The sequence below is a fragment of the Pseudidiomarina planktonica genome (assembly GCF_900177775.1).
GTDB lineage: Bacteria > Pseudomonadota > Gammaproteobacteria > Enterobacterales > Alteromonadaceae > Pseudidiomarina > Pseudidiomarina planktonica.
This window is the reverse complement of record NZ_FXWH01000001.1, coordinates 1-57,671: the sequence shown is the minus strand read 5'-3', so window position 1 is coordinate 57,671 and position 57,671 is coordinate 1. Positions and strand designations below refer to the sequence as shown.

Genomic DNA, 57,671 nt, shown 5'->3' with positions numbered 1-57,671 from the left:
AATATTCTGGATCTTTCTCAGTTAACCCAGCTATTGAAACAACAATTTGAGCATATCAGCGCAAATTTACCGTCATCTGCAACCAATACCATTCGTACTCATAACGGCAACAAGGTGACATTTGCAAGTTTGATTGATCAGGCCAACAAGGCAGCCGACAGTGAACCTGTTGACCCGGTTGGACAGTATTTCATAGCACTGCGTGTCGCACTTATTCACCCGTTAGTTGAGCATGCAGCCAGCCAGTGTGCTGAGAACATGGAAGCGGTATTTCACGGAACCTTAGACAGAGCCTTATTAGAGGACGGTAGCGTGTATCAAAGGGTTATTAGTACCCTGAAAGAAGTCGCTTTTGAGCACGTATTTAATCATCCTGAAGTAGAAACTCTGGAACTACAGGGCTATCAGATTATTCACGGCTTACTTAATTTTTACGCTCCATTGCTGAAACTAAGCAGCTCTGACTTTGCCTCTGTATTAGGCGGCACTGCAAAACATATGATTTTGCCAATGCGTTTAGCGAAACGACTTCCAGCAAAGCATATCGCCGCCTATCTGCAACAACCGAAAAACGATGACCATCACGAGTTATATTACCGCTGTCGTTTAATTCAGGATTTTATCAGCGGTATGACAGACCAATTTGCCATTGACGAGTATCAAACTCTGGCCGTTATTCGTTAACAATAACCGTTAACAGGCACGAACCGAACTTAGGAACGAAACACTATGAGTCGCATCGACATTTTAGTTGGCACTACCTCAGGGAATACCGAGTATTTAGCCGATCAGGTGCAGGAACAATTGCAACAAGCCGGCCTAACTACCGAAATGCATTACGAACCTGACTTTGATGCACTGACTGAACAAGCCGGGCCTGAGCGCATCTGGTTATGCCTGGTAGCCAGCCATGGTGCCGGTGATTACGGTGACAGCATGCTCGATTTTGCGGAGCAACTGGAACACCGCCCACCGCAGTTGTCAGGCTTAAAGTATGCGGTAATAGCCATTGGTGAGTCCTGCTACGATACTTATTGTGCAGCGGGTCGTGATTTAGACCAACGACTGAATGATGCGGCCGCCATGCGACTATTAGATCGTCTGGAAATAGACATGATGGAAGACGACCCGGAGCAATTAACACCAATATGGGTACAAAAATTCATCAATATTTGTGTATAAAAGAAGTATAAGCCTGGTTAAGACCTGTTTATATGCACCAAATAAGTCTGTTGATAACCATACCTGTGGATAATCACTATAGTTACCCACATGATGTAAGCAGTTAAGATCGTCATCTGATCACAGCTTTCATGATCAAAAAGATCCTTTAAAATGAACAGCTTTGATCGCTTATCAACAGGAAACTCGATCCTAGTAGTAGGCATAGTAAAAGATCAAAACAAGATCATTTAAATACTTTTAAGATCCTCTCAGGGAAGTTTTACACCCCGTTTAAAATTTAACCATTTTTCTTTCAGTGAATTCGCGTTAAAATAACCGGTTCATGAATCACATCCGAACTAGCTCTTCGCGCTTACGCTTCACTCTGCGTAACCACGCGTAATTAGAAACAACAGGTATTCAATATATGTCCAGCAGTACAGGCAACAACACCTACCATCAACACTTTGACGTTATCGTTATAGGTGGTGGTCATGCAGGCACAGAAGCAGCCTTAGCAGCTGCCCGTATGGGTAGTTCTACGTTATTGCTAACACATAACATTGAAACCTTAGGCCAAATGTCCTGTAACCCCGCTATTGGTGGTATTGGTAAAGGCCACTTAGTAAAAGAAATTGATGCGCTTGGTGGTGCTATGGCTATAGCAGCCGATCGCGCCGGTATTCAGTTCCGTACGCTTAATTCATCAAAAGGGCCAGCCGTACGGGCAACTCGCGCACAAGCCGATCGCCAGCTTTATCGGGCAGCTATTCGCGAAACTCTGGAAAACCAACCAAACCTGAGTTTGTTTCAACAAGCTTGTGACGATCTCATTGTTGAACAAGATCGCGTGGTTGGTGTAGTTACCCAAATGGGACTGAAGTTCTCTGCTAAAACCGTCGTACTAACCGTAGGTACTTTCCTTGGCGGACAAATTCACATTGGCTTAGAAAACTACCAAGGCGGTCGTGCTGGCGATCCTCCTGCAAATAACCTGGCAAAACGTTTACGTGAACTGCCAGTTCGGGTAGATCGCTTAAAAACAGGTACTCCACCACGTGTTGATGCCAAAACCATTGATTTTAGTGTGATGCAGGAACAACCGGGCGATCAGCCAACCCCAATATTTTCGTTTATGGGTGACGGTAGTGATCATCCACGCCAGGTGCCTTGCTATATCACTCATACCAACGAACGCACACACGACATTATTAAAAGCGGTTTAGATCGCTCACCCATGTATTCCGGCATTATTGAAGGTGTTGGGCCGCGCTATTGTCCGTCGATTGAAGATAAAGTGATTCGTTTTGCAGACAAAAACTCGCATCAGATTTTCGTTGAGCCAGAAGGCTTAACCACCCACGAGGTATATCCAAACGGTATTTCCACCAGTTTGCCATTTGATGTGCAAGTTGAGTTAGTGCGTTCAATCAAAGGCTTTGAAAATGCGCATATCACGCGTCCTGGTTACGCCATCGAGTATGACTTTTTCGATCCACGTGATTTAAAACAATCTTTGGAAACCAAATACATTCATGGCTTGTTCTTTGCCGGTCAAATCAACGGTACTACCGGCTATGAAGAAGCCGGTGCCCAGGGTCTGGTAGCCGGTTTAAACGCCGCCTTGCAGGTTCAGGGTAAGGATTCTTGGGCGCCACGCCGGGATCAGGCCTATATGGGCGTGCTCATTGACGATCTGTCCACATTGGGTACCAAAGAACCCTACCGCATGTTTACCTCGCGTGCCGAATACCGCTTATTGTTGCGTGAAGACAACGCCGACATTCGCTTAACCGAACAAGGCCGTAAATTAGGTTTGGTTGATGACGCTCGCTGGGCCCGTTTCCAGGCAAAAATGGAAGCTATTGAAAGTGAGCAAAAGCGATTGCGCGGAACCTGGTTGTATCCAAACCATGCCGCAGCTGATGCCATTAACAAGTTGGTGAAAAAACCAATTTCACGCGAAGTGAACGCCGAAGAATTATTGCGCCGTCCGGAAATTACGTACAAAGATTTGGTGGCTATTGAAGAAATAGGTCCGGGTCTGGATGACGCACAAGCCGCTGAACAGGTTGAAATACAAACCAAATATGCGGGTTACATTACTCGTCAGCATGATGAAATTGCCAGACAGTTACGCCATGAGAATACCTTGCTGCCAGCAACCTTCGATTATGCGTCTATTAACGGTTTGTCGAATGAAGTCATTGCCAAATTAAACCAGCATCAGCCAGAAACCGTTGGCAAAGCTGCGCGAATTTCAGGTATTACTCCAGCTGCTATTTCCATGCTACTGGTACACCTGAAAAAACAAGGACTGTTGCGCAAAAGCGCTTAGGAAAAGTTGTGACTTCAACCAATACTGCAACGAATATAGCAGCAAGTAGCTGGGCAAAAAAATGGCCGTCGTTATTACAACAAGCCAATATCAGTATTACTGACAAGCAAAGTGAGCAATTACTAACTTTAGTAAGTTTGCTTGATAAATGGAACCGAGCCTATAACCTGACATCAGTACGCGTGCCGGAGCAAATGCTCAGTAAGCATTTAATCGATAGCCTGGTTATTCGTCCGCATTTGCAGGGTAAACGCTTTATTGATGTGGGTACCGGCCCGGGTTTACCAGGGCTACCGCTGGCCATTGTGGAGCCCGACAAAGAATTTGTGCTGCTGGATAGTTTAGGGAAGCGCATTCGGTTTATTCGTCAGGTTTGTCATGAGCTGAAAATAACCAATGTCACGGCAGTACAGGCCCGGGTGGAAGATTACCAACCTGAGCAGCAATTTGATGGTGTGATTAGTAGAGCCTTTGCGTCGCTTAGTGATATGCTCAGTTGGTGCGCGCATTTACCTGCCGCGCATGGTAAATTTTTAGCATTGAAAGGTGTACATCCCACCGATGAACTGGCTGAGCTTCCTGATTTTACTGAGCTTGAGAGCGTTCATAAATTGCAGGTTCCGGGTGTTGAAGGTGAACGTCACCTGGTAATAATTACAACAAGAGGTTAATAACCGTGGCAAAAATAATTGCAATTGCGAACCAAAAAGGCGGCGTGGGCAAAACCACCACCGCGGTTAACCTTGCAGCTTCCATGGCTGCAACGCGCAGAAAAGTCTTGTTGATTGATTTAGACCCACAGGGCAACGCCACTATGGGTAGCGGTGTGGACAAATACGAAGTTGAAAATACCGTATACGAGCTGCTGGTAGACGAAACCCCGGCCAAAGAAGTGATAGTTACCGACACCAATGGCAAATATCACCTAATTGCCGCCAATGCCGATGTCACCGCCGCTGAAATTAAATTAATGGAAGTATTTGCGCGGGAATTGAGGTTACGTAACGCACTGAAGCCTGTTGCTGATAATTACGATTTTATTTTTATCGACTGCCCGCCGTCATTGAACATGTTAACCGTGAATGCCATGGCTGCCGCCGATTCTATTCTGGTACCCATGCAGTGTGAGTATTACGCACTGGAAGGCTTAACCGCGTTAATGGACACCATTAACCGCCTGGCCGATGTGGTAAATCCAAGTTTAAGCATCGAAGGTATTTTGCGTACTATGTACGATCCGCGGAATCGTCTAGCTAATGATGTTTCCGAGCAGTTGAAAGCGCACTTTGGTGACAAAGTGTATCGCACCGTAATTCCACGCAATGTACGCCTGGCAGAAGCACCAAGCTTCGGCGCACCAGCCATGTATTATGATAAAACCTCTACCGGTGCCAAGGCTTACCTGGCACTGGCCGGTGAATTAATTCGCCGCGCCGAACAATTACAAAAAGACAGCGAAACAACAGAAGCTTAACTAGAAAAAAACTGAGCAAACAAGGAACCAAGCGCTTATGTCGGCAAAAAAACGAGGACTTGGACGCGGCCTGGACGCGTTACTAACCAACAGTAACAACGCGCAAAACCGCACCAACGTAGCGGATGAAGTTGCTCAGCAGGAAAGCAGTAAAGGCGAGCTGCAGAAATTACCCATTGAATGGTTGCGCCCGGGCAAGTACCAGCCGCGTAAAGACATGTCTCCGGAAGCGCTGGAAGACTTAGCTTCTTCGATTAAATCACAAGGTATTATTCAGCCGATAGTGGTTCGTCCGGTAGGTCCTGACAGCTATGAAATTATTGCCGGTGAACGACGCTGGCGTGCAGCGCAAATGGCGCGGCTGGAAATGGTTCCCTGTTTAATCAAAGACGTGCCTGATGAAGCGGCCGTTGCTATTGCACTGATTGAAAATATTCAGCGTGAAGACTTAAACTCCATGGAAGAAGCCAATGCCCTGCAACGGTTGCTGGACGAGTTTCAGCTGACCCACCAGGAAGTGGCCGAAGCCGTAGGTAAATCACGCGCAACCATTACCAACCTGTTACGCCTGAATAATCTTGAGGCGGAAGTTAAAACCTTATTAGAGCGCGGCGACATTGAGCTAGGCCATGCGAAGCTATTATTGGCATTGCAGGGCGACGCGCAAAGCGACGCCGGCCGTATTATTGCAGCCAAAGGCATGACGGTTCGCGAAGCTGAAAAATTGGTTCGTCGGGTGCTGGAACCGGGTAAGAAAACTCCGGCGCAAAAACCAGACGCTGACATAGAGCGCCTGGAAAAAGATTTAACCGAACGCTTAGGTGCTGCTGTTGCCATTAATCATGGCCGTAAAGGTCAGGGTAAATTGGTTATTAGTTACAGCAGCCTGGATGAATTAGATGGCATTCTGGCGCACATCAAAGACTAGGCAAAAGCCCTTTGGTGTCAGTAGTTAAGCACTGTTAACCAATTGTTAAGTGCTTGTAGATCGTAGCCTGGAAGTCAATTGTGGTTGCAATTCCAACATAGATCTTTATACTTACGCGAGTTTTTTGCGGGGGTATTTCTGGCTTGGTTACAGCACTGAATTCAACAGGTAAAACGCTGGCCAAACGCCTGTTACTAACCCAAACCGGCATAGTGATGCTGGTGGCTGTCGGGGTTAGTTTAGGTTTATCCTTGCTGCACGGATTAGGCGTTATTGCTGGTGGGTTAGCTATTATTATTCCCACAGCAGTATTCGCATGGCGCGCTTTCGCTTATAGCGGCGCGCGCTCAGCTCAGCAAATAGTGAAAAGCTTTTTTGCGGGCGAAGCACTGAAAATGGTGCTGATGACAATTATTCTGGCCGCAATTCTTGGCTTGAGCGGGCTTCCTAAAGGAGCCGTGTTCGCCGGGTTTATTGTGGCGCTGGCGGTACAATGGCTAGCACCGGTTTTATTTTTAAAATCAACGTAAATTAGGTGGAACATGGCTGCAGGTGGCGAACAAACCTCGACAGAATATATTATCCATCACCTGACAAACGCACGTGCATGTATGACCGACGACGGTGTCGGTTTTAATTACGCGTGTAGTGAAGCAGGCTTTTGGACATGGCACATCGATACCATAGGTTGGTCACTCTTCCTGGGTATTCTTTTCATTTGGTCTTTCCGCAAAGCCGCACGCAAAGCAACAACTGGCGTGCCGGGTAAGTGGCAATGTTTTGTCGAAATGATTATTGATTTCGTCAACAACAGCGTTAAAGACTCTTTCCATGGCACCAGCAAAGTTATAGCGCCTCTGGCACTGACTATCTTTGTGTGGGTGTTCTTAATGAACTTAATGGATTTGGTGCCAGTTGACTGGATACCTTCCATCGCCATGTACGGTTCTTATGCTTTAGGTTGGGTAGATAGCCCACAAGACGTGTACATGAAAGTGGTACCAACCACCGACTTGAACACCACCTTTGCATTAGGTTTGGGCGTCTTCTTCTTAATCATTTTCTACTCGATTAAGAACAAAGGAATTGGCGGCTTTACTAAAGAAATGACCATGAACCCGTTCAATCACTGGTCAATGATTCCGTTCAACCTGATATTGGAAACCGTTACGCTGCTAGCAAAACCAGCGTCACTGGCTTTACGTCTGTTCGGTAACCTGTATGCTGGCGAGCTAATATTCATACTAATTGCATTGGTTGGCGTGGCGCAGTTACCGCTGCACTTTGTCTGGGCAGTATTCCATATTCTGGTTATTGTGCTGCAAGCCTTTATCTTTATGATGCTGACCATCGTTTACCTGAGCATGGCCTCAGAGAAACATTAATTTTTAATTTTACTTTTTATTTTTTACTTTAACGAAAACTGGAGATATCAATGGAAACTGTAGTTGCTTTTACTGCTATTGCTGTAGCAATCATGATCGGTCTGGGTGCATTAGGTACGGCACTGGGTTTCGGTATGTTGGGTGGTAAGTTCCTTGAAGCCGCAGCGCGTCAGCCAGAACTAGCGCCTCAGCTGCAAGTTAAAATGTTCATCGTAGCGGGTCTGATTGATGCTATCGCGATGATCGGTGTTGGTATTGCATTGTTCTTTACTTTTGCAAACCCGTTCATTGGTCAGTTAGCAGGTTAATCGAGATACCACGGTCACCAACGTAAAGGAGGTCCGTTGTGAGTATCAACGCTACCCTAATAGGTCAAACGATTGCGTTTATCGTCTTCGTGCTGTTTTGCATGAAGTTCGTATGGCCACCGCTAATTCGAGTGATCGAAGAGCGTCAGCAGAAAATTGCTGATGGCCTGGCGGCTGGCGAACGCGCCGAGAAAGACCTTGAACTTGCTCAGTCGAAAATTGCCGAAGAGCTGAACGAAGCGAAAGCTGAAGCTGCTGAACTCATCGAGCAGGCGAAAAAACGCGCTGCTAAAATCGTTGAGGAAGAAACTCAGCGTGGCCATGAAGAACGCGAAAAAGTCGTTGCTTCTGGTCACACTGAAATCGAAGCAGAACGGAACCGCGTTCGTGAAGAACTGCGTAAGCAGGTTGCTGTTCTTGCAGTCGCTGGTGCAGAAAAAATTATTGGGCGTGAGATTGATAAAGACGCTCATAGCGACATCGTTGAAAAACTGGTCGCTGAACTTTAACGAAAGGGGTTTGTGCAAATGTCAGAATTGACTACGGTTGCTCGCCCCTATGCAAAAGCAGCTTTTGATTTTGCATTAGAACATGGCGCCGTCGAAAAATGGCACGAAATGCTGGTGTTTGCCGCTGCAGTAGCAGAGGACGCCAGCATGGGTGCGTTTTTAAATAGCGCTGAAACGCTGGATAAGAAAACCGAAGTTTTCATAAGTGTTTGTGGTGAACAACTGGACGAGAAAGCCCAGAATCTTGTTCGTCTCATGGCTGAAAATGGCCGCTTGAAAGCTTTGCCTGCAGTTGAAAAGCTCTATGGCGAACTTCGCTCTGAGCACGAAAAGGAAGTTGCTGTGGATGTAACCTCAGCAACCAAATTGACGAAGAAACAGCAGGACAATCTGGCAAAAACGTTGGAACAACGTTTTTCACGCAAAGTTAAGCTGAATTGCAGTGTTGACGCCGGTATCGTCAGTGGATTGATGATCAAAGCCGGTGACACCGTAATTGACGGTACTGTGCGCGGCAAGTTGAATCGCCTTGCCCACGCACTGCAATCCTAATTGGGGACTTGAGCATGCAACTGAATTCAAATGAAATCGCAGAACTGATCAAGAAACGTATAGACCAGTTCGAAGTGGTCAGTGAAGCTCGGAACGAAGGTACTATTGTATCTGTAATCGACGGAATCATCCGCGTTAACGGTCTTGCCGACTGTATGCAGGGTGAGATGATTGAGCTTCCTGGTAATCGTTACGCCATCGCATTGAACCTTGAGCGCGACTCAGTAGGTGCGGTAGTTATGGGTCCTTACCAGGACCTGCAAGAAGGCGTGAAAGTTAAATCTACAGGCCGTATTTTGGAAGTACCTGTTGGTCGTAACCTGTTGGGTCGTGTCGTAAACACCCTGGGTGCACCAATTGACGGTAAAGGTCCAATTGACGCCGACGGCTTTGAGCCAGTAGAAAAAATTGCACCGGGCGTTATTGAACGTCAATCGGTTGATCAGCCAGTGCAAACTGGTTACAAATCAATTGATGCGATGATTCCAATCGGTCGTGGCCAGCGTGAGTTGGTGATCGGTGACCGTCAGACAGGTAAAACTGCACTGGCCGTTGATGCCATCATTAACCAGAAAGATTCTGGTATTAAGTGTGTGTACGTAGCGATTGGTCAGAAAGCATCGACTATCTCTTCAGTAGTACGCAAACTTGAAGAGCATGGCGCCCTGGAAAACACCATCATCGTAGCCGCTTCTGCTTCTGAATCTGCAGCACTGCAGTATTTGGCAGCCTACTCCGGTTGTACCATGGGTGAATACTTCCGTGACCGCGGTGAAGACGCGCTAATCGTATATGATGATTTGTCTAAGCAAGCTGTTGCTTATCGTCAAATTTCATTGCTGTTACGTCGTCCGCCGGGCCGTGAAGCCTACCCTGGTGACGTGTTCTATCTACATTCGCGTTTGCTGGAACGTGCAGCACGTGTAAATGCTGATTACGTTGAAAAATTCACCAACGGCGAAGTGAAAGGCAAAACCGGTTCTTTAACCGCCCTGCCAATCATTGAAACCCAGGCTGGTGACGTATCTGCATTCGTACCTACTAACGTGATTTCAATCACCGATGGTCAGATCTTCTTAGAAACTGACTTGTTTAACGCGGGTATTCGCCCAGCTGTTAACGCCGGTGTATCGGTATCTCGTGTTGGTGGTGCCGCACAAACGAAAATCATCAAGAAGCTGGGTGGCGGTATTCGTCTTGCCCTGGCTCAGTACCGCGAACTTGCAGCATTCGCACAGTTCGCCTCTGACCTTGATGAAGCAACTCGCTCACAGCTTGAGCACGGTCAACGTGTAACCGAGCTGATGAAACAAAACCAGTATGAGCCAATGAGCGTTGCAGATATGGCCGTTTCTATCTATGCGGTAGAAAAAGGCTTTCTGAAAGACGTTGAGCAAAGCAAAATTCTAGACTTCGAAGCTGCATTAATTGCATTTATGAAGAGCGAATACGCTGAGCTTATGGCTGATATTAATAAAACTGGCAACTATAACGACGACATCGATGCCACGCTGAAAGAAGCGTTGACCAAGTTTAAGAAAACTCAGTCATGGTAAGTAAGGTGGTCGCCCCTACGGGTGACCATTTGTCGTTGAGTTAACAGGAGATTAGTCATGGCCGGCGGTAAAGAGATAAAAACCAAGATCGGGAGTATTAATAATACTCAGAAGATCACCAGCGCAATGGAAATGGTTGCTGCGTCCAAAATGAAAAAGGCGCAGGAACGGATGGCGGCGACGCGTCCGTATGCCGACAGCATTCGCAATGTGATTGGCCATGTTGCACGCGGTAACTTGGAATATCGTCATCCGTATATGGATGAGCGTGAAGTTAAGCGCGTTGGTTACATTGTCGTTTCTACCGACCGCGGCTTGTGTGGTGGCTTGAACACCAACGAATTTAAAGCTGTGGTTTTGCACGCGAAGAAATTGCGTGATGAAGGTAAAGAAGTCGACTTTGCAGCCATTGGCAACAAGGCAACCGGTTTCTTTAAACGCTTTGGCGGCCGTTTGCTGGCACAAACATCAGGTATTGGCGATAAGCCAGGTATCAACGATGTTTTAGGTACGGTTCAAGTGATGTTGGATGCCTTTGATGAAGGCAAAATTGACCGCTTGTTCGTGGTGTACAACAAGTTTGTGAACACCATGAAGCAAGAGCCAACAATTAGTCAGTTGTTACCGTTGCCGAAAGCCGATGAAAGCGATGAAGTTCAAACAGGTAGCTGGGACTACTTGTATGAGCCGAATCCTCAACCAATTTTGGATACCCTAATACGTCGCTTCGTTGAAGCACAGGTATACCAAGGTGTGGTTGATAACATTGCGAGCGAACAGGCAGCACGCATGGTTGCGATGAAATCTGCAACCGACAATGCTGAGGACCTTATTGATCAGCTGCAACTGGTGTATAACAAAGCACGTCAGGCAGCGATTACACAGGAAATTTCGGAAATTGTTTCCGGCGCCGAAGCGGTATAAGGCGAAGCTTCACAGATTTTGAAAGTTAGAGGAAATGTCATGAGTCAAGGTAAGGTCGTGCAAATAATTGGCGCGGTTGTGGATATCGAATTTCCACAAGACGCAGTGCCAAAGGTATACGACGCGCTGCAGGTGACCGACGGTGGCCTCAAAGGGTTAACCCTTGAAGTGCAGCAGCAGCTGGGTGGCGGTATCGTGCGTACAATCGCAATGGGTACTACTGACGGCCTGCGTCGCAGTACAGAGGTAAAAAACACTGGTGAGCCAATCATGGTACCGGTCGGCAAGAAAACGCTGGGCCGTATTATGAACGTATTAGGTGAGCCAATTGACGAAGCCGGACCTGTTGGTGCGGAAGAAACTATGTCAATTCACCGTGCTGCCCCTTCGTATGAAGAGCAGTCAAACGCAACTGAACTGCTGGAAACTGGTATCAAGGTTATCGACCTGATTTGCCCGTTCGCCAAAGGTGGTAAAGTTGGTTTGTTCGGTGGTGCCGGTGTTGGTAAAACCGTAAACATGATGGAATTGATTCGTAACATCGCCATCGAGCACAGCGGCTACTCAGTATTCGCCGGTGTTGGTGAGCGTACTCGTGAAGGTAACGATTTCTATCACGAAATGAACGATTCCAACGTATTGGACAAAGTTGCGCTGGTATATGGTCAGATGAACGAGCCTCCGGGTAACCGTTTGCGCGTAGCCTTAACTGGCTTGACCATGGCGGAGAAATTCCGTGATGAAGGCCGTGACGTACTGTTCTTCGTGGATAACATTTACCGTTATACACTGGCCGGTACCGAAGTATCTGCACTGTTAGGCCGTATGCCTTCAGCGGTAGGTTATCAGCCAACCCTGGCGGAAGAGATGGGTGTTCTGCAAGAACGTATCACCTCAACCAAAACCGGTTCAATCACGTCAATTCAGGCCGTATACGTACCTGCGGATGACTTAACGGATCCATCACCAGCAACAACCTTCGCTCACTTGGATGCGACTGTTGTATTGTCACGTGATATCGCCTCTTTGGGTATTTACCCAGCGGTTGACCCGTTAGATTCAACTTCACGTCAGCTTGACCCGCAAGTTATCGGTAAAGAGCATTATGACGTAGCGCGTGGCGTTCAGTCTGTATTGCAGCGTTATAAAGAGCTGAAAGACATTATTGCTATCTTGGGTATGGACGAGTTGTCAGAAGAAGACAAACGCTCAGTAGCCCGGGCTCGTAAAATTCAGCGTTTCTTATCGCAGCCATTCTTCGTAGCCGAAGTATTCACCGGTGCACCTGGTAAATACGTTTCTTTGAAAGACACTATCAGTGGCTTTAAAGGAATCTTGGACGGTGACTACGATAGCCTGCCAGAACAAGCGTTCTACATGGTTGGTAGCATCGAAGAAGCCGCTGAAAAAGCGAAGAACATGTAAGAACCGGGAGGTTTAGATGGCGGCAAAAACTGTACAGCTTGACGTGGTCAGCGCCGAAGAGAAAATTTTCTCGGGTGCCGTTGAAACCGTGCAAGTAACCGGAAGCGAAGGTGAGCTGGGTATTTACCCAGGTCACGCACCGCTGTTAACCCAGCTAAAACCAGGTATGGTGCGGTTGGTTAAAGCGGAAGGTGGTGAAGACATCATCTACGTAGCCGGTGGTGTGCTGGAAGTGCAGCCGAATAACGTCACGGTGCTTGCAGATGTTGCAGTACGTGGTGACGAACTGGACGAGCAACAGGCAGTTGCTGCACAACAACGTGCAGAACAAGCCATTAGCGATTCCAGCTCGGATCTGAGTTACGCCGAAGCCGCAGCCGAACTGGCACGGGCAATGGCGCAATTACAGGTTATTCGCAAACTGCGGAAATAAGCGCACGTAATCGTAAAAAACTGAAAAGGCCTGCCTGAATTCGTTCGGCAGGTCTTTTTTTGCTTTAAATTTTGCCTGAAAATAGGGCAATAAGGCGCTAGAATAGCCCCATTCACTTATATTAGTGGTGGCGCAAGCAGGGCTTCCTGCCGCCAACAATGCAATGGACGGATTCATGACATTACGAGTAGTGGTTCTGGCAGCAGGAAAAGGCACCCGTATGCGTTCTGCCCTGCCAAAGGTATTGCACCCGGTTGCCCATAAACCTATGGTGCAGCACGTGCTGGATACAGCAGCTGAGTTAAACCCAAAAGCGGTACACTTAATTTATGGCCACGGTGGCGAGTTACTACAGCAACGCCTGCAAGACCCAGCGCTGCATTGGGTAGAGCAACGCGAGCAACTGGGTACCGGCCATGCCGTACAACAAGTTAGCGAGTTTCTGGAAGACCAGGACAAAGTTCTGATCCTGTATGGTGACGTACCACTTACTCGTGTTGAAACCTTAAAAGACCTGCTGGTTGAAGCGGCGAAAACCGATTTAGCCTTACTTACCGTTACTCTGGCCGATCCAACTGGCTACGGCCGCATTATTCGTGATTCCAATGGCGTTGTTACCGGCATTGTTGAACACAAAGACGCAACGCCTGAGCAGCACCGTATCACCGAAGTGAACACCGGCATGCTGGTAGCCAGCGGTGGCGCCTTAAAACGCTGGCTGGGGCAGCTGTCGAACGACAACGTGCAGGGCGAGTACTACTTAACCGACATAGTCGCTATGGCCGCTGGTGAAGGTGTCGACATTCGTTCGGCGCAGCCGCTGCAGGTAAGCGAAGTGGAAGGCGCGAATAATCGCGTTCAACTGGCTGCCCTGGAGCGCGCTTATCAGTTGCGTCAGGCCGAAACCCTGATGCTAAACGGTGCCACCCTGATGGACCCGGCCCGCATTGATGTGCGTGGTAAGGTTCATTGTGGCGAAGAAGTCACCATTGACGTGAACGTGGTATTTGAAGGCGACGTTGAACTTGGCAATGGTGTGGTTATTGAACCCAACTGCGTTTTGCGGAACTGCAAAATCGGCGCTAATTCCCGCGTAAAAGCCAACTCGGTTATTGAGCAGGCAAGCCTTGGCGAGAACTGCCAGGTAGGCCCATTTGTACGCCTGCGCCCGGGTGCTGAATTAAATAATGAAGCTCAGGTAGGCAACTTTGTTGAAATTAAGAAGTCTCGGTTAGGTGTGGGCAGTAAAGCCAGCCATTTGAGTTACATTGGTGATGCCGAAATTGGCGCAGGCGTAAACATTGGTGCTGGTACCATTACCTGCAATTACGATGGTGTGAACAAACACCTTACCGAAATTGGCGACGGCGCCTTTATTGGCTCGAACACCTCGCTGGTAGCACCGGTACGAATTGGTAAGAACGCAACTGTTGGCGCTGGCTCAACCATTGCCAAGAATGTTGAAGACGAAGAATTAGGAGTTGCTCGCGGTAAGCAACGCAATATTAGTGGTTGGCAGCGGCCACAGAAAAAAGGACAAGAATAACTATGTGTGGAATTGTTGGAGCAACGTCTGAGCGACGCATCAGTGGCATTCTGATGGAAGGCTTAAAGCGGCTGGAATATCGCGGCTACGACTCTGCCGGCTTAGCGGTAATGGGTGACAATAACGAATTTATGAGCCTGCGCCGCACCGGTAAAGTACAGGCCTTGCAAGATGCGCTGGACGAAACCCCATTAAACGGTAAAAGCGGCATTGCCCACACCCGTTGGGCTACTCATGGCGGCGTAACCGAAGCCAATGCGCACCCACACATTTCCTCCGGCACCATTGCCGTAGTTCATAACGGTATTATTGAAAACCACGACCCATTGCGTGAAGAACTGCGCGGCCAGGGTTATGAGTTCAACTCGCAAACCGATACCGAAGTGATTTGTCATTTAATTCATGCTGAGCAGCGTAAGCATCAGGACTTACTGAAAGCTGTTCAGTCTGCTGCGAATCAGCTGGATGGTGCCTATGGCACCGTAGTTATGGACACCAATGAACCGGGCCGCTTAATTGTGGCGCGCTCTGGTAGCCCGCTGGTTATTGGCCTGGGCATTGGCGAAAACTTTGTGGCGTCTGATCAACTGGCCTTGTTGCCAGTAACCCGCAAGTTTATGTATCTGGAAGAGGGTGATGTGGCTGACATTACCCGCACCAGCGTGAAAGTATACGACCACACCGGTGCGCTGGTAGAGCGCAAGGTGGTTGAGTCTGACGGCAACTACGATGCCGGCGGCAAAGGCGACTACCGCCACTTTATGCTGAAAGAAATTCACGAGCAGCCAACCGCTGTGCGTAATGCATTAGAAGACCGCTTAACCAGCGAAGGCGTAAGCTCGAAAGCCTTTGGTGCAGGTTCCGACGAATTATTGAAAGACATTGAGCACGTGCAGATTGTGGCTTGTGGTACCAGCTACCACTCCGGCATGGTGGCGCGCTACTGGCTGGAATCACTGGCCGGTGTTTCCTGTAATGTGGAAATTGCGTCTGAGTTTCGCTATCGCAAATCGTACGTGCACCCGAACAGCCTGCTGGTGACCATTTCCCAGTCTGGTGAAACCGCCGACACTCTGGCCGCCCTGCGCTTATCGAAAGAGCTGGGCTACCGTGGCAGCCTAACCATTTGTAACGTGGCTACCTCGTCCATGGTGCGCGAATCCGATCTGTCCTTTATGACCCGTGCCGGCACCGAAATTGGCGTGGCCTCAACCAAAGCCTTCACCACCCAGCTAGTTGGTTTATTAATGCTGGTGCTGGCTATTGGCGAACGTCGTGGCATGGAAGAATCACAACGCAAAGCCGTGGTTAGCGCATTGAAATCATTGCCAGCACGTTTAGAAGAAGCCCTGTTGCTGAGCGACGAAATTGAAGCCTTAGCACCTGAGTTTGCCGACAAACACCACAGCTTGTTCTTAGGTCGTGGCTCGCAATACCCAATAGCAATGGAAGGCGCGCTGAAGCTGAAAGAGATTTCTTACATTCACGCCGAAGCCTATGCTGCTGGTGAACTCAAACACGGCCCACTGGCGCTCATTGACGCCGAAATGCCGGTAATAGTAGTAGCGCCTAACAACGAACTGCTGGAAAAGCTGAAGTCGAACGTGGAAGAAGTACGCGCTCGTGGTGGCATCATGTACGTGTTTGCCGACAAAGACGCCCACTTCAAAGGCGACAGCACCATGCGCGTTATTAACGTAACCCACTGCGATCCTATTATCGCCCCGGTGGTTTACACCCTGCCGCTGCAACTACTGAGCTACTTTGTGGCCATTATTAAAGGCACCGACGTGGATCAGCCACGTAACCTGGCGAAATCGGTGACTGTGGAATAAAGATTGGTGTGCGCCTGCGGAGTGTTGTGGGCGCACATTAAAGTTCTTAAATAATACATTGCAGTAATTAAATAATTACCACATTTAATTTCTATGGTCGGAGTTAGAGAAAATCTTGACCATGGATTTCAGCTAAAACAACAAGCTGTTAATACTCTCTAAAACATCAACCTTATCCTTTTAAATAGAAACCAAAGAACTCCGCTCAACAAAGTATAAATGGGCGGCCAAATAAGAAAAACTACTCCTAAAAGGCCATGTGGTTCGCTCGTACTGACCATCCACCTAAAATAAATAAAGGATAGAATTAAGGTCACAAGCATAGGTATCCACACTTTGGATTTAATAAATACCAGTGCTATCAGGGCTACGACAGAGATATGGACTATCAACAATAACATTGTGATTCTCCGATATTTTTACACTCTCTATTAAACTAAATTAACTAGTTAGGGACTAGGACAAACTCACAGTATTGATTTATCCATGTAACTTCTCCGTCGGTAATACGCGTTACCAGTGAAGGGTAGAAAGAAAGCTTAGCTGCTCCTTTCATTCCGATAATTTTATTAGGGTATAGCAGAAGTATCTGCGGATATTCTTCGCCCGACGCTAATTTTACGCTGACCACACTGGTGTCTTGTTTGAACTCAACAAATGGCCCATCTCGCTGGATGATCTTTTCATCTATATGATGGTTGTTCATAGTTTTACTTTCTAAACACTTCATTTTTGATTTCGTTTCCACTGGAATACACGCCTACATAATAAATATCAGAACCTGATGTTATGTATACGTGCTCTGAGTGAAGCGACATACTTTGTATGCTAAGTGTTCCCTCACACTCTATTTTACGGCTCCAAATTCGCTCCGGCATATCGTATGAGTTACCGCACATTGATATTGTCCAGTTACCGTGTTCAAAGAGGTCTTTCTCTACTGAAACAATAACCGTGTTGTCATCAACCATGAGGAAAATGAAAATCGAAAATATCACTAGAATGCCAACGAGAATTAAAAGGGTAATCTTTCTCATGCCATTAGATTCCAGTTATTGTTAGCCGCGAAGCTCCAGAGTACTTCGCTTGTTTCAGTCATCAGAATCATCCTTCCACCATGGGCCCCTTGAACTAATGGTATTGAGGCTTGGCTTGAAACTACCGTTATCCACTTTCAGCTGAGGCAATCCGCTGATTTGCTTTTGCACATAACGTAATAGTTGCCTGGTATTTTCTAGCCTGTTTTCACAATCATGCTTGTATTGATAATAGATAATTTAACCACACCAGATCAGAACTCCGTCACTCCAAGAGGCACCACAATTTGTATTGTATAGGTTTAATCTTATTTGTTAAGTTTTTGTGATTAATGTATAAACCGAGTAACTGATCTGCTGGAGTAAATTATGAAATTAAAAGCGCTTTTGTTAGCACTAACCCTGTTTATTTTGGGTGGACACAATGCCTATGCGGAATCCTTTCAGGAGGGCGTGCATTACGAAGTTATCTCTGAGTCGAGCGATGCTGATGACAAAGGAGTAACTGAATTTTTTTCTTTCTATTGTGTTCATTGTTATCGGTTTGAAGTGATTGCTGATCTTCTTGATAAGGAGTTTGGTGATAGTTTTAGCAAGGTTCATATGCCTTCCGTTGCTCCCGGCCCAGATGCTGGCATTGAGATGACCAAAGCTTTTGTTTTAGCAAAGAAGCTTGGGGTTGAAGATAAGATTAGCTCAGCGCTATTTTCTTATAACTTTGACAAAAAGATGATGCTGACAACTCGTGAAGACATTCGAAGTGTATTCATTTTGAATGGTGTTACTGGTGATCAATACGATAGCGGAATCGATAGCTTCAGTATTAAAGCCACGATGAATCAGTGGGAACGTCAAACTGATAAGTACAAAGTTAGAGCAACGCCAACCTTCATTGTGAATGGTAAATATAAAATGGATCCCATGAGTTTGAAGGAAAGCGAAGACTTCGCTCAATCATTTGTAGCGCTAACCAAATATCTTTTAAACAAGTAATTAAAAGTCCACAGCCAACCAAATAGACTTGACTTAAATATACAATAAATTAACATCCACTCTAGTTTTTGATCATAGTTTCACTTTGGCCGACACAAAGTGAAGCTATCAAAGCCTGCTATTTCATCATTACTGTTTAGATCTTGCCGACTGCGGACATCACCATTAGGGAATTAAAATGATAAAAAGGAATATTCTTGCAGCTAGCAGCATGTTGCTGCTGTTTCAGGCTAACACTGCTGTCGCAAATGCAGAGTTTGGCGTTGGCGTTGCTCAGCATCGTGCTGACTTCCGGTTGGCTAATGGGAATCGGACTCTTGATTCAACAGCATTAACCCTTACTGGTCGCTATCACTTTAAAGATAATTTTTCAGTTGGTGCGCGCATTTTAAGTGGAATTAATGACTCGGATGATTCTGAATTAAGTGGTGGCCTAAGCAAAGGGTACGAAATTTTTGTTGGTACCCAGCATACGTTTGGTAATGAATGGTCTGTGTTTGGTGACACGGGGCTTGTTTATGCTGACGTGGATTTTACCACCCCCGACCGGTGGTCCGACATTAGGTTTTTTGGCTTCATGCTTCGGGCAGGTGTTGCTTATGAGCTTACGCGAAATATCAATTTGAATATTGACTATAGTTGGCATGATGGTTCAAACGGTGAGGTTGTAAGCGCAGACACGACCCAAACGATCGGTTTATCTATCGGCTATAAGTTTTAAGTAATAACCCACAGCCAACCCAAAATACGCACCGATTTTTCGGTTGGCTGTGCTCTTACGTTTTCTATAGGTTAGCTCCTCGTAACTTCGAGGATAACCAAATGACATTTAAATCACTTCATCATCAGCGCCAGCCGCTGGTTCTTGCCAATGTTTGGGACTGTCAGTCAGCCATACTTGCTGAGCAGCAAGGCTTTAAGGCCCTGGGTACTTCCAGTGCTGCTATTTCAAGTAGTCATGGCGTGCCTGATGGCGGTAACTTGCATCCCGCACAGGTGCTTAGTTTAGCGCAGGCTATTCTCAAACATGTTCGTGTTCCTTTATCAGTAGACATTGAAGACGGCTACTTTTCCAGCCCAATGGAGATTGCCGAGTTTGTGGTTGAGCTGGCTGGCGCTGGCGTGCAGGGCATTAATATTGAAGACAGCACGGTTCGCAGTGGCACCCGCGTTTTAGGTAGTATCACCGAATTTTCAGCGACGCTGCACTGCATTAAGGATCAGTTAAAACGACGGCAACTGGACATATTCCTGAATGTTCGTACTGATACTTATATTGCTGGCATCGCCAACGCAGAAGTTGAAACCGCGAAACGGGTTGTAGCCTATGAGAACAGCGGTGCCGACGGGATTTTCATTCCACTGTTGCCGCTGGAACAGGCAAAAGCCGTAAAGGCACTTTCGTCACTACCTTTAAATGTGCTGTGTACGGCCGCGAATTACGCCGATACTGCGCCCTACTCCCGTTATATTAACCGAATTAGCTTCGGCAACTTTTTATATGATCATGCTATGGTCGCGTATCAAAGTAGCCTGCAGGATATCGCTGTATTCTTTAACAACAGATAGAAAGCTAGCTTGCATGGCATTTGCCCCTGCCGTTCCGTTTAATGCGCGGCATTGGCTGTGTTCAACGCCTCGATCTTCTGTGAATCGTTGGATATCAGCCTATTCTTCAGCATCAGAGGGCGACAGTTTTTTACATATGAATATGAGTGGTGTGCAGTATTCATATGATTTCGTTGAAAAAACATCTGAGTGAAATATGATGAAGCGATACCAACAGAGATAAAAAGGTTGAAGGGTCACTATCATGAATCATCATTTTTCTTGGGACGCAGATACAATATTTGTTTTCAGTCTTAATGAAAACATGCAGCTGTCTTCCTGTCCCGAGAATATTCAGGGGCTCATGAACAAAGAAAAAGATTCACTATTAAAACAATCGCTTAGATCAATTCTTGATACTAGCACTCTCCCCGATAAAGTCCTAAAAGAACTCAATCTCTCGTTAAAGCGTGAAGTACCCTGGCGCGGCATTATTCCGTTTATTGTGCCGAATAGAGGAACCGTTTGGTTTGATGTGCTGGTGCGTTCAATTTTCCGAGGCGGAAAAGTTACTGGAAGCCAATGGCTAATGCATCAAGCGGGACCCAAACACGAAGAGGCAGCCAAACGTGTTTACAAGAAAAGTACTTCGTTGTTGAATATGTTGACGAGCTGGTTAAGGCGCCAACGTCAGGCGCGTGCGTGGGCGAAGGAACTAGCCGAAACAGATGGTGCAACAGCCAAAACCCAACATCAAATTTTCGGAAACAGCTCGCTTATCGGTAAAGCAATGTACGAGTTGGCGTTACGCGATTCATCGCTTATGGCCTTAACCATTCGACTGGGTGAAGGTAATAAAGTTCTCAACGATTCTGTTAATTCCACCGCTGGAAATGCATCTAAGACTGCTGATGCTATTGAGCAAACTGTCGAAGACATTGAGCAAATAGCTACATCAATGGAGGAGATGGGGCAAACGGTTGATGATATTGCACGCAATGCGAATGATTCATCCGGCGCCTGTGGCGAAGTGAGCAAACAAACACGGAATGCGGCCCAATTTATTGCCGATAGTAGCAAACGAATTACTACTTTAGTTGAAGTGGTTAGCGAAAGTGCGCGGCAAACAGAAGAATTATCTAAAAATGCCGACTCGGTAAAAGAAGTAAGTCAAAAAATTGATGCTATAGCAGAACAAACTAACTTGCTGGCATTGAATGCCGCCATAGAGAGCGCCAGAGCCGGAGAGTACGGGCGTGGGTTTTCTGTGGTTGCCGATGAAGTGCGAGCCTTGTCGCAAAAGACTCAACAGGCCGTTGATGAAATCGAGGAAACGGTTAATCAAATGACTCAGTCGATGAAAAGTTGGCGGGACAAAATGTTTGAGCAGCGTGACCTAGCCGAAGAGTGTGGCGAATTAGGAAAAAAGTCCGAACAGCAGATGTTTGAAGTGACTGAGGCTGTTGCCGGAATAAACGACCGCATGACACAAATTGCGGTAGCGGCAGAAGAGCACACGACCGCAGTAACAGAAGTTAAAGAGAATATGGTTTCAATCAATGACAATGTCCGCGATGCCAATAGACTGACCCGCAATACCGAAGGTGAGGTCAAAGCAATCAAAACTCGATTGCGCGAGTTCCGCTCACTGGTTGAAGCATTCGAAGAAGACTAACTCGAAACCCATATGGTCAATGACTGCGAATCGTTTACTAATGAGCAGGAGCAACCCATGTATCAGCAAGTTCTGGATTTTTGGTTTGAAGAGCTTGAACCCGAAATGTGGTGGCGCAAGGGCGCCGACCTTGATGCGGAAATTAAAACCCGCTTTCATGATGCGTTAAAGCAGGCTCAGCATGGTGAGCTGTTTGGCTGGCGTGAAACGCCTGCCGGGCGTTTAGCTGAAATTATTGTGCTGGATCAGTTTTCGCGCAATATCTATCGCGACCAACCCGAGTCATTTGCGCAAGACCCCATGGCATTGGTGCTGGCGCAGGAAGCTGTGGCTGGGGGCGTGCACAAGCAGTTACCGCAACAACAACGCGCCTTTCTATTATTGCCTTATATGCACAGCGAGTCGGTTGTGATTCATGAGCAGGCAGTACCGCTATTTAAGGAATACACCCGGCAGACCAATTATGACTTCGAGCTTAAGCACAAGGTTATTATTGATAAGTTTGGGCGCTACCCGCACCGAAATGAAGTGCTGGGCCGGCAGTCTACTGCGGAAGAAATTGAATTTTTAAAGCAGCCTGGTTCAAGCTTTTAGGCCACTTCAGCTACTCCAGCTGCTTCAGCAATTCCCGCTCAATAGCAAACACGTGGTCGTCGTGCTCGTCCAGTTCGCGCAGTGCTTCGGCTAACTTAAGTAAGTACTCACTGTTTGGGCCGCTTGGGCCTTCGCTGCGCGCAATGTGGGTGGCTATGTCGGCTTCGCTGGCGGGGCCTAAATAGGCTTCATTGTCGGCGCTGGCCATGTACACTAAACCCTCAGCATTACCCTCGGCATCAAGCCATTCCAGCTCAGTGAATACGCGCAGGTAGCCGTTCTTTTCGCGATGGTCCAGATGATCAAATACTTCGGGAGTTACTTCGTAGGCCATGCCGGCGCAGCGTGCGCCTGGTACTTCAACCAGGGTAGCAACGCGGCCAGGTGCTTCGGGCGTGCCGCGGTGGTCGTGTGAGCCTTGCCAGAAGCGTCGCTGCCAGCCCCAAATGCAGGCGGGCTTGCGCTGCAAATACGGGAAGTCGGCTTTATAAATAAGTGAGCCATAACCAAACAGCCATACTGATTCCAAATGGTCCAGCGGTTGGCGTTGTTTGTTTAGCTCGATGGTGTTGTGCGACATAGCTTATCGATCAGGCCTTTTTAACGAATTCAGATTTCAGTTTCATGGGGCCAATGCCATCAATTTTGCAATCAATGTCATGGTCGCCGTCTATCAGGCGAATGTTCTTCACTTTGGTGCCAATTTTAACTACCAGTGAGGAGCCTTTCACTTTTAAGTCTTTCATTACGGTAACGGTATCACCGTCCTGTAATTCATTGCCACCGGCGTCGCGGTATACTTTACCGGTTGTGCCTGTGTCTTCAGGTTCATTGGGTGACCACTCATGGGCGCACTCGGGGCAAATCAGTAAGCTACCGTCCTGGTAGGCATATTCAGAACTACATTTGGGGCAGGCCGGAAGGCTCATTATTAATTCCTGCTGAAAGTGAACGCGGTTAGATGCTTTAATTATAGGGGAATTGGGCGTATTACCCCACTACTTATCGCGCAAAAGGGGTACACTAAAACCAGATGAACAACACCTTAGCGCAAAAGTGAGCAGGCTATGAGCGAACAAAACTACTTATTAAAAATGTATCACAAGACCTTGAAGCTACCGTTCGGGCGGAAGCTGTTTTCTATGATGTTTGCCCAAAAGGCACCCTACTTTAAAACCATTAAGCCGCTGATAACTGAGCTTCGTCCAAACTACTGCGAGCTAACTTTTAAAAAGCGCAAAGCGGTGCAGAATCATATTGGCACTGTGCATGCTATTGCGCTGTGTAACGGTCTGGAAATGGCGATGGGTGCCTTGGCTGAAGCTTCGATACCGAAACACCTACGCTGGATACCTAAGGCCATGACGGTGAACTACACCGCCAAAGCCGACAGCGACATTCGGGTGGTTGCTACCTTAGACCCTGAGCTGTGGCAAGTGGGTGATGTACCTGTGCAGGTGCAGGCGTTCCGTGCCGACGGCAAGGTAGTTATTGAAGGGCAGATTCATATTTACGTGTCGGAAAAGCCAGCGAAAAAATAAGCCTAGCTCTGAGTGTTTTCCAGTTCCTGCAACCAGTGGTCGGCAGGTTGTGGGTAGCCGAAGTAGTAGCCCTGAAAATGGTTTACGCCCAGGGCTTTTAGTTTTTCCATTTGTGCTTCGGTTTCCACGCCTTCGGCCAGCACCTCTAAACCAAGGCTGCCACCCAGCGCAATAATGGTTTGTACTATGGCTTCGTCGTTCTTCTCGGTGGTTATTTCTTTCACAAACGACTGGTCTATTTTTAACTGGTACAGCGGCAATAGTTTCAGGTGGCTGAGTGACGCATAGCCGGTTCCAAAGTCGTCCAGCGCAAAGCGTATGCCGCGTTCACGTAACTGATTCATGCGCGAAATGGTGCCAGCCATGTCATCAATCAGCATGCTCTCGGTTACTTCCAGCTCCAGCTTCTCGGGCAAAATGTTCGCCTGCCGAATGCAATGCAGAATGTGCGGTACAAACTTCGGATGACGGAACTGCTTCGGGCTAATATTCACCGCCAGAGTTAGATCTTTCATATGCGGCAGCTGCTGCCATTCGGACAGCAAGCTACAGGCACGCTGCAGCACCCATTCGCCCAGCGGTATAATCAGGCCACTACTTTCTGCAATGGGAATAAACTCACCCGGTGACATTTGGCCAAGGTCGGCATCATGCCAGCGCAGCAGCGCCTCCATGCCAATCACCTTGCCCTGCTGGGTTACCTGCGGCTGCAAATGCAATTCTAATTGATCGCTTTCCAGCGCTTCACGCAAGGCTGATTCGATATGAATACGACGCGAAATCCGTTGTTGCATGCGCGGATTGAAAAAGCGCATGGTGCCGCGGCCTGAAGCTTTGGCATCAGCAAGTGCTAAATCGGCACTCTTCAGCAGCCCTTCCACATTGGTTTTGGTGTCCGAGAACATCGTAATACCAATGGTTGCCGAGGTGACATGAGTTAAGGTGTCCAACTGATAAGGTTGGGCTAAATCACGCAGTAAATTCATCGCAAAATCGCGCGCATCAATAATTGCCTGTTCGTAATCAGGACTCAAGTCTTCCAAAATCACCATAAAGTCGTCGGCACCTAAGCGCCCGGCGGTATCTGTGCTTCGTAGGCTTGAAGAAATACGCTGGGATACTTTTTGCAGCAAACGGTCGCCCTGTTCATGGCCAACGGTATCGTTGAACACTTTAAAGCCGTCTAAATCAATCATGAGCACGGCGCCTTCGAAGCCGGTTCTTTCACCACTGGCAAGGGCATGCTTCATGTGTTCGAGCAGTTGTCTGCGGTTGGCCAGACCGGTTAGCGAATCGTAAAACGCCAAATGATGCAGCTCGTCCTGAATTTGTTGGTGTTCGGTAATATCTGTGGAAATACCACACAAGGCATAGTTGTTGTTATTACCATCGCGCAACGGAATCTTAACCGACAGGAACACTCGTTTTTCGCCAGTTTTGGCGAGCACATTTATTTCTTCTTCAGAAAGGCGCTTCCCTTCGTCAACTACTAGGCGGTCGTTACGCTCAATCATTTGCGCGGTTTGTTCATCAAAAAAGTCGCGGTCGGACTTGCCCACAAGTTCTTCGGCAGTAACGCCCAGCAACTCACAGGTTTTGCGGTTAGCGTACTGGTAGGTTAAGTCGTTACCTTTAATGTAAATAAAGGCCTCAACGCTGTTTAAAATAGTGTTCAGGCGTTTTTCGCTGGCTTTCAGGTAACGGGTTTTTTCGTCAATTTGACGACGTAATAGCAGGTTCAGGCTTAGCGCAATAACTAAGGCAATGGCCAGCGCAAAAACACTCCACTGCACCCAGCCGGGTAGTAACGCGGTTTGCTCGGGCAGGCTCCATTTGCGTATTATTTGGTGGTAAACGGAGTTGTGGTCGCCTTGCCAGTGGTTCAGGTAGTCATCAATAATCTGCAGGGTTCCGCCATGGCGAAAATCGGCTGTGGCGTAGTAGATTTTGGCCGGTTGAAACATAATCGGCGAGGCGTAAAGGCCTTGCTTGTATGCTTGTACGTTGCCATAAAAATGGTCGGCTGCAACGGCGTCAGCTCGCCCGTCCAACACGGCGCTAAATCCTTCCGCCATAGTATCTACTGGGTACCAATTAACTGACAGGTCGAAACTTTGCACCATGTTATGCAGGTATTCTTGCTGTATTGAGCTGCTAAGCACTGCAATGCGTTTGTCTTTTAAATCCAGCAGGCTTACTAATGGCGTGCGGCCGTGATGATACAGCTGCGACCAACTGAGTAAGGCTGGTGTTTTATGAAAGTTAAAGCGTTGGTTGCGAGATTCGGAGTAAGCCACGTCGGGCATAATATCAATTTGACCGCTATCTAATAATTCCAGGCACTGGTCCCAGGTGCAGGGTGTTACTTCCAGCCGCCAATTTTCCTGCTCGGCAATATGTTGTAGCAATTCACCCAAAATGCCGCCGGGTTGTCCTTCGTCGCTTAGTAATAGCTTCGGAGGGTTATGATAAACGCCAACGCGAAGCAACTGTGGGTCACTTTGAGCAATAGCGGAAATGGGGGCAAGCAACAATAGCAAGGCAACAAAATAACTGCCGAAACATAAAAATGCTCGGTTCGCTTGGTTACTGCGGCAATGTTTGTAATTTGGCAAAAAGAACCCTTTTACGTTAAGACGCTTCATTACTCGGTTATTTTGCTACAACACCTTAGTTATAGCAGATCAGCGCACTACTAACGTAGTCATTTACACCGTGCTAAACTATTTACATTATTTTTTTGTAAGATGTCAAAACATAAGCCACTCTTAAAGATGAATAATAGACTGTTTAAACGCAGTACCATTAATTGATAAAACTAAGATCTACTCTGAGGAACCCGTTATGAAAAACAGAACATCTACTTCTCTTGCTGTTGGATCAGCGCTGGCACTAACTACCGCGCTTACTGCCACTGCTGCAGAAGCAAATCCATTTGGCTTTAATGAGTTAAAGCAAGGTTATGAAGTTTCGCGCATTGCCGAAGGTAATTGTGGCGGAGAAAAAAACAAATCTGAAAAAAGTAAAGAAGAGAAAGCCGAAGAAGGTAAATGTGGCGAAGGCAAGTGCGGCGGTGAAATGAAGCGCAAAGAAGCCAAAGAAAAAGCCGAAGAGAAAGCTGAGGAAGGCAAGTGTGGCGAAGGGAAATGCGGTGAAGGCAAATGCGGCGGCGAAATGAAGCGCGAAGAAATGAAAGAGAAAGCTGAAGAAAAGGCTGAAGAAGGCAAATGTGGTGAAGGCAAGTGTGGTGAAGGGAAATGTGGCGAAGGTAAGTGCGGCGCAGCTTAAGCTGAATGCACGCGCACCATCATCATAACGAACACCCGAACGAAACTGCTTCAACCCGTATTGGCTGGGCGTTTTTTCTAAACCTGGCCTTTACGGTCGTTGAATTTATTGGCGGCATTTTAACTAACAGTACGGCGATTCTGGCCGATGCTGTGCATGATCTCGGCGACAGCCTGTCGCTGGGGATGGCCTGGCTGTTGAACAAGCTCGGCCAAAAAGACGCAACCTCCACTTTTACTTATGGCTACCAGCGTTTGTCACTGGTTGGCGCCCTCATTAATGCAGTGGTGCTCATCACCGGGTCTGTCTGGATTATGAGCATGGCCATTCCACGCCTGTGGGAACCAGAAATGCCCATGGCTGAAGGTATGCTGGTTATGGCAGTAGTTGGTATTGCGGTAAATGGCTACGCCGCGTTTCGGTTAAGCCGTGGTAAAACGTTAAACGAGAAAGTACTGAACTGGCATTTGCTGGAAGACGTGATGGGTTGGGTGGCGGTATTTATGGTTGGCGTCATTCTGATGTTTGTTGACTGGCCCTGGTTAGATCCCCTGCTTTCAATTGCGTTTACCCTGTTTATTCTGGTGAACGTGGCGCGTTATCTGGTTACTACGGTGAAGCTGTTCGTGCAGGCCACGCCCGATGCTGAGTTGTACCAGAATATTTCGGTCAGTTTGCAGGAACTGCCTGCAGTTCAAAGTGTTCATCACTTGCATTTGTGGTCGTTGGATGGCGAGAGTCATGTACTGACTGCGCACCTGGTGTTAGCTGACGATCTTGATGCACCACAACGGCGTGACCTAAAAGCCAAAGTGGCTGAGGTGCTGGCGCCATTTTCACTGGCGCATACCACTATTGAGCTGGAAGCTCCGGTAGAGCAATGCCGCGATGAGCATTGTCCACCGGCTTAATGTATTGAGCGTTACATCCAACTGCCGCGATGGCTGCTTACTGCAGTTATAATATCCCGCTGTACCTGCTCTGCCTGCGATTTTTTCAACCAACTGACTTGCTCTGCACCCGCTGCGGTATAAACAGTTACCGAAGCCATGCCAAACCAGCGTAACCAGGGCGGTTCGCTCAGGGTTACTTTTTGCAGTTTATGTACGGGATACCAGCTTTGTCGGGCACCAATAAAACCGGTGCGCACAGCCAGCCATTGGCTGTCCCAGTGCAATCCAAAGCAATACCAACGGCGCCAACTAATCAGCGGTATAGCTATGCCAATAGCAACCATAGTTATTGCTTTGGGCAGAGTGTCGGTTACGCTAAATCCGGCTATGGTTAGTAACACCGCCAGCCAGAATAGCGTTGGCAGTACTACGCTGGCAGGGTTTACGCGCTGCCAGTTGGCCTGGGTCAGGGAGAATATATCGGTTAACTGGGTTCGCTGTGTCGCTGATAGCACCGGTATGGTAAAACTGCTAACCCCACCCGCAGTGGCTCGTGGCTGTAATTGTTTAATCAGTATGCTGAAACGATTCAGCCAGCGCGCCGCGAAATTTTGTTTAATGCGCACCAGTTGTAATTTTTCCTGCCGAATGGTCAGGCTGCGTTTGCTTACTAAACCGCTTTCGGCCTGATATTTTTCGTCATCTACAGTGAGCTTAAAGCCAAAGAAGCGCACTAACGCAAATCCCATGGAGCCCACTAGCACCAGCGCTATAGCAGCCACCGCAAGAACTACCCATAACCAGGAGCTAACCACATAGGAGCTTAGTTGGTCAGTTACTGTGATTACCCATTCCTGAATAACGCCAATGGACCGGTCAAATTGGAATAGCAGCGCAATAATAAATGGAATGGATAGCAGTGTGCGGCTGTCCATTACCCCAAACTTAAGAACCTCATGCACGGGCGTTTTAAGTTCAAGCAGAATGTTGCTGCTCATCGATGCTTCCGCAGAAGCGTCGACCGTTTCTGTTCCGGTTAAGTTCTGCTCAGCACGCCGGGCTTGCAACATGTCGTGCTTCATTGCGGTAGCTGTGGCAATGGGCAGTCCAGCCAGCTTCACTTCGTTAGCAGAAGAGCCGGCGCTATCCAGGGTCAGAATGGCCAGGTTAAACGGACGAAAATAAAATGGCTGATCAATTTCGGCTTGCTGAATGCGAGGGTATTCAAGCGCCAGCTGTACCCGGTTAAATACACCCTGGCGAATATAAATGGTTTGCTCGCCTACGCAGTAGCGAAAGTACCAATAGTGCAAAGCGCCACCCACAATAACTATAAGTACTATGGCTACCGGCACCAGGGTAAAGGCCCAGGCTCGCACGGTTTCGCTGAACACTAACGCGCCGGCCAGTGCTGGCGCCATATTCATGGCATTACGAATAAGTTGATATAGCGCCCGGCCAAAGAAAAACAGCAACGCAAATAATGGCAGGTGCTGCCATTGCTGGTTCGAATTCTCAGTCATGGCTTTGGTCTGCTGGCTGTTCAGTCATGATTTGATGCAGTACCAGCGCCTTCAGTTGCTCGGCTTTGCTATCAGCCAGGCCGGGAATACTGATGTCAGCACCGGCGCCACCAGCGGTGTACACAATGAGTCTGGACAATCCAAAGGCTCGCTCAATGGGCCCTTGCGATACTTCGGAGTGCTGAATTCTATTCATGGCTGCGGCCTGACGAGTACGCCATAGTGCGCCTTTGCGCAGCTGTAACTGATTTTCGTCAACGCAATAGCCGGTTAGCTCATAGCGCCGTGGTAACCACCAAAAGTGCAACACCAGAGTTATGAGTACTACGAACCCGCCTGTAGCCGCAGCCATAGTTAAGGACAGCTGCGAGGCGAAATGGCTGACAACGCCTAGCGCAATAATAATACCCAGGGTATTTAACCAGGCCAGGCTACGCAGATAATTGGGATACTTCGGACTTACTTTGTCAAAGTCGGGCATAACCATGTATTCCAGTAGATACGATGGTTTTCAGTGTACATGGTGCATGGGTGCAGCCCAAACAAAAAAGCGGCTCTCAATTGAGAGCCGCTTTTATACTATCCTGCTTATTCAGCAGTAGTTATTTATTCAGCGTCAGTGAAGGTTTCCAGACGAGCGCGAAGCTCTTCGTCTTGCTGCACACGCTGAACAATGGTGTTGTACTCTTCAGGGCTTAAGCCTGAATCGTTTACCGCTTCAACCATTTCTTGCTGTGCTTGCTGCTGAATAGATTGTGCTTGTTCAGCGTCTTCTGCTGATTGGAATTCTTCAGCGTACTTGTTGCTGATGTTGCGCACTTCGCTCATCGCATCGGCAAACTTTTCCAGCATGGCATCAGAAATTACCTGAACGTCCTGTCCTTGCTGCATTTGTGCTTGCTGAGCTTGTTGCGGTGCTGGCGCAGCAATAGCTGCAGTTGAACCCATACCGAAAGCTGCGATAGTCATTGCTAATAGTGTCTTGCGCATCATGTGCTCCTTGTTTTTCTCTATTTAAATTTAAGACGCTCACACTGTTGCGAATGCTGTGCCAACTTTTTAAAAATTATAAATAACTGAAATTAAAAGCTTTTTGTGTGTCGGTGATTTTTGGACTTAGCCTGTGTATACTAATGTCACACCCCAAATGGAGACACATGTGTCAAAAGTATCCAAACATAGCCGTTGGCGACTATCCGGATTACAGCGAACTTTGCTGCTGTATGTGGTTATTCCCATGTTGGTGTTGTCAGGGCTGGTGATCCGCTTTGGTTTGCAGTTCGCCAACGACCTGGTAACTGATCGGTTAGAGAGTGACCTTGAATTGGTGGGTCGGGCTATTCGCTTACCCATTAGCGAAGCGCTGGCCGCAGACAACATGGAAGCGGTGCGGGCGAATCTGGATTCGGTGTTCACTATAGGGCAGGTGTATGGCGCTTCGGTTTATGACACTGAAGGCAATCAAGTGGCCTCAGCCGGTATTACGGAATCGGATTTAACCGAAAGCGTATTAGCCGAGCAAGTAGTTAGTACCGGCCGCGAGCAGGACAGCTTTCGGTCGGTAGAAGGGCGTGATGTGTACTCGCGATTTCTTCCGGTAATAGACCGTGGCGGACAAATTAACGGCCTCATTCAGATAACCCGCCGCGCGAGTGATTTTGAGCGTTCAGTTGATCAACTGGCGCGACTAGCCTGGCTAAGCTGGGGCGTACTGGCTATCGCCACGGTATGCATTCTGATTTTCGGGCACTACCGGGCGGTTGGTCGACATATTGAGCTATTGGTAAATAGCATGCGCAAGGTTGCCCAGGGCGACAGGCAACACCGGGCGCAAGCGTCAGGGCCTGCTGAATTGCAGGAATTTGCGCGCGGTTTAAACGGCATGCTCGACAGCATTGCCGCGGCTGAGCGGGAAATTCTGCAGCGCCGGGAGCATGAAATTGACTTATTAAAACAGCTGCGCGAGCAAGAGAAAATGGCGGCCATTGGACAGGTTGCCAGTGGTGTTGCGCATGAACTGGGTGCGCCCTTAACGGTAATAGATGGACGCGCACAGCGGCTACTCAAAAAGCACGATGATGCCGACAGTCAGCGCCAACTGCAGGCGGTGCGTGGCCAGGTGCAGCGCTTAACCCGAATGGTGCGACAGTTACTGGCGTTTTCACGCACGCCGGTGGCGGTGCACGAGCAGGTTCTGACCGGTGAACTTATCGAGCAGGCTCGCGAGAGTGTTTCCTATGAACAGCAAGCGAATGGGCCTGAGCTGAAGCTAGTGCCACCGGCGCAGGACTTCCATGTGGCGGGTGATGTGCAGCGGCTGGAATTAGCCTTGGTTAATGTGATGCGAAATGCGTTACAGGCAGCAACCAGTCAGGTACAAATTGCGTGGACGCAGCAACAGAACCAGGTGTTAATCACTATTCGTGATGACGGCAAGGGGCTGCCAACCGAAAGCTCGAATCAACCTCTCACCACGCCGTTTGTTACCACCAAAGAGCAAGGCGAAGGCACCGGGCTGGGTTTGGCTATTGTGCAGTATGTGATTAGTGACCATGGCGGCACCTTGCAGTTAGCGAATCATCCCGACGGCGGGTGTGAAGTGTCTATTTTACTACCTTGTAATATCAATTCGGGTAACTCCGCTAATAACAGCTGGAGTAACTCATGAGCAGAACTATGACGCAGAATCAAAACTATCAACTGGCGATTGTTGAAGACGATCCGGGTTTACGCGAATTGCTGTACGAAGAACTGGAAAGCAACGGCTATCAGGTTAGCAGTTACGGCAGCTCGGAAGATTTTTTAGCTAGCCTAACGGGTAACCAACCGGATTTGGTTATTAGCGATATTCGCCTGCCTGGTATGAGTGGTATGCAGCTCTTAGAACAGTTACAGCAACGCAAAATCAGGCCTTCAATACTACTCATTACCGCCTTCGGTACTGTAAGCCAGGCGGTAGATGCTCTGAAGCACGGTGCCGATGACTTCCTGACCAAACCACTGGACTTGGAACATTTGCTGCTAAGCGTTGAGCGGTTGCTGGAGCACCGGGCATTACGCGAAGAAGTGTCTGCGTACCGGCAGCAACGCCAGCAAACGCCCTTTGGGATTGTTGGTCAAAGCCGTGCCATGCGCATGTTATTTCAGCAGATTGAACAAATAGCTGGTGCCGACGGCAGCGTCCTTATTCTGGGTGAAAGTGGTACTGGTAAAGAACTGGTGGCAAAAGCACTGCATCAACAAAGTGCCCGTAAAGACCAACCTTTTCTAGCGGTAAACTGTGCCGGTATTCCGGCCGATTTGCTTGAGAGTGAATTTTTTGGACATGCCGCAGGAGCTTTCACTGGCGCTCAGAAATCCCGGGCTGGGCTGTTAAAAGAAGCCGACGGCGGTACCTTACTGCTGGATGAGATTGGTGAAATGCCGCTGGCCTTGCAGGCCAAACTGCTGCGGGTATTGCAGGAAGGCACCATGCGCCCGGTTGGTAGTGACCAAGAAATTCGGGTGGATGTAAGAATTATTGCGGCAACCCATCAGAATTTAGAGCAGAAGATTGCCAACGATGAGTTTCGAGCTGACTTATTCTATCGGCTGGAAACCTTCAGTTTGCAAGTGCCCAGATTACGCCAACGCGGTGATGACTTAGAGCTACTCGCAAATTTCTTTTTAAGCGATTTACAGCAAAAGCAGCCGAAGCCTGTTCGCAGCATCAGCGCTGAGGCTTTGGATACGCTTTATCAATATACTTTCCCAGGCAATGTGCGGGAACTACAAAATGCTATTGAGCGAGCCTATACTTTCTGTGATGGGGAGGTTATTCAAGCTTCACACTTACCGGAGCGTATTCAAAGCTTCGACGCTCCGGCAGTGGTGGATTCAGAATTGGCAGTTGAGAGAGGTGCTGATGATGACTTACCGAGTATGCAGGATCTTCAACAACAACATGTGCAACGGGTCATGGACTTTACTCAAGGAAATAAGCGCCGCGCCGCTGAGATTCTGGGCGTAACGCGACGCACTTTATATCGTTGGCTGGCGCAGGAAGGTGATCAATAGCCTTACTGCCTGCGTAGGCTACTGAGAATCACATGTAAGCAACCTAAGGACGCGACACGATGAAAATTTTGATGGTACTAACCTCGCACGACAAACTTGGCGATACGGGTAATAAAACCGGCTTTTGGGTAGAAGAATTTGCCGCACCTTATTATACCTTTATCGATGCCGGCATTGAGGTGGTATTGGCATCTCCGGCTGGTGGCCAGCCGCCGATTGATCCGAACTCCGAACAAAGCGATGCCCAAACGGATGCAACCAAGCGCTTTTATAACGACGAAGTTACCTTGAAAAAGCTGAGTGAAACGGTGCCGCTAAACGATGTTAGTACGACTGACTTCGACGGCATTTTTTATCCGGGTGGCCACGGTCCGTTATGGGATTTAACCTTCGATAAAAAATCCCAATATTTAATTGAAAGCTTCTGGGCTCAGGGCAAGCCTGTGGCTGCTGTTTGTCACGCCCCTGCGGTGTTGCTGGGCGCCAAGAGTGCTGGTGGCGATCCGCTAGTGCAGGGCCGTACCGTAACAGGCTTCAGCAACAGCGAAGAAGAAGCCGTTGGCTTAACCGATGTGGTGCCCTTTTTACTGGAAGATGCGCTAATAAAAGCCGGTGGCCATTATCGTAAGAAAGACGACTGGGAATCGCATGTGATTCAGGACGGTATGTTGATTACCGGACAGAACCCTGCGTCGTCTGAAGCAACGGCCGTGCAGATGCTGGAATTGCTGCGCGCTATGGGTTAATTTTTTTAGTTGAGAAACGTAAATTTTGTGTTAAGGTTTTTTCTGATCTAGACGGAATTAGACCATGACAAAACGTTTCTTATTCTTCATTTTGTGCGCGGCACTTAGCTGTATTGCCTGCGCGCAAACGGCGCCCGACTGGTATTCGCAGCCGGGCGATCCGTCTTCCAACAGCGCGCCGCAACTTACTTCTGTGGGTACCGGGGCGACGCTGGAGTCAGCCCGACAAGATGCTCTCGGCAGCCTGGTCAGCATGCTCTATGCTGAAGTGAGCCGTAAAACCGCAACCGGTTACTATGAAACCAATCAAGCCAGCCAAACCTACGTTGCCGGAACCACCATTGTAAATACCGACAGTTTACCGCTACAAAATGTAGAGGTATTAAAGTCGGAACAACGCCAGCAACGCTATTATGTTCAAATTCAGGTGCCTGCCAGCAGCTTGGCCACGGCTCTTGAAGAGGCTTCTGTAAAGGCGTTAACCACACCCCCCTCGGCAAAAAATCAACTTATTGAAGCACTCATGCTGATGCAGGCGTTGCAAGAATTCACTACTATTGAACACTACCTGCCAGTGTTACGCAGCTTATCAAACGAGCTTGCCGAACGTGTTTCTGCGTTGCGTTCAAGCCAACAGAACGAGCTTGCCAGAGTGGCGCAGAACATAGATTTTTCCTGGCAGGCACCGCCTTCATTGAATGAATTTGGTGGTGACATAGCCGCGCGGCTGAATGCACACGGTTTTAGCACTTCTTCGGTAAGTAACAATTCTTCCAGTACACCTTCCGGTTCGAAACCCGAGCAGTGGCAGTTAGTCATTTCTGGTCAGTTTCGGGGTGGTAAGCAAGCCAACGTTGAGGTTGACCGTCAGCAGCTTAAACAACTGCGGTTGAATCTTCGCTGGTATCTCAATAATGACTTCACGCAACCGGCGTTAAGTTCGCAAATTATACTGGTTGGTTACGGTAGCAGTCAGGCAGCGGCGGAGGAGGATATTCAACAGCAGCTCCAACAACTGCCAATAATCAGTTTTATTTAAAAGGAATTAAGCAAGATGAAAGCAGCAACATTTATTCTTACCGCGGGTTTAATGCTAACCCTAAGCGGCTGTATGGCCACTGGCGAAGACAGCATGGCGCGGTTAAGTAACGAAGAAATTGCGGTAATGGATTTAACCGAGCGGGAGCTATCGTTACGCACCGACATGGAAGCTATAGGTTTTGAGCATCAACCGTTTTCGACCACCATTGATACTTTCACCATGCCCATTAACGATCTCTTTGTGAATCAGTACGAGTTAATGGAGCAGTATCGCGCCATTCAGGAAGAACACATAGACGTACAGTCGTTTTTAAATGCCAACGACGGCAAGTCTGACGACGAGTTATTAGCGGCAGCTATGGCCTTTGATGCAGAAGCTGAATCTGAAGATCAAAAAATTCTTCCTAGTCTGCAACGCTATGAAAGTGCCAACGACGCTATATTTTCCAGTAATTTGGCGTTGGCCACCAAGCTGACTATGCAAGCGGTTCGATTGTATGACCTGTCGCAAATTGACTTAGCTGCGTTGTTGGAAGACGAAGGCATGATGATGCTTACGAAAATTGGCCAGTTTGGTGAGGTTTATGATCGCGCCAAAGCGCAATTGGATTACATTGGCTACGCCAACGAGTACATTGAACACAACGAGAAACTTGTTCAGCAACTGCAGAACCTGCAAGGTCTGAAAACGGCTTCGAACGCCAGCAATTAAGCACCGGCATTTATTTACCAGCAGTTACGCGAAAGGACAATGGCATGAAGAACCTCTACAGCGGTATCGCATTAAGCCTGCTGATTTTAAACGGCTGTGCTTCTGGCGTTAGCGTAAAGCACCCACCGGAACAAAAGATATCACGTAACAGCGACCGCGCCGCCTCTACTGTGGAAGGCGGTAAGTCAGCTTATGATTTTGCCGATCGCGACATTGCCGTACCGGCATATTTCGACACTCAAGGGTTAGAACTGTGCACCTTTGATGGTCGCAACGAAGCTGCAGGCTGTCCGTTGAAAAAGCCCCTGATACGGGTTTATTTCGACGGTAACGACTATCAGGGCGCTGATGCCGAAATGGCCAAACGCGCTGGCCTGGATAATCAGAAACTGCTGCTGATGTTTGAAAACCAGGTTGCTGGGGTGAATCGCTTTCAAGTTGTGACTCAGGACGAAACGACCGTAAACGCTGAATTGGCAAAGCAAATTGAGCAACAGGGTGCAGCGGCAGTTGCCGAGCAACGGGCGCAGCGCGGTATCGCGCAACCTGAGTTCGTGTTGAAGCTGGACACATTGAAAACCGCGGATCGCTTTTATGCGGAGTACAACGGTGTTATGCAGTACGCATTGGAAATCACGTCCAGCGTTATTGACCCTTACACTATGGTGAAATTACCACAGCCGAATATTGGCAAAATTCGTGTGCGCGGTGACGACGTGTGGGACAAAAACGATCTGGTATTCGTGGAAGTAAGTGGACGCTATTACTCGGGCTATCAGTATGACGACCCGCAAAGTGTGCAATCGGTATTTAATGACATGGCCTCACGTGGGTTCGATATTTTGATTTCGCGGTTGTTAAGCGAAATGCCGGCTACGGGTCAGGTACTAGGTGTGCGGGGCGATCAAATCACCTTAGACAGAGGTCAGAATGCAGGCGTGCTACCGAACGAAACCATGATTATTTTTGAGTATGAAGCCGGGTTTGTTGAGCCTATTGGTGTTGCAGAAGTGAACCCTTCCAGCACCTCGGCCAATGGCCGCATAGTGCGTTGGAAGCAAAGCCAGCGAGCGCGTGAAGTGCGCAGTGCTGCCAACAATGCCATTTATCGTCCGGCCTCCGAGCGGCGTTTGTTCGCAGTAAGCGTGGGTGCACCTGAATCTTATCTGGATTCGCGCTTATGAAAATAAGCCGTAAGTTACAGCTGGTTAGTATGACCGCCTGCTTAACTAGTGTGTTGAGTTGTGCGGGTGTTGCTCAGGAGCCGGCCAGCCAGCTGCTTACGGCGGAAGCTTGCGCCTATGGCCGTGGCGCTTCGGCCATTGATGCGGCAACAACTCTGGCCAACCGTAAGTTAGCCGAACAGATTCAGGCGCTGCCTGGTGAAGCCTTGGCCATTTCTGCACAGCAACGTAATGCTGCAGCAAGCGCAGCCAAAGCTGGTGAATTCGCTCCGAATGAGTTGAGCGGCCAGTTGCAGGGTAACGACACCTGCGTAAGCTATCAGGTAGACACTGATCAGTTGCTCAGCTATCAAGAATCCCAAGCCCTTGGCGATGTGGTTTGGGACGATGAAGCAGTGGCAGCAGTAACCGTAGTCGGTGAAGGGTGGGCTGATGAAGAGCAAGGTTTAACGGCGCGGCAGGCGGCCGAATATGACGCCTTGTCGCGCGCTGTGCAAATGGTTGCTGGTGCTGTTATTGAAGATAATTTTAGTGCCGATATGGCTGCCAAAGTTCCCAGCCGCGTATTGCGTTCGCGCCGCTTGCGAAGCAGTGGTGTGGTGCAGGAATTTTCGTATTTGGGTGAGCAGCCTCTCGCCGATAACGGTTTTCAGGTAACCTTGCTGGTGCAGGTTCAGGCCGAGCCGCTACTAACCGAGTTGGAGCAGTTGTTTGATTTGCTTGGCGACCCGGTGGTTTATATTGAACCATTGCCAAGAGAATTCAGTGCTGTTCAAAGTCATCTGGCTCAGGCTATTAATGAGTTAGGTTTGAGTGTGACCGAAGATGCTGCAGACGCGTTGTTAACCTTGTCGGTTGATGCGCAATTACGTGAAGTTAGTAATGGTGCTCAGTTGGCCCTTGCGGTGGCGGTGCACAACACGTTGCAACAGCAGTTGGCGGTGTGGCGGAACCAACCGCACTTAATCACCCTACCCATGGCTACCAGCAGCGCCGCGCAATTAAGCGAATTCCATTTCGCTATGCAAAGCCAACAGCAGCAGTTGAAAGATACCATTCAACAAGCTGCTGAAGTGCTTTACGAGCAAGGTGGCTAAACCTGCGTTACCACATGCGTTTGAATTCAATGCCTGCGCTGGCTGTAATGCCCGGCGCAGGTTCAAATGCGCGTCCACTGCCCTGATTCACAACCACCGCACCAACGTATTGTTTGTCGGTTAGGTTGTCCACTCGCAACCAGGGTTCAATACGCCATTGCGGCGTGTTGAATTGCCCGGCTAAAGCGGCATGAAACACGGTTCTACCCGGTGCAATCACGTCATTGCTGTCAGTGGCGGCAATATCACTGCGATAATCGGTTACCAAACTCAACGTTAGCGGTAACTGCACCGGTAACTGCCAGTCAAGCTTCCAAAACGCGCTGCGTTCAGCAATGCCAGGAATTCTGCGACCGGCAACCGCTGCTGGCTGATCATCACCAAAGCTGGCGTCTAGAAAGTGCGCTGAAAAACGGCTGCTCACAGATTCGGTTAATGCCCACTGCGCTTCAAGTTCAACCCCGTATCTGGTGGTTTCACCAGCATTGCGATAGGTGGTGCGGCCGTCGTTTGATTGGTCCACTAATAAGGTGTCTTTAGTGTCAATATGGAAGGCGCTTACCGACAGTTGATCGCTGGCATTCATGCGCCATTTCAGGCCCAGCTCGCTTTGTCGGTTAAAGCTAGGTGCTAAGGCGGTATTTAAGCCGCTGCCTTCATTGCGATAGGCCATTTCGGTTAAGGTTGGTGCAGCGAAACTGCGACCATATGCAGCGAAAACAGTCACATCGTCGGTTAAATTGTGATTTGCGGCAAAAGACCACGCCAAGGCATTATCGGTGCGTTCACCGCTATCGTCCGGGCTGGCTGCGGTAATGTAATTGTCGTCAACGGCAAACGACAAGTCGCTGTAGCGTACCCCGGCAATCAGGTTCCAGTCGCGGGCAACCTGCCAGTCGGCCAGTGCGTAACCATCAAAGGTTTCCACCCGACCTACTTCATCACGGCGTAATTCACCGCGTTCACCGAAATCGTTCACATAACCGCGTCGGGTGTCGGTTTGCTTTTCCAGTTCAGCGCCAACGGACACATCCACATTCTCGAGTACCGGTTGCGTATATTGCGCATTGATACCGGAGAACTCCCGCGCCAAATCAATCACCGCACCTGAGCTGGTTGGGGCACTACCCGGAAACGGTAGATACTGCTCCACTTCACGCTCTCCCCGCCAGGCGTTCACATACCAGGGGCTGGCGCTGTCGTTTTGCAATGACAGCGATGCTTGCCGGTGCAAAATACGTTTGCGCGTGTTGAAGGTGGTAGCGCCACCAAAGGTTTGGTCAGGATCTTCGCGCCAGTCTGCTGGGGTTAGTGCGCCCGGATCTTGTAATAAAGGCGCATCGTTTTCGTCTAAGCGCAGCACCAGTCTGGTGTTATCCAGTACTTGATAATGCCAGCGCAAGGCGAGCTGGTCGCGTTCAGCACTGTTGTGCGCTCGAGGTCCGTCGGTACGGAATCGCGCTGCGGTAAGCTCCAGCGCATGCGTTTGGCTGGAATCAACCCAGCTACCCTGCAATAACGCGCGGTTGGTATCGTGCTCGGCCACCATGGTGTCCAGCGTTACCGAGCTTTGCGTGGGCATGCGGCTACGCCATGCAATAACACCACCGGCGCCGTTGCCGTATAGCGCGGCTAACGGGCCACGCAGAACTTCAACGTTATCGGGTTCGTCTAACAGAATGCTGGAGGTTTGTGCCTGACCATCGGGCATCGACAACGGAATGCCGTCTAAGGTTAGCAGTACTCCTCGAACCCCAAAGGCCGAACGGGCACCGAAGCCGCGCATGACAATGCGCGTGTCCTGCGCGTAGTTAGCGCGACTATCGGCTTGCAAACCGGCAATGCCACCTAATAGCTCGGCGGCGTCAATACGCAGGCCGGGAAGCTGCTCCGAAGTGCTCACATTGCTAACACTGGCAGGCGTGCTAAACCAGGTACGCTCAGTTTGTGTGGCGGTAACTACAATGCGCTCGTCAACACCATCGGAAACATCCGGTTGTTGCGCCATGGCGCTAAAGTTGCCACCCCAGAAAAAGAAAAAGCCAGCACCGAAGGTCAGTGCTGGCTGTTTTAGAGACAACTTAATCATTGGCTGGTTTCACCTGTACCAAGCGACCATCAGGGTCATCCGTTAGCAAGTAAATGTAACCGTCTGGGCCTTGAGTAATGGCGCGGACGCGTTGCTCAATGTCACCTTTTAACAAGGTTTCTTCGTGCATTACCCGCTCACCTTCTAAGTCCAGGCGGGCAACGTGGCGGTCACGCAGTGCACCGACAAACAAATCACCTTGCCACTCGGGGAACTTGTCACCGGTGTAGAACATAATGCCGGCTGTAGCAATAGAAGGAACCCAGTAGTAATGCGGTTGTTCAGCGCCTTCCAAGTGCGTGTGCTCAGTCAGAATGCTGCCGTCATAGTTAATGCCGTAGCTAGCGTCCGGCCAGCCATAGTTGTTGCCAGCTCTAATGATGTTGATTTCGTCACCACCGCGCGGGCCATGTTCACTTGCCCACAGCTCTTTCGTTTCTGGGTGTAATGCAGCGCCTTGCACGTTACGGTTACCGTAAGACCAGATTTCCGGTAACGCACCGTCTTTATTCACGAAAGGGTTGTCTTCAGGAACGCTGCCGTCAGGCCAAATGCGTACTGTCTTGCCAATGTGCGTGTCTAGCTCTTGTGAAGCATCTTTACGTGTTTGGCGATCACCTAAGGTAATGTACAAATGCCCTTCAGGTGAAAACACTAAGCGAGAACCAAAGTGGCCCGTGCTTTCATATTTTGGATACTGCTGAAAAATCACTTCCACATCGGTTAATGCATTACCGTCAAGCTTGGCACGAGCTACCGCTGTGCTGTTTTCTTTATCGTTGTCTGGATTTGGCTCTGCATAGCTGATGTAAATATAGCTGTTGTTAGCGAAATCCGGATCTACAGCCACGTCTAGCAGGCCACCTTGATTGCGTGCATCTACTGCGGGAACACCACTTAGCGGTTCACTCACGGTGCCGTCTAGCGATACCCGGCGTAAATGTCCGGGGCGTTCAGTCACCAGAACTTCAGTGTTACTGATGAAGGTCATGCCCCAGGGGTTTTCCAGACCATCGGTAATGGTATGCAATTGCACGTCGTGACGTTCGGTTTCAATGGTGTCTGATTGTGCCAGTGCCGGCATGGCGGCCGTTGCAACCAAAGCACTCAAACTTAACGCTAATAGGCTTGTTTTCATAATGTCCTCTTAAGTTGTTGTGGACGGACTATTCTGTGTTCAGTGTACGATATAAAAAAGTATTTGGATGTAATACCTTGACCTTCTGCAGTATAGGTCCATGCTAATTAATGTTGTTAGTGTAGGTGAAAACCCTGCGAACTGTCACTGACTGTCATCAAAAGGGAAATTCTATGAATATTAAACAACCGTTAAAAGCTATTGCAGCCATTGCCCTCATCGGGCACTTAAGTGCTTGTGGTACCTTGTTATATCCTGAGCGAAAAGGTCAGGTAAGCGGCCGTATTGATACCGGTGTTGCCGCTCTAAATGGTATTGGTTTGTTGTTCTTCCTGGTACCGGGCGTTATTGCCTTTGCCGTGGATTTCAACAATGGCACTATTTATTTGCCAAACACGGGTAGCGTGGAAGGCGAAGACGATGGCATGCGTGTGGTGAGGTCTGACGAACCACTAGATATGCAAAAAGTGCGTCTGTTAGTTGCAGCTGAAACGGGTCAGGATGTCGATTTAGATTCGGCTGAAACACGCAATATGCGTGTGACCAACGAAGCGGCTGTTGCTCATGAACTGAAACAACAGCGCACTGCAACCCCGAATTAATTCAAAGTCGGTTCTGGTAAGAAGCGGGCAACCGCTTCTGCCAATTTTCTAAAGGTTTGACGACGACTTGTTGTTGGCCGGTACACCATTCCAATTTCCCGCGAAGCTTCCCGTCCTGAAGGCTGCAAAGCCACTAACGATGTACCTTGTAAAATACCGCGGTCAATCGCCATTTGCGGCAAGAAAGTTGCGCCAAAGCGCGCGTTCGCCATTTGTACCAAGCTGTGCAGACTGGTTGCTGTAAATGGATTTATTTTTTCTGATTCAGCTAGCTGGCAGGCCGCCACCGCATGGCCGGTCAGGCAGTGTTCTTTTTCCAGCAGAAAAATGCTTTGGTCCGGTAAGTTTTCGTAGGCTACCGGCTCACTCACTTTGCTCGCCAGTTTTTCATGCATAACTAATTTGAATGGGTCACGCCCCAGCATCCAGTGCTGATTCCCCTGCAAATCTACGGGTAAGGCCAGAATCAATACATCCAGCTCGCCATTTTTCAGGGCCTGTAACAAAGTTACCGTGGTGTCTTCGCGAATATTGAGCTCTAGTTTTGGGTATTCCCGTTGCACATAAGTGCTTAAGTCACCCACTAAAAATGGCGCAATGGTTGGAATACAGCCCATGCGCAGTGGACCTTCCATAACCTTGCCCTGACTTTGGGCAAAATAAAGCAGCTCCTCGGTTGAGGTAAGAATAGTGCGCGCTTGCGCCACCACCTGCTCACCCATACCGGTAAACAAAAACGACTTATGATCGCGCTCAATCAATTGGCAGCCAAGCTGTTCTTCCAGGTTCTGAATACCACTGCTTAAGGTGGATTGGCTCACGTGACTAGCGGTGGCGGCGCGATTGAAGTTCTGGTGTTCGTGTAGCGCCAGCAAGTAACTGAGGTTTTTTAAACTGGGTAACTTGCTCATGGATAACCTCTGCGGTGTTGTATTTGTATTTCCGATTAGTGTAATTGCTTTTATTCGTTTTAACAAATTCAGCCCTGAGCATACACTTCGTCTCGAGCTAACAGATAACCACTTTATTAAGAGGAATTAACGATGTTGACAGTAGGCGATAAATTACCAGAGTTTAGTGTAGTAGCGGCCAAGCCAGGCTTTAACTTGCCAGAAGAAAATGGTGACAGCGCATTTGAAACTATCACCAATGAAAGCTTCGCAGGTAAGTGGAAAATCATTTTCTACTATCCAAAAGATTTTACCTTCGTATGCCCAACTGAAATTGTTGAGTTCGCGAAACTGAACGAAGAGTTCGCTGATCGTGATGCAATTGTATTAGGCGGCAGCACCGACAACGAATTCGTGAAACTGGCATGGCGCCGTGAGCACCCTGACCTGAGCCGTTTGAACCAGTATTCTTTTGCTGATTCAGGTTCTTTAATCGACGGTTTAGGTGTGCGTGACAAAGTTGAGAATGTAGCCCTGCGTGCCACTTTCGTGGTGGACCCGCACAACGTGATTCAACACGTATCAGTGAACAACCTGAACGTAGGTCGTAACCCAACTGAAATCTTACGTATTTTAGATGGTTTGCAAACCGATGAGCTGTGCCCTTGTAACCGCGCAGTTGGTGGCGACACTTTATAATCACTACTTATAAAGGTTTATAAGTAGGCAAGCCGAGCACTGACATCATCCCCACAAATGTGATGTCCCCCTTGAAGTGCTGTACTGCAACTTATTCGGTGCAGCACTTTTTTACGCTGGGTTTAACGGTATTTTGGAGGTTTTTAATGACTATTGCAGATTACAAACAGAACTTAGGTGATCACGGCAAGGATACCAAACTGAACTTGTCGAGCTTATTCGGCAACGTGGATGCCTCTGGCATGACCGCAACTCAGTTTTACGGCACTGCGCTGGCGCTGGCTTACACACTGAATGACAGTGACTTAACCAATGCCGTTGAAGCTGAAGCCGAAGGCAAAGTAGAAACGAACGTTATTGGCGCTGCCAAATTAGCAGCATCGTTAATGGCAATGAACAACATTTACTACCGTTTTGTGCACCTTTCAACTGACAAGCAGTTTGCGAAAATGCCAGCGGGTTTGCGGATGAATGGTATGGCGAACCCGGGCGTAGAGAAAGTTGATTTTGAACTGTATTCGTTAGCAGTTTCAGCCTTAAACGGCTGTGGTATGTGTATTGATGCTCACGTGAAGACGCTGGTAGAACACGGTATTTCAGCCCAGGCAATTCAGGCTTCGGTGAAATTAGCGGCAGTCATGAATTCTGCAAAAGTAGCGCGTGCATTGTCATAACAGTGTCATGCATGGGTGCTAAATTGCTCCCCGACTTCCCTGAGAAACGGTTGTTTTTCAATTTTTGACCCGAATCTGATTCAGATTCGGGTTTTTTTTGCCTGCAAAATAGCTCAGCTCGCCTACACTTTACCTAAGCACTAACTGAAACCGGGCCACTTGGTGCCGGCTTAAGAGTGTGCTTAACGGAGGTAAAATGCTGAGTATTAATGGACCACGCTTAAAAGCAAACCTACTGGAACTAGCTGATATTGGCTTTAATGAAGAAGATCGGGGTGTGTATCGACCGGGCTTTGGCCAGGCCGATATGGCGTCCCGAAAATGGCTAATGGCAAAAGCAGAGCAAGAGGGGCTGGCGCATTATATGGACGGTGCCGGCAATGTGTTTTTTGGTGTTGGTGAACTAGATAAGCCTGCCGTACTTATGGGCTCACACATAGATACGGTTCCTGCTGGCGGTATTTTTGACGGTGCTTTGGGCGTTATGGCAGCGTTTGAAATTGTGCAGCGGCTGAAAGAAGAAAACGTAGAACTAAATGCGCCGGTGTGGGGTGTGGCAACGGCCGAAGAAGAAGGCCGGTTCGGTGGCATGCTGGGTTCCCAGGCTATTAGCGGCAGCCTGAATCCCGACTGGCTGTTGTCGGCTCACGACGCCGATAACATTTATCTGAAAGATGCTATGGCAGAGCATGGCCTGAATGTACTTGATGCCTTAGAAGCCGCGTGGCAACCGGAGCAATTAAAAGCCTTTTTTGAACTGCATATTGAGCAAGGTCCGGTGTTATTCCAAAAAGATCTGCAAATTGGTGTGGTGGACGGTATCTCCGGGGTATTTAAATGGATAGTGCACCTGAAAGGTAAGGCCGATCATGCCGGCACGGCGCCTATGGACATGCGCAGCGATGCCTTCATGGGACTAGCGGATTTTGCCCATGAAATAGAGCGTATTATTGCCGAAAATGGTACCGACAAAACCCGTATTACCGTGGGCAAGGTGAGTTTAAAGCCTGGCCACCCGCATACCGTACCCGGTGAAGCCATTTTTACCATTGTTGGTCGTGATATGAGCGAGGAGGTTATGAAAGAACTGGCGCAGGCGTGTCACAGAACTTTATCGGCCATTGCACGTAAACATAGATTAAGGTTCGAGTATGAGCAGGTTAGTTGGCTGGAACCAAAGCATTGCTCTGCAAAGCTAACCGACTTAATTGAAGCACAAACCAAGAACCGGGATCTAACCTACACCAGAATGCCTAGTGGCGCTGGTCACGATACCCAGTTTATGACGGAAATTACTGATGCCGGGTTAATCTTTATTCCATCGGTTAATGGGGTTAGCCACGCGCCCGATGAATGGTCGCATTGGCACGATGTAACCGCTGGCGCCAATGTCATGTTCGATTCTGTATTAGCGGTAGCGGGTTCGGATAAACATTTTGGACGTAAGCGTGGCGAAAGCCATGATTAGCTTGTTTTAGATCAGCGTAAATTCCTGCTCAAAAGGCTATAAATACCGCACATAGGGGCCCTGATCGGGTATAATGCCCGCACTTGGGCTCGACACTGTAAGTGGTATTGTCATGGAACAAGAAATTAAAGTTCTCCCCGCAAACCGGGTAAAAATTCATCGTCCGGATGACGACAAGCATAACAATGAGTATGCGCCGCGTAGTCGTATTTATGTGCGCGACGTAAAAGGTGCTCTGGAGTATTTCCGGCGCGGCTTTGGATTTTTACTGCTGGCACTTTTTATTGCTATCCCATGGCTTGAAATGAATGGCCAACAGGCGGTTCTATTAGACCTTGCTGAGCAGCGCTTCCGTATTTTCGGCATGACGCTATGGCCGCAGGACTTAACCATTTTAGCCTGGATATCCATAGTTGCAGCTTTCGCTTTGTTTTTTGTCACCACCTTATATGGCCGGGTATGGTGCGGCTTTATGTGTCCGCAAACTACCTGGACCTTCATTTTTATGTGGTTCGAGAAAAAAATAGAAGGTAGCCGCAACAAACGTATCGCACTGGATCGCCGGGGCTGGGATTTTGACAAGTTTTGGCGCAAAGCAGCAAAACATACTGCCTGGCTGCTGGTCTCTTTATTTACCGCGCTGATTTTTGTGGGTTACTTTACCGACATCGGCGACCTCTTTATCAACTTCTTCACTTTTGAAGCCTGCTTCTGGGCTGTATTCAGCGTGCTGTTTTTTACTTTTTGCACCTACGGCAATGCCGGTTGGATGCGGGAAATTATGTGTACTCACATATGCCCGTACGCACGTTTTCAGTCGGCTATGTTCGATAAAGACACGGTCACGGTTTCCTACGATGTTGGCCGTGGTGAGCCGCGCGGACCACGACCGCGTAAACTTGATCACAAAGCGGAAGGTTTGGGTGACTGTATTGACTGCAACATGTGTGTGCAGGTGTGCCCAACCGGCATCGACATTCGCAACGGCCTGCAATACGAGTGTATCAACTGCGGTGCCTGCGTAGATGCCTGTAACGATGTGATGGATAAAATGAATTATCCGAAAGGGCTGATTCGTTTTACCACCGAACGCAACCTCGAAGGTGGTCGCACTCGTAAAGTACGCTTCAAGAGTGTTGGTTATTTTGTGGCGCTGATAGCTATAACCGCGCTGTTGGTGTGGGACATTGCTACCCGGGTGCCAATGCAAGTAGACGTTCTGCGTGACCGTAATCAGCTGTATAGCATTAATAACGACGGCTGGGTGGCGAACGTGTACACCTTAAAAATTCTGAATAAGTCGCAACTTTCTGAAACCTTCACCGTCACTGTTAGTGGTTTAGAAGGCATGCAGTTACGTGGTGATACCCAGTTGCAGTTAAGCGGTGGTGAGGTTGCTACTGTGCCCGTTACTGTCACGGTAAATCCGGAAGAGTTAACTGAGCGAGTTACAGATATTACCTTTGAGGTCACTAGTGCAGATGGTACTGTGCAGCAAAGCCATCAAACCAGTTTTATCTATGAGTAATACAAACTATGACTGAATCCGGCGCTGACTTCTCGTTTTCAAGCCTGACGCCAGATGTGATCGTAACCGCGTTAGAATCCGTTAATTGTGCACCTATTTCAGGGTTACTGGCGCTGAATAGTTACGAAAACCGTGTGTATCAGTTTAAGGCTGACGACGAACGTCGCTATGTGGCTAAGTTTTATCGCCCACAGCGCTGGACTCGGGAACAAATACTGGAAGAGCACGCCTTTACTGCTGAGCTTGATGACGCCGAAGTGCCGGTAGTGGCCCCTCGCATTTGGCAGCAGCAAACCTTGCATGAGTATCAGGGTTATTGGTTTTGTATTTTCCCGAGTATTGGCGGACGTGCCTTCGAAGCGGACTCGCTGGATCAACTGGAACGTCTGGGACGGCAGATTGGTCGTCTGCATGCGGTAGCTAAAACCGGCAAGTTTAAGCAGCGCCCGGAGCTGAATTATCAAAGCTTTGTGACCGAGTCAGTGGCAACGCTAAAGGCATCGGAATTGATTCCGGATTCACTCAGAACGGCATTTTTCGCTATTCTGGAGCCGCTGGCAGAAGCGTTAAAAGGCACTGATTTAAGCCGTTACAAGCAACAGAGGTTGCATGGTGACTGCCATTTGGGCAATATTTTGCAGTACGATGAAAAGCTGACCTTCGTTGATTTCGACGACGCCAGAACCGGCCCGGCTATTCAGGACTTGTGGATGATGCTGTCCGGCGACCGTCAGCAGCAATGGCTACAATTGGACACTTTGGTGGCTGGTTACGAAGAATTTTGTGAATTTGATGCTGCCGAAGTCGCTTTAGTGGAACCCTTACGCGGTTTTAGAATCATACACTACATGGCGTGGTTAGCGCGGCGCTGGGATGATAGTGCATTTCGTCGAGCTTTTCCCTGGTTTGAAGAGCAGCGTTACTGGGAACAACAAATTTTAACACTGAAAGAGCAACTGGCTGCATTGGCCGAGGAACCTCTGAAACTTATGCCTTAATTGGGCATTAGCACTTAATTAATAATAAATAGGATGACGTTAATGAAAACTTGGTTATTAGGAATAGTTGGTGCTGCTTTTGCAGTGTTCATGATGCCAGTACAGGCGCAGGATTTTAAAGAAGGCGTGCACTACGAAGTGATTGCCGATGAAGCAACTGCTGAGCCCGAAATCAAAGAGTTCTTCTCGTTTTACTGTGTGCATTGTTTCCGGTTCGAGCCGATTGCTAAGCAAATGGCTGCTGAACATGGTGATGCCTTCGAAAAAGCGCACGTTTCTTTTATTGATCCGCGCGGTATGGGCGTGACCATGTCACGTGCTTATGCAGCAGCAAAAATGCTGAAAAAAGAAGATGAAGTTACCGCTGCAATTTTCGACTACAACTTTAACAAGCAAAGTATGCTTTTAACAAAAGACGACCTGCGCAACGTGTTTGTTGTGAATGGCGTTTCTGGTAGCGATTTTGATAAAGCAATGGCGAGCTTCTCAGTACGCGGCATGGCTAATAAGTACGACCGTGAAGCAACTAAGTATGGTGTGAATGCCACCCCAACCTTTATTGTAAACGGTAAATATCGTTTGCTGCCTGCAGGTTTTGAAGGCAGCAACGACTTTATTGGTGACTTTGTTGCCGCAGCTGGTTACCTGTTGAAACAGGACTAATCGGCTTTATCTCCGCCGTTGGCTTTGTCCAACGGCGGATTTAAATACTGAAAGCTACGCAGTTTAAAGGCCGGTAACAAAGCGTACAAATGCTCAAGAATATCGGACTGAATTCCCTCGTACGGCACCCACTCCACGTTTTTACTGAACGCATAAATTTCTAATGGCAAACCTGCCGCAGTTGGCTCTAACAAGCGCACCATATGGGTGAACTCGGTTTTTACTTGCGGGTGATTCTGAATATACTCCAGTGCCACGTAACGAAAGGCAGTCACATTGCTAAGTGGCGTACTAAGCTCATGCTTTTTCAGCCATTTACTAGCGGAAGTAGACATTTGCTCCTGGCAAATAGCGTCGAGTTCTTCCTCGTTAAGTGTACAAATGCTGCCGGTGTCGAGCGGAATGGAACGGCGCATGCGGCGGCCTTCATTTAACACCATACCCTGCCAGTTTTTAAACGACTGATGCACTAACGCGTAAGTGGGCAGAAACACCACGGTTTTATCCCAGTTTTCTACTTTTACGCTAATGAGCCCTATTTCCTGCACGGTGCCATCAACGTGGTGCGATGGCATTTCGATCCAGTCGCCAATAGCAACCATGCGATTCGAAGCCAGCTGAATACCTGCCACAAAACCCATCAAGGTGTCGCGGAATACTAAAATAATGACAGCGGTTAAAGCACCAATACCACTGAGCAGGTACATGGGGGATTTATCCATTAACACCGCAATGGATATAATGATCCCTATCAGCACGGTAACCAGTTTCAGTACTTGTACGGGGCCGGTAATGGGTATTTCGCGTGAGCGTGGTGAGTACTCGTAAACCGTGGCGAAAACGTTAGACAGCGCCATGACAATGCCCACAATGGCCCACACTAGATAAATATTCAGACCTGTTTTTACTGGTTCCAGCCAGCTTTCGTAGTCGTTTATGAATACCTGTGGCACGGCCAGATTTAGAAATACCACCGGAAATAAGTTAGCCACGCTTTTGAACATGCCGGTGTTCACCAGGCCTTCATACCAGCGGTCGGGAGCACGGCGCAGTAACCGGTGAATACCGCGAATAATCAATAACCGACTGAGCCAGTAAATGGCGTAGCTGACTAAAACCAGCAGCGAAATGCCAAATACCAGCATTGCAAGATCCATGTTTGTGGTAATGCCCGCCTGCTCTAGCCAGGTTTTTAGTTGTGCTCTGTCTATCATAATGTCAATTTTTTACCTGTTGGTTAAAGCTGCTAGCGAGTGGCGTGATCCGATTTAATTTGGCGTTGTAAGCGTTCAATCACCTGGTCTTTCTTTTGCCAACGGCTATTTAGCCATTGCTGGAAGTTGTCTCTGAAAGCGTCATCATTAAAGTAGTCGCCAATCAGTTCGGGGGCAACCGGAAGCGTCTCTACGGCCACATAAATATTGCGTAAATCGCCACGCAGTAAATCCCACACAACCGGGCGTTTGTCGCTACCCGGGTAAACAATAGTGATGTCTAAAATGGCATCAAACTGGTGGCCCATGGTTTGCAGTGTAAAGGCTGTACCGCCAGCCTTTGGTGGTAACAAATGCTCAAATTTACTTTGTTTTTGCTGGTGTTTGGCTGGCGTAAAACGCGTGCCCTCGCAAAAATTAATGACTGTGGTGGGAATATGACGAAACTTTTCACAGGACTTTTGCGTGGTGGCAATGTCGCGCCCTTGTAAGTGCGGGTTGCGCTCAATTTGCGCTTTTGAATAACGTTTCATAAAAGGCATATCCAGCGCCCAGCAACCAAACCCAATAACCGGCACCCAGAATAATTGCTGCTTTAGGAAAAAGCGCGGCATGGGCATGTTGCGGCAAGCCAGATGCATGAGCACCAGAATATCAACCCAGCTGCGGTGGTTGGCAATAATCATATACCAGCGGTCGCGGTGCAGTTGGCTGTCGCCCTCAATATGCCAGGTTACCGGCTGGGTGATGCGGAACATCATGGACATAGCATAGCCCCACAACCGGAACCAGTTGTTGGCAAAACTGGACAGCCAGCGATGCGCAGCAGGAAAGGGTAAAAGAAATTTGAATAAACCGATAATAATAATCACCAGTCCAACAATTAAGGTTGCCAGCGCCCCCCATGAAAAATTAATGAGTACTTTGAAGGGCATAAGTAGTGCTGACAGCATGTGACATCCTTTTTCTTGTTGGTCTGCGCATATAATACCCGAAACCGGGCACCTTAACAGGCTTGCATATGAGCAAATAAACACCTACATTATGCTGTATATATATACAGTATTTTATGGTCGTTAGGTTTGCGGAGGTGCAGCCATGGTATCAACAATTGCAGCGCAACCGATTCAGGAGTTGTTGGCAAAAGGTTTGGTTTGGCAAGGTCAGCAGCAGCTCGAAGACAGCGCGCAGCGCTATTTAAGCACGGGCTACCCGGAGCTGGATAAAACTCTGGGCGGAGGTTGGTTAGCCGGTAGTGTAAACGAGTTACAGCTGGCGCAGAATTACAGTGGTGAGCTGGCCTTATTACTGCCGTTGTTGCGGGAAGTAACGGGCACCGTCTGGTTAAATCCACCACAAGAGCCCTACGCACCCGGCTGGCATCATCAGCAACTGGATATAACCCAGCAGTATGTGATTCGCACCGAAACCGAGCGTGATGCGCTGTGGGCGTTACAACAAAGTTTACAGGCTGGCTGTATGCCGGTGGTATTGGCTTGGTTTGCTAGTCTGTCGGCAACGGCAGTCCGGCTTATTCAGCAGTGTGCGCAACAGCATCAGGTAACTGTGTTTGTGTTCACCAGCGAACAGTCCCAAACAGAAGCCAGAGCTTACACCAATCGCTTACTGTTAGAGCGCAGCGCCAAAGGGTTCTTTGTTAATGTGCTGAAACGTCGCTATGGCTGGCCTTTGCCTCCCTTTCCTTGTGCGGTTGATAGGCACTTGCCAAAACGTCGCCTGGCGAAAGCCACTGCGCAGGTCGTTCATGGCCCCTGGTAATGCGCTCAGGCAAAGCAATAAGTGGCTGTTTTTGCATGCTCCGCAGTTGTTATTGGATTTTCAGTTAACTTTGCAGGCGCCGGCACAGCAACAACAGCCACAAGCATTGGTGTGTCAGCAGCGCCAGTGTTTGCTGCAGTTGAATAGCGCCGCGCAGCAGGCCGGGTTACACCCCGGGCAGAGTTTGGCGGTGGCCCGTAGTTTATGCGCTGAGCTGGAAGTCAGGCTTTATCAGGAGCTACAGGAGCAACAGCTGTTACGCCAGTTGGCACATGCTTTTTATCAGGACATTGCGCAAATAGCTCTATTTCCGCCGCAAGGTTTGTTGTTTGAAGTGCGTAGTTTACAACGGTTGTATGGGTCGTTAGCCCAACTGCAGCAGCGGTTACAGCAACGGCTGCAACACTGGCAGCTGACGGCCTCACTGGCCAGTGGTTTTAGTCCGTTAGCCGCGCAGTTGTTAGCGCAAGCGGGGGTGAACATAGTCACCGGCGAGGCTGAATTAGTTACGGCGCAGTTAGGTCAGTTGCCGCTCAGTAAAACCACCTTAGCGCCCGAGGTGCAAAAGCGCCTGACCGGGGTTGGTATTCAGCATGTTGCCGCATTGCTGGCGCTTCCGGCTAGTTCGTTAAGTCAGCGTTTCGGTAAGCCTATGAGCCACTATCTGGCGGCACTGCGCGGTCAGGTGCAAGCGCCGCAACATTATTATCGTCCACCGCCCTATTTTTATCAGCGCGTTGATTTGCTTAGTGAAACCTCCGACTGGCCGCGGCTGGTATTTGTGTTAAAGCGCATGCTGAAAAATCTGGAAGATTTTTTATGCGCACGGCAGCTTTGTACCCGCGAGTTAGTCATTGATGCGCATCATCGCAATAAAGAATGCACGCGGCTGCATATTCGCTTTGCGCACGACAGTTGGCAGCAGGCCGATATGCTCAGCCTGTGCCAGTTACATATGGAGCGGCAACCCTTACAAACTCCGGCGCTGGAATTGAGTCTGAAAGTTACCCGGCTAAGGCCGCTGCGCGCTGAGCCACAAGACATGCTAACTACTGAGCATGGGCGCTGGACGCCAGCGGAATTGCTGAGTCGTTTACAGGCGCGCCTGGGTGAAACCGCGGTGTACCGGCTGGGACTGACCAGCGAGCAACGGCCAGATCGGGCGCAGCAGTCGGTTCGGGCTAGTCAGAAGGTTTCGACAGTGACAGTGAAATCGCGGGTGCGACCACTGTGGTTGTTAACGGAACCTGAACCGGTGGCTATTAATGAGTTCACCCGGCAATGGGGTCCCGAGCGTATCGACAGCGGCTGGTGGGACAACCATCATCTGCAACGTGATTACTATATTGGTTTGGATGCGCATGCCAGGCAGGCCTGGTTGTTCAGAGATCAGCGCGGTTGGTTTCTGCATGGCTGGTTTGGGTAGGAGCGGGCTGTTATGGCATACGCAGAACTACATTGTTTAACCAATTATAGTTTCCTTCGTGGGGCTTCACATCCGCACGAGTTGGTTCAGCGTGCAATTGAGTTGGGCTATCAAGCGCTGGCTATTACCGATGAATGTTCGGTTGCCGGTGTGGTACGAGCCTACACTGCGGCAAAGCACACCTCATTAAAACTAATTATTGGGAGTGAATTTCATCACCCTGAACTGGGCGTATTGGTGGTGCTGGCCCCTATCCGACAGGCATACGGTCAGCTTTGCAGGTTAATTACGCGCGCCCGAAATCGCGCTAAAAAAGGCTCGTATCAAGTACAGGCGAGCGACTTTCTGCAAGGGTGTGAGGCTTGCCTGATACTGTGGCAGCCGCCGGTGGAAAATTTCCCAGCAAGTTTTGGGCAGGCACTAAAGCAGGCTTTTCCTGATGCTTGCTGGTTACTCTATGAACGTCACTATGAGAGTTCTGATGGCGATTGTTATCAACGCTTTAAAGGCTATCAGCAGGAACTTGGCTTGCCCTTAGTGGCCGCCGGTAATGTGCAACTGCATGATGCCGAACGCCAGCCATTACATGACGTATTAACCGCTATTCGCTTGTTGCAGCCAGTGGCTAAGGTCACCGAGCAGTTACTACCGAACCGGGAATATCATTTACGTAGCCTGAGTGCGCTGGAGCATTGTTATCCCAAAGCGTTATTAAACGAAACCAAGGTTATTGCCGCGCGCTGCCAGTTTTGTTTAAGCGAACTGCGCTACGAATATCCTGCCGAGCTAGTTCCTGCTGGCATGAGCGCTATTGGCTACTTGCGGCAGCTAACCCTGCTTGGTGCAAAAAAGCGTTTTCCAAATGGTATTACTGCGGGCGTACAGCAGAAACTAGATAAAGAGCTGGGGCTAATAGAGTCATTGCACTACGAATACTTCTTCCTGACCATTCACGATTTAGTTCAGTTTGCTAAGCAGCGCGGAATTCTTTATCAGGGCCGAGGCTCGGCGGCCAACTCAGTGGTTTGTTACTGCCTGGAAATTACTGCGGTAAACCCCGATCAAATTGATGTGTTATTTGAGCGCTTTATATCTGCTGAACGGGACGAACCACCAGATATAGATGTGGACTTTGAACATGAGCGCCGCGAAGAAGTGATTCAGTATATTTATCAGCAATATGGGCGTGACCGTGCGGCGCTTACCGCAACAGTGATTCGGTATCGGCTGCGCAGCGCGTTAAAAGATGTGGGCAAGGCATTAGGTTTTACTGAACAAGCGCTGGCGCATTATCTGGCCAAAATAGATAAGCGGGACCAGCAAGAAAGCTGGCAACAGCAATTGCTGGCACAGGTGCCCGACTTAGCGGCGCATGCACAGGGCCAGTGGTTATTGCAGTTGGTGGATTTAATCAAAGGCTTCCCCCGCCACTTATCGCAACATGTTGGTGGCTTTGTGATTGCCGCCGGTTCGCTCACTGAGCTGGTGCCCATCGAGAATGCAGCCATGCCTGAGCGCACGGTTATTCAGTGGGACAAAGACGATCTGGAAGAGCTGCGCTTAATCAAAGTAGATGTGCTGGCACTGGGCATGCTGACTGCGTTAAATAAGATGTTCCAACTTATGCAGAAGGTACATCAGCAACCGATGACGTTGGCAGATATTCCCACCGAAGACAGCCGGGTTTATAGCATGCTGCAACGCGCCGACTCGGTGGGGGTGTTTCAAATTGAGTCACGTGCACAAATGAGTATGTTGCCACGCTTAAGGCCGGCAACTTTTTACGACTTGGTTATTCAAATTGCTATTGTGCGGCCGGGCCCTATTCAGGGCGACATGGTGCATCCTTATTTACAGCGTCGGCGCGGACTGGAAGCTGTGGAGTACCCCAGCGAGGAAGTTGCTTCGGTGCTGCAGCGAACCTTGGGCGTGCCTATTTTTCAGGAGCAGGTAATTAAGCTAGCCATGGTTGCAGCTGGTTTCTCCGGCGGTGAAGCCGATCAGTTGCGCCGCGCCATGGCCACCTGGCGTAGCACCGGCGAGTTACAGCAATTTGAGCGCCGCTTAACCGAGGGTATGCTGGAACGGGGTTATAGTGCTGAATTTGCTGGCCGTATTTACCGGCAAATTTGTGGTTTTGGTGAGTATGGCTTTCCTGAATCTCATTCGGCCAGCTTTGCCAACCTGGCTTATGCTTCAGCCTGGGTGAAATACTATTACCCGGCGGCATTTTACACCGCACTACTTAACAGCTTGCCCATGGGGTTCTATTCGGCGTCGCAGTTGGTGCAGGATGCGCGCCGCCATCAAGTGGTGGTGTTGCCAGTAGATATTCAGCACAGCAGCTGGGACCATCAGTTGCTGAGCAAAAATCAGCAAGCTTTTATTCGGCTGGGATTTCGGCTGATTAAGGGGTTGTCGAAGCCGGCACTACAAAACTGCCTTGAACAACGACCCGCTGCCGGCTTCAGTTCCATAGAACAACTGAAGAGCACCGGCATTAGTGGCATTGATTTAGATAAACTGGCAGCAGCAGATACCCTTTCGGCGCTGGCCGGGCACCGTTACCAAACCCGCTGGCAGGCGTTGGCATTACAAGAAGCGCAGTTGCCATTATTTGGTGATGCCGGCGGTGTGGCGTCGCAGGAAGTACTGCCAGCTCCCGATGAACTCAGTGACATTGCCGAAGATTATCAGGCACTGGGGGTAAGCTTGCGCCGTCACCCGCTTGCGCTATTGCGTGAGCAAGGTCACTTGAAGGGGTGTAAAACCGCGGCTGAACTACCGGGCTGTCGGCATAAACAATTAGTGCATTTGGCGGGCATAGTTACTTGCCGGCAGCGGCCAGGTACCAGTGGTGGGGTTACTTTTTTAACGCTGGAAGACGAAACCGGTAATGCCAATGTGGTTATCTGGTTGGCTATTGCCCGGAAATTCAGAGCGGCCTATTTGACCGCCCGGGTGTTACAAGTAACTGGCGTGTTGGAAACCGACGGCGAAGTAACCCATGTGATTGCGGCCAAACTAAGTGATATCACCAATTCACTTGATCGTATTGCCCCCAAGTCACGCGATTTTCACTAGTTTTAGGCCGTACAGCACGCTATTTGTCTTAGATGCTACTAACATCCAATAAATAGTCTTCCTTCAAATCCACATAGTTCTGCGCCGATTGCGTTAAGAAGGCTTGTTCAGCGGAGTTGAGTTTACGCTTTTGCGAAACCGGGCTGCCTACGTAAAGGTAGCCACTTTCCAGTACCTTGCCTGGCGGTACCACACTGCCAGCGCCAATAATAACGTCATCTTCTACTACTACGTCGTCCATAATAGTGGCGGACATGCCAACCAGAATACGATTACCTAAAGTGCAGCCATGTAACATTACGTTATGGCCGACAGTGACTTCGTCGCCAATAATCAGCGGATGACCATGTGGGTTTTGCGCACTACGGCGGGTTACGTGAAGAATAGAACCGTCCTGAATGTTGCTGCGCTTTCCAATACGGATGAAGTTCACATCACCCCTTGCGGCCACTTGCGGCCATACGCTGCTTTCATCCCCTACTTCTATGTTTCCTACTAATACCGCGCTTCTGTCTATATATACCCGTTCGCCCAATTGGGGTTCTACGCCCTGATAACTACGAAGGTCAGCCATGATTACACCACTTATGTTTCTAGTTTGTTAATGGAGATGGCTTAAGACTAGCAAAAGCCATCAAAAATATCCTCTAGAGCTTAGCCGAAGAACGATGAAGTGTAGAAAACAAGCGATCTGTCGAGGTTTTATACACCAACCGCAGAGAAACTAACCAAGCAATAAAAAAACACCTCAAAACATGAAAAAGGCGCTTGACGGGGCGAGTTAAATCTCTAAAATGCGCCCCACGCTTAAGGCAAGGCACGAAGCCGCCAAAAGCATAGGTTTAGTGAAAAAGAAATTTCTTTGAAATGCTTGACACAAACCGCTGAGGCTGTAGAATGCGCCTCCTGCTCACAACGAGCAACGCTCTTTAACAATTTATCAAGCCAAGCAAACTGTGTGGGCACTTACCGGATTCAGGCAAGTAATACTTGAAAGGTATCCTTCCGTTTAACGGACTGGATACACCTGACTGATTGGAAAAGTGCTTAACAAATTAAGATTTATTAAGTCATTGATTCAATGAGTCGATTAAACACTTTAAACTGAAGAGTT

55 protein-coding genes (1 of these 55 running past the window's edge) are annotated in these 57,671 nt (G+C 48.8%); 42 read left to right on the top strand and 13 right to left on the bottom strand.

Annotated elements, in window-relative coordinates:
- The 17 genes from dgt to glmS all read left to right on the top strand — a co-directional run.
- A protein-coding gene (gene dgt / locus CCE91_RS00290) for a dGTPase (protein WP_086433269.1) crosses the window boundary here: on the top strand, positions 1-684 show its 3' portion. It extends 777 nt beyond the left edge of the window; only the last 684 of its 1,461 coding nucleotides appear in the window; its start codon lies off the left edge, out of view; the stop codon is at positions 682-684.
- A gap of 45 nt (positions 685-729) precedes the next feature.
- The gene (locus tag CCE91_RS00285) at positions 730-1,182 is read left to right on the top strand and encodes a flavodoxin domain-containing protein (RefSeq protein WP_086433268.1); all 453 of its coding nucleotides are present in this window, start codon (positions 730-732) and stop codon (positions 1,180-1,182) included.
- Positions 1,183-1,591: 409 nt separating this feature from the next.
- Positions 1,592-3,502 carry a tRNA uridine-5-carboxymethylaminomethyl(34) synthesis enzyme MnmG gene (gene mnmG, locus CCE91_RS00280; protein WP_086433267.1) on the top strand — a complete coding sequence of 637 codons (1,911 nt, stop codon included), beginning with the start codon at positions 1,592-1,594 and terminating at the stop codon, positions 3,500-3,502.
- A gap of 35 nt (positions 3,503-3,537) precedes the next feature.
- Positions 3,538-4,173, top strand: coding sequence for a 16S rRNA (guanine(527)-N(7))-methyltransferase RsmG (rsmG, locus tag CCE91_RS00275; RefSeq protein ID WP_086434782.1), 636 nt, complete (start codon positions 3,538-3,540; stop codon positions 4,171-4,173).
- Between the two features lie 5 nt (positions 4,174-4,178).
- Positions 4,179-4,976 (top strand): ParA family protein, encoded by a 798-nt coding sequence (locus CCE91_RS00270; RefSeq protein WP_086433266.1) that lies wholly within the window; start codon positions 4,179-4,181, stop codon positions 4,974-4,976.
- A 37-nt stretch (positions 4,977-5,013) separates the two neighbouring features.
- Positions 5,014-5,904 carry a ParB/RepB/Spo0J family partition protein gene (locus CCE91_RS00265; protein WP_086433265.1) on the top strand — a complete coding sequence of 297 codons (891 nt, stop codon included), beginning with the start codon at positions 5,014-5,016 and terminating at the stop codon, positions 5,902-5,904.
- Between the two features lie 143 nt (positions 5,905-6,047).
- The gene (locus tag CCE91_RS00260) at positions 6,048-6,434 is read left to right on the top strand and encodes an ATP synthase subunit I (protein WP_086433264.1); all 387 of its coding nucleotides are present in this window, start codon (positions 6,048-6,050) and stop codon (positions 6,432-6,434) included.
- Positions 6,435-6,446: 12 nt separating this feature from the next.
- A complete protein-coding gene (atpB, locus tag CCE91_RS00255; protein ID WP_086433263.1) occupies positions 6,447-7,289 on the top strand; it encodes a F0F1 ATP synthase subunit A in 843 nt (280 codons plus the stop codon).
- A gap of 50 nt (positions 7,290-7,339) precedes the next feature.
- The gene (gene atpE, locus CCE91_RS00250; RefSeq protein ID WP_086433262.1) at positions 7,340-7,597 is read left to right on the top strand and encodes a F0F1 ATP synthase subunit C; all 258 of its coding nucleotides are present in this window, start codon (positions 7,340-7,342) and stop codon (positions 7,595-7,597) included.
- 38 nt (positions 7,598-7,635) lie between these two features.
- Positions 7,636-8,106, top strand: coding sequence for a F0F1 ATP synthase subunit B (gene atpF, locus CCE91_RS00245; protein WP_086433261.1), 471 nt, complete (start codon positions 7,636-7,638; stop codon positions 8,104-8,106).
- Positions 8,107-8,124: 18 nt separating this feature from the next.
- Positions 8,125-8,658 (top strand): F0F1 ATP synthase subunit delta, encoded by a 534-nt coding sequence (gene atpH / locus CCE91_RS00240; protein WP_086433260.1) that lies wholly within the window; start codon positions 8,125-8,127, stop codon positions 8,656-8,658.
- A gap of 14 nt (positions 8,659-8,672) precedes the next feature.
- Positions 8,673-10,214 (top strand): F0F1 ATP synthase subunit alpha, encoded by a 1,542-nt coding sequence (gene atpA, locus CCE91_RS00235; RefSeq protein WP_086433259.1) that lies wholly within the window; start codon positions 8,673-8,675, stop codon positions 10,212-10,214.
- A gap of 57 nt (positions 10,215-10,271) precedes the next feature.
- Positions 10,272-11,138, top strand: coding sequence for a F0F1 ATP synthase subunit gamma (gene atpG / locus CCE91_RS00230; protein ID WP_086433258.1), 867 nt, complete (start codon positions 10,272-10,274; stop codon positions 11,136-11,138).
- Positions 11,139-11,177: 39 nt separating this feature from the next.
- Complete coding sequence (gene atpD / locus CCE91_RS00225) at positions 11,178-12,563, top strand: F0F1 ATP synthase subunit beta (RefSeq protein ID WP_086433257.1); 1,386 nt, start codon at positions 11,178-11,180, stop codon at positions 12,561-12,563.
- A 16-nt stretch (positions 12,564-12,579) separates the two neighbouring features.
- A complete protein-coding gene (locus CCE91_RS00220; RefSeq protein ID WP_086433256.1) occupies positions 12,580-12,996 on the top strand; it encodes a F0F1 ATP synthase subunit epsilon in 417 nt (138 codons plus the stop codon).
- A 175-nt stretch (positions 12,997-13,171) separates the two neighbouring features.
- Positions 13,172-14,542: a bifunctional UDP-N-acetylglucosamine diphosphorylase/glucosamine-1-phosphate N-acetyltransferase GlmU gene (gene glmU, locus CCE91_RS00210; RefSeq protein WP_086433254.1), complete on the top strand. Its 1,371-nt coding sequence runs from the start codon at positions 13,172-13,174 to the stop codon at positions 14,540-14,542.
- A 2-nt stretch (positions 14,543-14,544) separates the two neighbouring features.
- Positions 14,545-16,377: a glutamine--fructose-6-phosphate transaminase (isomerizing) gene (gene glmS / locus CCE91_RS00205; protein ID WP_086433253.1), complete on the top strand. Its 1,833-nt coding sequence runs from the start codon at positions 14,545-14,547 to the stop codon at positions 16,375-16,377.
- 445 nt (positions 16,378-16,822) lie between these two features.
- On the opposite strand, the gene CCE91_RS00195 is transcribed toward glmS, so the two are convergent.
- Positions 16,823-17,125, bottom strand: a complete 303-nt coding sequence (locus tag CCE91_RS00195) for a hypothetical protein (RefSeq protein ID WP_126797200.1) — start codon at positions 17,123-17,125, stop codon at positions 16,823-16,825.
- Between the two features lie 658 nt (positions 17,126-17,783).
- Between CCE91_RS00195 and CCE91_RS00185 the strand changes: the two genes are divergently transcribed.
- From CCE91_RS00185 to CCE91_RS00165, 5 genes are all read left to right on the top strand, one after another.
- Positions 17,784-18,407 (top strand): thiol:disulfide interchange protein DsbA/DsbL, encoded by a 624-nt coding sequence (locus CCE91_RS00185; protein WP_086433249.1) that lies wholly within the window; start codon positions 17,784-17,786, stop codon positions 18,405-18,407.
- A gap of 178 nt (positions 18,408-18,585) precedes the next feature.
- Positions 18,586-19,128: a porin family protein gene (locus tag CCE91_RS00180; protein WP_086433248.1), complete on the top strand. Its 543-nt coding sequence runs from the start codon at positions 18,586-18,588 to the stop codon at positions 19,126-19,128.
- A gap of 101 nt (positions 19,129-19,229) precedes the next feature.
- Positions 19,230-19,976 carry an isocitrate lyase/PEP mutase family protein gene (locus CCE91_RS00175; RefSeq protein ID WP_086433247.1) on the top strand — a complete coding sequence of 249 codons (747 nt, stop codon included), beginning with the start codon at positions 19,230-19,232 and terminating at the stop codon, positions 19,974-19,976.
- Positions 19,977-20,220: 244 nt separating this feature from the next.
- Positions 20,221-21,630, top strand: coding sequence for a methyl-accepting chemotaxis protein (locus CCE91_RS00170; RefSeq protein WP_086433246.1), 1,410 nt, complete (start codon positions 20,221-20,223; stop codon positions 21,628-21,630).
- 57 nt (positions 21,631-21,687) lie between these two features.
- Positions 21,688-22,224 (top strand): DUF924 family protein, encoded by a 537-nt coding sequence (locus tag CCE91_RS00165; RefSeq protein ID WP_086433245.1) that lies wholly within the window; start codon positions 21,688-21,690, stop codon positions 22,222-22,224.
- A gap of 10 nt (positions 22,225-22,234) precedes the next feature.
- Here CCE91_RS00165 and CCE91_RS00160 read toward each other — a convergent pair whose 3' ends face one another.
- Positions 22,235-22,804, bottom strand: a complete 570-nt coding sequence (locus tag CCE91_RS00160; RefSeq protein ID WP_086433244.1) for a gamma-glutamylcyclotransferase — start codon at positions 22,802-22,804, stop codon at positions 22,235-22,237.
- Between the two features lie 10 nt (positions 22,805-22,814).
- Positions 22,815-23,156 (bottom strand): zinc ribbon domain-containing protein YjdM, encoded by a 342-nt coding sequence (locus CCE91_RS00155; protein ID WP_086433243.1) that lies wholly within the window; start codon positions 23,154-23,156, stop codon positions 22,815-22,817.
- A 135-nt stretch (positions 23,157-23,291) separates the two neighbouring features.
- On the opposite strand from CCE91_RS00155, the gene CCE91_RS00150 reads away from it, so the two are divergent.
- Complete coding sequence (locus CCE91_RS00150; RefSeq protein WP_086433242.1) at positions 23,292-23,765, top strand: hotdog fold domain-containing protein; 474 nt, start codon at positions 23,292-23,294, stop codon at positions 23,763-23,765.
- Positions 23,766-23,767: 2 nt separating this feature from the next.
- Here CCE91_RS00150 and CCE91_RS00145 read toward each other — a convergent pair whose 3' ends face one another.
- Positions 23,768-26,380, bottom strand: coding sequence for an EAL domain-containing protein (locus CCE91_RS00145; RefSeq protein ID WP_159454927.1), 2,613 nt, complete (start codon positions 26,378-26,380; stop codon positions 23,768-23,770).
- Positions 26,381-26,609: 229 nt separating this feature from the next.
- Between CCE91_RS00145 and CCE91_RS00140 the strand changes: the two genes are divergently transcribed.
- Together CCE91_RS00140 and CCE91_RS00135 are read left to right on the top strand one after the other, a co-directional pair.
- On the top strand, positions 26,610-27,053 hold the full coding sequence (locus tag CCE91_RS00140) for an HvfA family oxazolone/thioamide-modified RiPP metallophore (protein ID WP_086433240.1): 444 nt from the start codon (positions 26,610-26,612) through the stop codon (positions 27,051-27,053).
- Between the two features lie 5 nt (positions 27,054-27,058).
- Positions 27,059-27,964, top strand: a complete 906-nt coding sequence (locus CCE91_RS00135) for a cation diffusion facilitator family transporter (RefSeq protein ID WP_086433239.1) — start codon at positions 27,059-27,061, stop codon at positions 27,962-27,964.
- An 11-nt stretch (positions 27,965-27,975) separates the two neighbouring features.
- On the opposite strand, the gene CCE91_RS00130 is transcribed toward CCE91_RS00135, so the two are convergent.
- The 3 genes from CCE91_RS00130 to CCE91_RS00120 all read right to left on the bottom strand — a co-directional run bounded on the left by CCE91_RS00130 (position 27,976) and on the right by CCE91_RS00120 (position 30,462).
- Complete coding sequence (locus CCE91_RS00130; protein ID WP_086433238.1) at positions 27,976-29,469, bottom strand: PH domain-containing protein; 1,494 nt, start codon at positions 29,467-29,469, stop codon at positions 27,976-27,978.
- On the bottom strand, positions 29,462-29,950 hold the full coding sequence (locus CCE91_RS00125; protein WP_157984157.1) for a PH domain-containing protein: 489 nt from the start codon (positions 29,948-29,950) through the stop codon (positions 29,462-29,464). The genes CCE91_RS00130 and CCE91_RS00125 overlap by 8 nt, the downstream gene beginning before the upstream one ends.
- 125 nt (positions 29,951-30,075) lie before the next feature.
- Positions 30,076-30,462, bottom strand: a complete 387-nt coding sequence (locus CCE91_RS00120) for a DUF4168 domain-containing protein (protein WP_234996218.1) — start codon at positions 30,460-30,462, stop codon at positions 30,076-30,078.
- A gap of 166 nt (positions 30,463-30,628) precedes the next feature.
- Here CCE91_RS00120 and CCE91_RS00115 point away from each other — a divergent pair, with 166 nt between their 5' ends.
- From CCE91_RS00115 to CCE91_RS00085, 7 genes are all read left to right on the top strand, one after another.
- Entirely contained in the window at positions 30,629-32,137 is a 1,509-nt protein-coding gene (locus tag CCE91_RS00115) for a sensor histidine kinase (RefSeq protein WP_234996217.1), read from the top strand.
- On the top strand, positions 32,134-33,525 hold the full coding sequence (locus CCE91_RS00110) for a sigma-54-dependent transcriptional regulator (RefSeq protein ID WP_234996216.1): 1,392 nt from the start codon (positions 32,134-32,136) through the stop codon (positions 33,523-33,525). Before CCE91_RS00115 ends, CCE91_RS00110 begins: the two co-directional genes overlap by 4 nt.
- Positions 33,526-33,584: 59 nt before the next feature.
- Complete coding sequence (locus CCE91_RS00105; RefSeq protein ID WP_086433235.1) at positions 33,585-34,271, top strand: type 1 glutamine amidotransferase domain-containing protein; 687 nt, start codon at positions 33,585-33,587, stop codon at positions 34,269-34,271.
- Positions 34,272-34,335: 64 nt separating this feature from the next.
- Positions 34,336-35,310, top strand: a complete 975-nt coding sequence (locus tag CCE91_RS00100; protein ID WP_086433234.1) for an LPP20 family lipoprotein — start codon at positions 34,336-34,338, stop codon at positions 35,308-35,310.
- Between the two features lie 15 nt (positions 35,311-35,325).
- Positions 35,326-36,024, top strand: coding sequence for a hypothetical protein (locus CCE91_RS00095; protein WP_086433233.1), 699 nt, complete (start codon positions 35,326-35,328; stop codon positions 36,022-36,024).
- Between the two features lie 44 nt (positions 36,025-36,068).
- The gene (locus tag CCE91_RS00090) at positions 36,069-37,208 is read left to right on the top strand and encodes a hypothetical protein (protein ID WP_086433232.1); all 1,140 of its coding nucleotides are present in this window, start codon (positions 36,069-36,071) and stop codon (positions 37,206-37,208) included.
- Positions 37,205-38,305 carry a hypothetical protein gene (locus CCE91_RS00085; protein ID WP_086433231.1) on the top strand — a complete coding sequence of 367 codons (1,101 nt, stop codon included), beginning with the start codon at positions 37,205-37,207 and terminating at the stop codon, positions 38,303-38,305. The genes CCE91_RS00090 and CCE91_RS00085 overlap by 4 nt, the downstream gene beginning before the upstream one ends.
- 7 nt (positions 38,306-38,312) lie before the next feature.
- Here CCE91_RS00085 and CCE91_RS00080 read toward each other — a convergent pair whose 3' ends face one another.
- The gene (locus CCE91_RS00080) at positions 38,313-40,394 is read right to left on the bottom strand and encodes a TonB-dependent receptor family protein (RefSeq protein ID WP_086433230.1); all 2,082 of its coding nucleotides are present in this window, start codon (positions 40,392-40,394) and stop codon (positions 38,313-38,315) included.
- Entirely contained in the window at positions 40,387-41,532 is a 1,146-nt protein-coding gene (locus CCE91_RS00075) for a PQQ-dependent sugar dehydrogenase (protein WP_086433229.1), read from the bottom strand. Before CCE91_RS00075 ends, CCE91_RS00080 begins: the two co-directional genes overlap by 8 nt.
- A gap of 173 nt (positions 41,533-41,705) precedes the next feature.
- Between CCE91_RS00075 and CCE91_RS12280 the strand changes: the two genes are divergently transcribed.
- Positions 41,706-42,134, top strand: coding sequence for a hypothetical protein (locus CCE91_RS12280; RefSeq protein WP_198678002.1), 429 nt, complete (start codon positions 41,706-41,708; stop codon positions 42,132-42,134).
- Here CCE91_RS12280 and CCE91_RS00065 read toward each other — a convergent pair.
- The gene (locus CCE91_RS00065; protein WP_086433228.1) at positions 42,131-43,045 is read right to left on the bottom strand and encodes a hydrogen peroxide-inducible genes activator; all 915 of its coding nucleotides are present in this window, start codon (positions 43,043-43,045) and stop codon (positions 42,131-42,133) included. The two genes, CCE91_RS12280 and CCE91_RS00065, sit on opposite strands and share 4 nt — an antisense overlap.
- A 132-nt stretch (positions 43,046-43,177) precedes the next feature.
- On the opposite strand from CCE91_RS00065, the gene CCE91_RS00060 reads away from it, so the two are divergent.
- The 6 genes from CCE91_RS00060 to CCE91_RS00035 all read left to right on the top strand — a co-directional run bounded on the left by CCE91_RS00060 (position 43,178) and on the right by CCE91_RS00035 (position 49,054).
- Positions 43,178-43,723 (top strand): peroxiredoxin, encoded by a 546-nt coding sequence (locus CCE91_RS00060; protein WP_086433227.1) that lies wholly within the window; start codon positions 43,178-43,180, stop codon positions 43,721-43,723.
- Between the two features lie 146 nt (positions 43,724-43,869).
- The gene (locus CCE91_RS00055) at positions 43,870-44,397 is read left to right on the top strand and encodes a carboxymuconolactone decarboxylase family protein (RefSeq protein ID WP_086433226.1); all 528 of its coding nucleotides are present in this window, start codon (positions 43,870-43,872) and stop codon (positions 44,395-44,397) included.
- 196 nt (positions 44,398-44,593) lie between these two features.
- On the top strand, positions 44,594-45,865 hold the full coding sequence (locus CCE91_RS00050; protein ID WP_086433225.1) for a Zn-dependent hydrolase: 1,272 nt from the start codon (positions 44,594-44,596) through the stop codon (positions 45,863-45,865).
- Between the two features lie 112 nt (positions 45,866-45,977).
- The gene (gene ccoG / locus CCE91_RS00045; RefSeq protein ID WP_086433224.1) at positions 45,978-47,393 is read left to right on the top strand and encodes a cytochrome c oxidase accessory protein CcoG; all 1,416 of its coding nucleotides are present in this window, start codon (positions 45,978-45,980) and stop codon (positions 47,391-47,393) included.
- Positions 47,394-47,401: 8 nt separating this feature from the next.
- Positions 47,402-48,391: a serine/threonine protein kinase gene (locus tag CCE91_RS00040; protein WP_086433223.1), complete on the top strand. Its 990-nt coding sequence runs from the start codon at positions 47,402-47,404 to the stop codon at positions 48,389-48,391.
- Positions 48,392-48,433: 42 nt separating this feature from the next.
- Entirely contained in the window at positions 48,434-49,054 is a 621-nt protein-coding gene (locus tag CCE91_RS00035; RefSeq protein ID WP_086433222.1) for a thiol:disulfide interchange protein DsbA/DsbL, read from the top strand.
- Here the strand turns inward: CCE91_RS00035 and CCE91_RS00030 are convergent.
- Positions 49,051-50,268, bottom strand: coding sequence for a mechanosensitive ion channel family protein (locus CCE91_RS00030; RefSeq protein WP_234996215.1), 1,218 nt, complete (start codon positions 50,266-50,268; stop codon positions 49,051-49,053). The two genes, CCE91_RS00035 and CCE91_RS00030, sit on opposite strands and share 4 nt — an antisense overlap.
- 32 nt (positions 50,269-50,300) lie before the next feature.
- Positions 50,301-51,221 carry an acyltransferase gene (locus CCE91_RS00025; protein WP_086433221.1) on the bottom strand — a complete coding sequence of 307 codons (921 nt, stop codon included), beginning with the start codon at positions 51,219-51,221 and terminating at the stop codon, positions 50,301-50,303.
- A 145-nt stretch (positions 51,222-51,366) separates the two neighbouring features.
- On the opposite strand from CCE91_RS00025, the gene CCE91_RS00020 reads away from it, so the two are divergent.
- Genes CCE91_RS00020 through CCE91_RS00010 form a run of 3 tightly spaced genes read left to right on the top strand, consistent with a single transcriptional unit; the run spans position 51,367 to position 56,557 of the window.
- A complete protein-coding gene (locus CCE91_RS00020; RefSeq protein WP_086433220.1) occupies positions 51,367-52,047 on the top strand; it encodes a hypothetical protein in 681 nt (226 codons plus the stop codon).
- A complete protein-coding gene (locus CCE91_RS00015) occupies positions 52,034-53,473 on the top strand; it encodes a Y-family DNA polymerase (protein ID WP_157984158.1) in 1,440 nt (479 codons plus the stop codon). Before CCE91_RS00020 ends, CCE91_RS00015 begins: the two co-directional genes overlap by 14 nt.
- Before the next feature lie 12 nt (positions 53,474-53,485).
- On the top strand, positions 53,486-56,557 hold the full coding sequence (locus CCE91_RS00010; protein ID WP_086433218.1) for an error-prone DNA polymerase: 3,072 nt from the start codon (positions 53,486-53,488) through the stop codon (positions 56,555-56,557).
- Between the two features lie 28 nt (positions 56,558-56,585).
- Here the strand turns inward: CCE91_RS00010 and CCE91_RS00005 are convergent, their stop codons facing one another.
- Positions 56,586-57,131, bottom strand: coding sequence for a gamma carbonic anhydrase family protein (locus CCE91_RS00005; RefSeq protein ID WP_086433217.1), 546 nt, complete (start codon positions 57,129-57,131; stop codon positions 56,586-56,588).
- Positions 57,132-57,671: the final 540 nt, after the last annotated feature.

Excerpts from the sequence above, each read along its gene's own strand:
- CCE91_RS00030 (WP_234996215.1), bottom strand. The coding sequence starts at position 50,268 with ATGATAGACAGAGCACAACTAAAAACCTGGCTAGAGCAGGCGGGCATT.
- CCE91_RS00060 (WP_086433227.1), top strand. The coding sequence starts at position 43,178 with ATGTTGACAGTAGGCGATAAATTACCAGAGTTTAGTGTAGTAGCGGCC.
- CCE91_RS00090 (WP_086433232.1), top strand. The coding sequence starts at position 36,069 with ATGAAGAACCTCTACAGCGGTATCGCATTAAGCCTGCTGATTTTAAAC.
- atpH (WP_086433260.1), top strand. The coding sequence starts at position 8,125 with ATGTCAGAATTGACTACGGTTGCTCGCCCCTATGCAAAAGCAGCTTTT.
- CCE91_RS00110 (WP_234996216.1), top strand. The coding sequence starts at position 32,134 with ATGAGCAGAACTATGACGCAGAATCAAAACTATCAACTGGCGATTGTT.
- CCE91_RS00220 (WP_086433256.1), top strand. The coding sequence starts at position 12,580 with ATGGCGGCAAAAACTGTACAGCTTGACGTGGTCAGCGCCGAAGAGAAA.
- CCE91_RS00020 (WP_086433220.1), top strand. The coding sequence starts at position 51,367 with ATGGTATCAACAATTGCAGCGCAACCGATTCAGGAGTTGTTGGCAAAA.
- atpD (WP_086433257.1), top strand. The coding sequence starts at position 11,178 with ATGAGTCAAGGTAAGGTCGTGCAAATAATTGGCGCGGTTGTGGATATC.
- atpB (WP_086433263.1), top strand. The coding sequence starts at position 6,447 with ATGGCTGCAGGTGGCGAACAAACCTCGACAGAATATATTATCCATCAC.
- CCE91_RS00120 (WP_234996218.1), bottom strand. The coding sequence starts at position 30,462 with ATGATGCGCAAGACACTATTAGCAATGACTATCGCAGCTTTCGGTATG.
- CCE91_RS00035 (WP_086433222.1), top strand. The coding sequence starts at position 48,434 with ATGAAAACTTGGTTATTAGGAATAGTTGGTGCTGCTTTTGCAGTGTTC.
- CCE91_RS00085 (WP_086433231.1), top strand. The coding sequence starts at position 37,205 with ATGAAAATAAGCCGTAAGTTACAGCTGGTTAGTATGACCGCCTGCTTA.
- CCE91_RS00180 (WP_086433248.1), top strand. The coding sequence starts at position 18,586 with ATGATAAAAAGGAATATTCTTGCAGCTAGCAGCATGTTGCTGCTGTTT.
- CCE91_RS00010 (WP_086433218.1), top strand. The coding sequence starts at position 53,486 with ATGGCATACGCAGAACTACATTGTTTAACCAATTATAGTTTCCTTCGT.
- glmU (WP_086433254.1), top strand. The coding sequence starts at position 13,172 with ATGACATTACGAGTAGTGGTTCTGGCAGCAGGAAAAGGCACCCGTATG.
- CCE91_RS00105 (WP_086433235.1), top strand. The coding sequence starts at position 33,585 with ATGAAAATTTTGATGGTACTAACCTCGCACGACAAACTTGGCGATACG.
- atpG (WP_086433258.1), top strand. The coding sequence starts at position 10,272 with ATGGCCGGCGGTAAAGAGATAAAAACCAAGATCGGGAGTATTAATAAT.
- CCE91_RS00175 (WP_086433247.1), top strand. The coding sequence starts at position 19,230 with ATGACATTTAAATCACTTCATCATCAGCGCCAGCCGCTGGTTCTTGCC.
- CCE91_RS00150 (WP_086433242.1), top strand. The coding sequence starts at position 23,292 with ATGAGCGAACAAAACTACTTATTAAAAATGTATCACAAGACCTTGAAG.
- CCE91_RS00185 (WP_086433249.1), top strand. The coding sequence starts at position 17,784 with ATGAAATTAAAAGCGCTTTTGTTAGCACTAACCCTGTTTATTTTGGGT.
- CCE91_RS00080 (WP_086433230.1), bottom strand. The coding sequence starts at position 40,394 with ATGATTAAGTTGTCTCTAAAACAGCCAGCACTGACCTTCGGTGCTGGC.
- CCE91_RS00130 (WP_086433238.1), bottom strand. The coding sequence starts at position 29,469 with ATGACTGAGAATTCGAACCAGCAATGGCAGCACCTGCCATTATTTGCG.
- CCE91_RS00165 (WP_086433245.1), top strand. The coding sequence starts at position 21,688 with ATGTATCAGCAAGTTCTGGATTTTTGGTTTGAAGAGCTTGAACCCGAA.
- CCE91_RS00055 (WP_086433226.1), top strand. The coding sequence starts at position 43,870 with ATGACTATTGCAGATTACAAACAGAACTTAGGTGATCACGGCAAGGAT.
- CCE91_RS00095 (WP_086433233.1), top strand. The coding sequence starts at position 35,326 with ATGAAAGCAGCAACATTTATTCTTACCGCGGGTTTAATGCTAACCCTA.
- CCE91_RS00135 (WP_086433239.1), top strand. The coding sequence starts at position 27,059 with ATGCACGCGCACCATCATCATAACGAACACCCGAACGAAACTGCTTCA.
- CCE91_RS00005 (WP_086433217.1), bottom strand. The coding sequence starts at position 57,131 with ATGGCTGACCTTCGTAGTTATCAGGGCGTAGAACCCCAATTGGGCGAA.
- atpE (WP_086433262.1), top strand. The coding sequence starts at position 7,340 with ATGGAAACTGTAGTTGCTTTTACTGCTATTGCTGTAGCAATCATGATC.
- glmS (WP_086433253.1), top strand. The coding sequence starts at position 14,545 with ATGTGTGGAATTGTTGGAGCAACGTCTGAGCGACGCATCAGTGGCATT.
- CCE91_RS00015 (WP_157984158.1), top strand. The coding sequence starts at position 52,034 with ATGGCCCCTGGTAATGCGCTCAGGCAAAGCAATAAGTGGCTGTTTTTG.
- CCE91_RS00075 (WP_086433229.1), bottom strand. The coding sequence starts at position 41,532 with ATGAAAACAAGCCTATTAGCGTTAAGTTTGAGTGCTTTGGTTGCAACG.
- CCE91_RS00050 (WP_086433225.1), top strand. The coding sequence starts at position 44,594 with ATGCTGAGTATTAATGGACCACGCTTAAAAGCAAACCTACTGGAACTA.
- ccoG (WP_086433224.1), top strand. The coding sequence starts at position 45,978 with ATGGAACAAGAAATTAAAGTTCTCCCCGCAAACCGGGTAAAAATTCAT.
- CCE91_RS00285 (WP_086433268.1), top strand. The coding sequence starts at position 730 with ATGAGTCGCATCGACATTTTAGTTGGCACTACCTCAGGGAATACCGAG.
- CCE91_RS12280 (WP_198678002.1), top strand. The coding sequence starts at position 41,706 with ATGAATATTAAACAACCGTTAAAAGCTATTGCAGCCATTGCCCTCATC.
- CCE91_RS00040 (WP_086433223.1), top strand. The coding sequence starts at position 47,402 with ATGACTGAATCCGGCGCTGACTTCTCGTTTTCAAGCCTGACGCCAGAT.
- CCE91_RS00025 (WP_086433221.1), bottom strand. The coding sequence starts at position 51,221 with ATGCTGTCAGCACTACTTATGCCCTTCAAAGTACTCATTAATTTTTCA.
- atpA (WP_086433259.1), top strand. The coding sequence starts at position 8,673 with ATGCAACTGAATTCAAATGAAATCGCAGAACTGATCAAGAAACGTATA.
- mnmG (WP_086433267.1), top strand. The coding sequence starts at position 1,592 with ATGTCCAGCAGTACAGGCAACAACACCTACCATCAACACTTTGACGTT.
- CCE91_RS00170 (WP_086433246.1), top strand. The coding sequence starts at position 20,221 with ATGAATCATCATTTTTCTTGGGACGCAGATACAATATTTGTTTTCAGT.
- CCE91_RS00160 (WP_086433244.1), bottom strand. The coding sequence starts at position 22,804 with ATGTCGCACAACACCATCGAGCTAAACAAACAACGCCAACCGCTGGAC.
- CCE91_RS00065 (WP_086433228.1), bottom strand. The coding sequence starts at position 43,045 with ATGAGCAAGTTACCCAGTTTAAAAAACCTCAGTTACTTGCTGGCGCTA.
- CCE91_RS00125 (WP_157984157.1), bottom strand. The coding sequence starts at position 29,950 with ATGCCCGACTTTGACAAAGTAAGTCCGAAGTATCCCAATTATCTGCGT.
- CCE91_RS00100 (WP_086433234.1), top strand. The coding sequence starts at position 34,336 with ATGACAAAACGTTTCTTATTCTTCATTTTGTGCGCGGCACTTAGCTGT.
- CCE91_RS00265 (WP_086433265.1), top strand. The coding sequence starts at position 5,014 with ATGTCGGCAAAAAAACGAGGACTTGGACGCGGCCTGGACGCGTTACTA.
- CCE91_RS00140 (WP_086433240.1), top strand. The coding sequence starts at position 26,610 with ATGAAAAACAGAACATCTACTTCTCTTGCTGTTGGATCAGCGCTGGCA.